The following is a 56,256-nucleotide window of genomic DNA, read 5'->3' as shown; positions in this document are numbered from 1 at the left end:
GCCGCCGTCGGAGAGAGCCCGCAGGCCGCAGCCTCCCCTGTGCCCGCCGTCCTCCGCACGGTCTCGGCCGAGCTGGCCGAACTGCGCGAGACGGTCGCGGTCCTGCGGCGGGAGGCGGCCGGCGACCCCCGGGCGATCACCGTCACCGGCGCCGGCGGATTCATCGGCGGATACGTCCTCGACAAGGTGCTCGGCTCGGGCCGTCCGGTGACCGTCGTCACTACCAGCAACCCCCGGCGCGTCGTCGAACGCCACTGCGCGCGCTTCGGACGGCAGGAGGCCGATTTTGCCGGCGTACGGTTCCTCTCCTACGCCGACCTGGAGGGGCCCGCGGGCGACGCCGGAGGCTGGGGCGCCGTGGTGCACTGCGGCTACCACGTGAACCACGTGCTGCCGCTGGAGCGGCAGGTCAAGGACAGCGTCGCCACGACCCGGTCCCTGGTCAGGGCGGCGGCCGAACGTGGCGCCCACCGCTTCGTGTTCGTCTCCGCCGCCTCCGTCGGCCCCGAGTTCACGCCGCTCACCGAGGACGCCCTCGAAGCCGTCGGCGACCCGTACTCCCAGTCGAAGTTCGTGGCCGAGAGCTACGTCGAGACGCTGCACGGCGACGCCTGCCGGGTCGACATCGTCCGCACCGGACTGGTGTACGGCCACACGGCGGGCGACGCCTCCTTCCTCGACGACGACGTCTTCGCGAGCCTGCTGCGGATCTCCGCGAAGCAGGGCGCCATGCCGCGGCTGACCGGCTACGTGCCGGTCTGCCACGTCGCCGACGTCGCCGACTCGCTGCTGGCCGCGGCCGACGGACGGGCGCCGGAGCGGCGGACCGTCCTGCTCCAGCGCACCTACGGCCTGGACGAACTGCGCGCGGAACTCGGAGACGTAGGCATGGCCGAGCCGCGGGAGTGGCTCACGGTCGTGACGCAGGCGGGTACCGCGGACACCCGCGTGCTGGCCGCACTCCGGCTCTGGCTCGACGAGCCGGGCTGGACCGGACCGGTGCGCACGACGTGCCGGCCGATCATCCGGGAACTCACCAAGACCTTGGAGATCTGACGCATGAATTCCGATGTGGCCACGACCACGGCCCCCGAGCAGCGCTGGGATCCGGGCGACCCCCTCGACACGGCCTTCGTCGAGGACGAGATCAGCATGTGTGAGGAACTCCGCCGGGGTGACTTCACCCGCTGGCGGCGTCCCGGCGGCCACGAGCTGCGCGAGCGGCTCACGGACTGCCCCGAGCGGCTGTTCCTCTTCCGGACCGGTGACCGCTGGTACGCGGGGTGCAAGACGATCTCTGACTACGTGCTCGACCAGGGCATGCCGGGCGTCTTCTGCTCCCGCGTGTACTGGTACAACGTGGTCGGCGAGGTGACGTCCGTCCGTACCTCCGACGCCGATGCCCGGATCGTGTTCGAGCCCTTGGACGAGGCCGGCCGCCGCGCCGCCTTCGAGGCGATCACCCCGCTCACGGAACTCGTCCACCCCTTCGCCAAGCAGCGCGACCCCGGCCGGGAGAAGACCAGCCGGCCCGGCGGCTGGCTGGTCACCGAGGAGCGCGCCGCCTTCCTCGGCCTCGGCGAGGTCCACATCCGGAGCTACACACGGGAGCGGTTCGGCCCGTGGCTCGCCGCCGCCGAGGGCGATGTCCTCGCCTACGACCCGGCCTGCTCGACGGGCCAGTTCCTGTCCGAGTTCGCCGCCGTGGACCCGGCCCGGATCCGCACGGTGGGCCAGGACCTGAGCCGGCAGATGGCCGACTTCGCCGCCTCCCGCCTGGAGAAGGTGGTCTGTGGAGACGCGGCGACCCCCGCCGTGGAGCCGGGTACCGTCGACATCCTCTTCAGCCGCTTCCTCAACTCCGAGGTCGTCTCCACCGCCCAGGCCCGGTCCATCCTGCCGGGACTCGCCGACACGCTGCGCCCCGGCGGCACCATGGTGCTGCTCGGACACAGCCCCGTCCTGCTCGACACCGTGGACCTGGAGAGCGCCGGACTGCGCGTCCGGCAGACCGTCGCGCGCCAGGACGACTTCCTCTTCCAGTACTACGTGTGCGAGCGCGGAGCCTGATGTGACCCTGTCCCTCAAGAAGAACGTCATCGCGGAGCCGGCCGTCGCCGGGTGGTACGCCTGGTCGTACCTGATCCCGCCGCAGACGCTGGCGAAGTACCTCAAGAACCACTACCGGAACATCGTCGAGTCCTACCTCGCCGACCCCGAGACCCACCGCACGGCCCTGCGTAACGCCCGCTTCCTCGGCGGCCCGTTCGTGCACGAGCAGGACGGCTCCTACGAGCGGATCCGGGAGTGGTACGACGCGGCGCGCGAGCGGTACGCCCCGCTGCTCGAACTCGCCGACGCCATCGACGAGCTGGAGCGGGAGATCCTGCCGGAGCTGACCGGCGCGTCGCTGGACGAGGTGTACCGCCGGCTGCCCGCCCCGCTGGCCGGCCGGGTGGAGCTGTTCTACAACCGGGACAACCGCACCCCGGACTACCGGTTCATCGAACCCTTCCTCTACGACTCCCCGTACTTCGACCCCGGCCTCCAGCAGGTCAGGTTCTCCGAGGTCCACCAGGACGCGCGCACCTTCGCCCTGACCACCCCTGTCCTCGCGTACACGCCCGAGCAGGTGCTGGTCACGGTGGAGCTGGGGTCGGAACTCCTCGACATGGTCTTCCGCGGCGGACTCACCGCGGCGGAGCTGGACCGGGTGATCGCCGGCCTCGGCCTGGACGGGGACCGCGCCGCCGCCTTCCGGGGCTTCTTCGAGGAGGACCCGGAGCCCGCAGGAGCCTCGGGGCCGACGGGACCCGGCGAGGACGTCATCACCTACGTGGGCCACGCCTGCGTGTTCGTCCGCCACCGGGGGACCACCTTCCTCGTCGACCCCGTGATCAGTTACAGCGGCTACTCGCGCGAGAGTGACGGCAGGTTCACCTTCGACGACCTGCCCGAGCGCATCGACTACGTGATGATCACGCACAACCACCAGGACCACATGCTCCTGGAGACGCTGATCAAGATCCGTCACCGGGTCGGGCGCGTCGTCATCGCCAAGTCCGCGAACTCCAGCCTCGTCGACCCCGACCTCAAGCGGGTGCTGACTCGGCTCGGCTTCCGGGACGTCGTCGAACTCGACGACCTGGACGTGCTCGGCACGCCCGGCGGCACCATCACCGCGGTGCCCTTCCTCGGGGAGCACGGCGACATCCGGATCCGCACCAAGTGCGGCTGGATGCTGGACCTGGACGGCGCCCGGGTCCTGTTCGCCGCGGACTCCACCAACGTCTCGCCCGAGCTGTACCCGAGGGTGACGGCCGCACTCGGCCAGGTACACACGGTGTTCATCGGGATGGAGAGCGTGGGCGCGGCGGTCAGCTGGCTCTACGGCCCCCTCTTCCCGGAGAAGCTGGAGCGCCGGATCGACGCGGGTCGGCGCCTCAAGGGCAGCAACTTCGAGCAGGCGGCGGCGATCGTCGACGCGCTCGGCGCCGACCGGGTCCACGTGTACGCGATGGGCCAGGAACCCTGGCTCGGCGCGGTGATGTGCGTCGAGTACGACGAGGGGCACCCGGCGATGATCGACAGCGACAAGCTGGTCGCGTACGTGGAGGAGCGGGGCGGCACCGCGAAGCGGCTGTTCCGGCACGAGACGATGGCGGTGCGCCCGTGACCGCCGGCAAGCAGCACGTCGTCCACATCGGGTTCCACGCCTCCGAGGCGCGCACCGTGGACTTCGACACCGACCACGTGACCGTCGTGATGTCCCGGGTGAGCGCGGCGCGGCTGCCCGCCGACCTGGCGTCCAGGTTCGCCCGGATCGTCGTGCTCGACCTGCCCGACTCGGACGACCTGGACACCTATGACCGGGCCGTGGACCGCATGGGCGAGCTGGTCGCGGACCTGATCGCCGAGTTCGGCCAGCCCGCGGGGATCGTCGGCCTCTATGAGCACACCACCCTGCCCGCGGCCCGGCTCCGTGAGCGGTTCGGAGTGTCGGGCACGGACGCGAGGACCGCGCTCCTCTGCCGCGACAAGGTGCCGATGAAGGAGGCGCTGTCGGGCACTGGCATCCGCGTGCCGAGGTTCCTCGCTGTGGGGCCGGACACCGGCCGGGCGGAACTCGCGGCGTTCGCCGCGGAGGTGCCGGGCCGGATCGTGCTCAAGCCGCGGAGTCAGGGCGCGAGCATCGGCGTGCGCATCCTGGACGGCGCCGCGGAACTCCTCGCGCTGGCCGAGGCCGGCGGCATCGAGGAGGGGTACGAGGCCGAGGAGTTCGTGGACGGCTCCATCCACCACATCGACGGTGTCGTCCGGGACGGGGGGATGCGCTGGTTCTGCGCCTCCCGCTACCTCGACACCTGTTTCGACTTCCAGCACGGCACCGCCCCGCTGGCGGCGGTCACCCCCGACCGTCCTGAACTCGTTGCCAGGATGCGAGAGTTCACCGAGGTCGTGGTGGAGGCTCTCGGTCTCAGGGACAGCACGATCCACCTGGAGTTGTTCCACACGCCCGACGACGAGCTGGTCTTCCTGGAGATCGGCAACCGCTTCGGCGGCGCCGGCATCAACTGGCACCATCGCGAGGTCTTCGGCGTCGACCTGGCCCGCGAGGCGGTGCTCGCCTGTCTGGGCCGGCCGTCCGAACTGGCCACGCCCAGGATCATGCTGGACCAGCGGGGGGTGGGGGCCTCCGGCTGGCTGTACATGCCGGGTGTCTCCGGGATCGTACGGGTCCTCGCCGTCAACGGACTTGACGGACTTCCCGGCTCCGTCGTGGGCGTCAGCACTCCTGCGGTCGGCGACCTCCTCGACGCCGGCGGACAGACCTGGGCTACCACCGGGAAGTTCCTGGTCAGCGGGGAATCCACGGCCGCGGTGGAGCAGGACATGACGCGGATCGTCAACACGTACACACTCGAAACGAAGGCAGAGGACTAGTGGCCCGCACCAAGCTCGGCACCCACATCGGAGTCGTCGTCGACGACTACCGTCTCGACCCCGCCGACCCGGGGCTCCGCGACTTCGTCACCGAGCTGCTGCTGCAGCACAAGGCGGTGTTCTTCAAGAGCCAGCACCTCGACCGTCACACCTTCGTACAGGTTGCGAAGCGGCTCGGCAGGACCGAGGTGCACCCCTTCATCTCCGAGGAAGAGCCCGTGGTGCACGGCATCTCGCCGTTCCAGCCGTACCACGAGTACCCGGAGATCACCGGCATCTACCACGACGAGAAGCACACCGGGAACCTCAATGCCTGGCACAGCGACCTCAACTGGCGCGAGGTCCCGACCTTCGGCTCGATTCTTCGCGCCGTGCAGATCCCGCCGCGCGGCGGCGACACCTGCTGGGCGAACATGACGGCGGCGTACGTCTCCCTCCCCGACGAGGTCAAAGAGGAGCTGGAAGGACTGCGCGTCGTCCACGACTGGATGCAGATCTACTTCCCCGCCTTTGACGGAAACGACGAGGCGCTGAGCCGCATGCGGGAGAAGTACCCCGCGCAGTCCCACCCGCTGGTCCTCACCCATCCCTTCACCGGCGAGAAGTCCCTCTTCTCCAACAAGGTTTCGGGCGTCCGCATCGAAGGACTCGACGAGGCGGAGAGCAAGCGGATTCTGGATATGGTGCACCTCCTGGCGTGGCGTCCGGAATTCCAGTGCCGTTTCAAGTGGGAGGAAGGAGACGTGGCGATCTGGGACAACCTGGCCAGCCAGCATTACGCCGTCTCCGACTACTGGCCGCACGCCCGCAGAATGGAACGCATCACTCTCGAAGGCGAGCCGATCAAGTGAGTACTCAAGTCATCGTGCTGAATGGCGGATCCAGCTCCGGCAAGACCGGAATCACCCGCTGTCTGAAGGCGATCCTGCCCCATCCGTGGATCAACCTCGGGGTCGACGACCTGATCGACCGGCTGCCGCCGTCCCTGATCGAGTCCGGCTCCGGCGTCGAGTTCGGGCAGCAGGGTGAGGTCGTCCTCGGCGACGGCTTCCGCGAGATGGAGGAGGCATGGACGAAGGGCGTCGCCGCCATGGCGCGGGCCGGGGCCCGGGTCATTATCGACGACGTGTTCCTCAGTGGAGCGGCCTCCCAGGACCGCCTGCGCGCCCACCTGGAGGGCCTTGAGGTGCTCTGGGTCGGCGTGCACTGCGACCCCGAGATCGCGGCCGGCCGCGAGATCGCCCGCGGTGACCGCGTCATCGGCATGGCGGTCTCGCAGGCGGAGATCGTGCACAAGGGTGTCGTCTACGACGTCGAGGTCGACACCAGCCACACCGAGTCCCTGGACTGCGCTCGGGCCATCGCCGCTCACGTGAGCTGATCCCCGGTGAGTACGCCCGCGCGAGGGGGCGTACTCACCGCCGCAATCCGGACCGATCGAGGAGACAGAAAGAGCATGGACAGTGCGGAAGCCGACGGGCCAGGCGCGGCCCCGGCTGTGACCCGCCCGCCGGGACGCCCTCCGGCGCAGGAGACATGGAGCAAGTTCTGGCTGCTGACTTCCGCGGCGTCGATCTCCGAGATGGGCAACACCTTCCTGCACCTGGCGATGCCGTGGACGATCCTGGCCAGTACGGGCTCCCCCCTGATGGCCTCGCTCAGCCTCGGCGTGCAGTACCTGCCGTTCGTCGCGTCGCCGCTGCTGGGCACCCTGATCGACGGCTACGAACGCCGCATGGTCTTCATGGTCTCCGAACTGGTGCAGGGCGTGCTCATCGCGCTGACGCCGTTCCTGCTCATGGCGGACCAGGTCGAACTCGTCCTCGTGGTGCTGCTGGTCGCCGGCTGCGGCACCGTGACGTCCAACCTGACCAGCGACTTCAGCCTGCTGCCCATGCTCGCGCCACAGGATCGGCTCACCGAGGCGTACAGCAGGTTCGGTGCCGCCACGGAACTGGCCCGCACCGCCGGTCCCGCCGTCGCCGGTCTGGTGCTTGCCGGGGTCGGCGGGTACGCGGCGCTGTGGATCGACGCCGCGACCTTCCTGGTCACTGCGGTGGTCGCGGCCGTCCTGCCGCGCGGCGAGAAGCCGGTCGTGGAACGCGGTTTCCTGCGCATGCAGGTCGAGGGCTTCCGCAGCTTCCGGAAGATCCGGGGCGTGCCGCGGCTCACCCTGGTGCTCTCGGTGTACAACCTCGGCGCGGGCGCCGTACCGACCGTCATCCTGGTCCTCGCCGCCGGCACCTGGGGCTGGTCCAGCGGCTGGGCGGGCGCGGTCCTCGCTGCCGGTGCCGCCGGCGGCGCCCTCGGGTCCTGGCTCGGCGGCAGGCTCTGGCAGGACGCCCCGGCGGAGCGGCGTATTCGGCTCTGGTTCCTGGTGTGCGCCGTCTCTTCCGCTGGGCTCCTGGCCCCCTGGGAGGGGGTCGTGGTCCTCGGCTTCTGCGGCCTCATGGTCGGCGAGGGGGGCATGAACGTCACCACGAATGAGTACCGCTTCCGGGCGATACCCGAGGAGGTGTCCGGCCGGGTCAACGCGGTTATGCGGGCCTTCATCCTGGGCGGCGCCGCCCTGTCCTCCATGCTGCTCGGCTGGTCCGTGACGCTGCCGGAGCAGGTGCTGCGGTTTGCCCCGGCACTGGTCACCTCGGTCCTGGCGGTCCTGATCTGGGCGGGCGTACGGAGCGTACGGGCGCCTCGGGGGACCGAACCGGAGAAGGCGGCCGAGCCCGGCCCGGGCGCCCCGGCCGCCGGACGGGCGCCGAAGGCATGAAGGGTGGTGCGGCCGTCGCGCCGCGCCACCGTCTCAATCGCACGCTGCGAGAGGAATCCGAATGCTCTACATGTTCGCCTTCGACAAGGTCGGCATCGTGGTGGGGGATCTGTACTTCGTCGACCCCGAACCGCTCAAGGGACAGGAGAGCCCCGAGCACGGGGTCCGCCTGGAGCTGCGGCTGGTCGAGCAGGGCACGCTCGTGGACTCCGTCTACGCCGCCTACCCGATCGCCGTGGACCGGCCCGTGTGGCGCGCCGACTTCCTGGAGTCGATCGACGGCAGGCCCGGGAGCTTCGACCGGACCCACCACCACCCGGTGTTCACCGGCTGGGACCCGGGCGACCGGGTCTTCGTCCGCGAGCTGTCCGCGGACCCGCTGGGCTGGCTGGTGGACCGCCTCGCCGACCTCGACGGTCTGCTGAAGGCGGCCGGCTTCCCCGCCGACACGGCGGGTCCGGCCGACGCCGAGGAGCTGCGCCGGGCGGCGCCGGAGATCGTGGACGCGACCCGTAGGCTCCTCGACCGGGTGCGGGCGGGCGAGCTGGGCAACCCGCCGGAGGGCGAGCCGCCCGCCCCCGTCGAGGGGCAGCTCCAGGCGCTGGTCCGCTCCGGCTGGCTGTGACCCGCGGGCGGGTGCCCGGCCCTCCCGCCAGGGGGGCCGGTGACCGCGTCCGGTCAGTAGCCCGCGTCCCCGATGACGTTGGCCAGTGGCTCGCCGGAGGCGTAGCGCGTCAGCTGGGCCTTGGCGATGGCCATGGCCTTCGCCGGTGGCGAGGTGTTCGACCCGGCGGTGTGCGGGGTCAGGATCAGCCCGGGGGCGGACCACAGGGGATGCCCGGCGGGCAGCGGCTCCGGGGCGGTCACGTCGAGCGCCGCGTACAGCCGGCCGGCGCACAGCTCGGCGACCAGCGCGTCGGTGTCGACGAGGCCGCCGCGGCCCGCGTTCACCAGCAGGGTGCCGTCCCGCATCCGGCTCAGGCAGGCGGCGTCCATCAGTCCCGTGGTGGTCTCGGTCAGCGGCAGCAGGAGGACCACGATGTCGGCCTCGGGCAGCAGTCCGGGCAGCTCGTCCACGCCGTGCACGCCTGGGCGCGCCCGGCGGGCCACGGCCGTGACCTCGGCGCCGAACGCGGTCAGGAACGGGGCCAGGGCCGAGCCCAGGGCCCCGTATCCGACGAGCAGCACGCGCTTGTCCTCAAGGGTGTCGGTGTACGTGTAGTCCCAGCGTCCGTCGCGGCGGGCCTGCTCGAACCGGGGCAGCCGCAGGAGGTGGGAGAGGGCGACGCCGACGACCCACTCGGTGACCGCCCGGTCGTACGCGCCCTTGGCGTTGCACAGCACGACGCCTTCCGGGATGTGCGGCCTGATCCACTCCACGCCGGCGGACTCCAGCTGCACCAGCCGCAGCCGGGGCAGCTCGGCGAGGCGGGCCAGCCGGGCGGCGCCGACGCCGTAGGGCGGGACGACCACCTCCACGGTGTCCGCGCTCGCCGGGAGTTCGTCCTCCCCGGTCCACACATCGGCCCGGAATCCCTGCGGGAGCCCGCCCATGAGCGCCTCGGATTCCGGAGTCGGCAGCCAGACGGTGATTTCTCCGGGAAGGGGGAATGAGGTGTTCCGGGAGTTCCCGGGGTTTTTCTGCACGTGGATATCCATGCGGCCTACAGTAGCGTCCCGGATATGTGCGGGGCCATGTCGCGAGAGGGCGTGAAATGCGAGAATGTCCGTGCAGGTCCGATACTTTCGGGCGGCGGAGGAATTGTGGTGTGCCGGAATTCCGGGCGGTCCGGTGAGCCGTTGACATATGTTCAGGACGGCAGTAAGAATCAAGCCTGCTGGAAATTCATTCCGGTTGCGGTATTCGCCCCTCCGGAACTCCGGCCCCGCGCGTGGACCCGTGAACGGCGCGGCTGTTCCTCCCCGGAGCCGACCGGGCCCCGCACCGCCGCGTCCGGTGCGCGCCGTACGGCGTCCGGCCGCGCGCGGGCTGCCCCGCGCACGGCTCGTCTCCGCGTTCACAGCCCGTCTCCGTACAGACCGAAGGAACCGTCATGACCAACCCGGCCGTTCACACCCCGGACACCGACGCACGGGAGGCGCCGGTCCTGCTGTTGGTCGGCAGCGGGTACCGCCCCTACCGCGAGTACATCCTGGCCGCGGTCTCGCAGCACTACCGGCTGTGGCTCCTGGACTCGGCCGACGCGACCTGGCAGCTGCGGTACTGCGCGGGCGCCACCCGCGTCGACACCCGGAACGCGGAGGCGGTGCGCGAGGCGGCCCTCGACGTCGTCCGCTCCCTGCCGGTCGTGGGCGTCTTCACCTACGACGAGACGCAGGTCGTGTTCTGCGCGCGGCTCGCGCAGGACCTCGGCCTGCCGGGCAGCCCGCCCGAGACCATCGCCAGTTGCCGGGACAAGGCGGCCACCCGTGCCGCCCTGACCGCCGCCGGCGTGCCCCAGCCCGCCTCCCTCACCGTCCAGAGCGCCGAGGAGGCCCTCGCCGCGGCGGAGAAGATCGGCTACCCGGTCATCGTCAAGGCGCGTGCCATGGCCGCCAGTTTCGGCGTCGTCCGCGCGGACGGCCCCGCGGACATCGCCGCCGCCTTCGCCGCCGCCGACGGCGCCGACTTCATGAACCTGCCGCGCTACCCGGCGAACGTGCTGGTCGAGGAGTTCCTGACCGGCCCGGAGATCAGCGTCGACGCGGTCATCCACGATGGCGAGGTCACCCCCACGGTCATCGCCCACAAGCGGCTCGGCCTCGAACCGTACTTCGAGGAGACGGGCCACGACGTCGACGCGCGAGATCCGCTGTTCGAGGACGAGGAACTGCTCGGCCAGCTCCGCGACATCCACCGCGCCCTCGGCTTCGTCCACGGCGCCACCCACTCCGAGTTCAAGCTGACCCCCGCCGGCCCCCGCCTGGTCGAGGTCAACGCCCGGCTCGGCGGCGACCTCATCCCCTACCTCGGCCTGCTCGCCACCGGCGTCGACCCCACGGTCGCCGCGGCCCACGCCGCTGCCGGGCGCGCCGCCGACCTCACCCCGAAACAGCGCAAGGCCGCGGCCGTCAGGTTCCTGCTGCCCGAGGGGCACTGCCGGACCGTGGAGGTCGTCGTCCACGAGGGCCGGTTCGGGCCGACGATCCACGAGACCGGCATCACCGCCGAGCCGGGGGACGAACTGGACCTCCCGCCTGCCGCGTTCCTCACCCGCTACGCCCATGTCGTCGCCGTGGGAGACGACATGGCCCATGTCCAGGACGACCTCCGGGAGCCCGAGCGTCTGGTGGAACTCCGTGCCGACGCACTGACCGACTGAATCCGCCGACGCGCCGCGGCGGAGCGACCGATCCGCCGGATCCGGCGGCGAGAACAGGACCCCCAGATGACCAGTGTTTCCGAGCACGTCGGCAGCGCTCCGGCGCCGCTGGCGGCGGCGCCCGGCGGTGTCCGGCTGGACCCCGTCGGGCTGCACGCCTCGGTGACCGACCCGTGCCTGACGGCGATGACCCTGCTCAACGACATCGCCGGCCGCCACCCGGACGCCGTCTCCTTCGCCGCCGGCCGCCCCTACGAGGGCTTCTACGAGGTCGCCGCCCTCGGCGACTACCTGAACGCCTTCGAGCGGCACCTGGTGGACGAACTCGGCCAGAGCCCGGAGGACGTCCGCCGGACCTTCTTCCAGTACGGCCGCACCAAGGGGTTCATCCACCATCTGATCACCCGTCATCTCGCCGATGACGAACGGATGACCGTGGACCCCGAGTCCGTGCTCGTCACCACCGGCTGCCAGGAGGCGATGGTCCTGGTGCTCCGGGCGCTGCGCCGCGACGAGCGCGACGTGGTCCTCGCCGCGTACCCCTCGTACGTCGGTTTCCTCGGCGCGACCCGGCTCGTCGACATGCCGGTGCGGCCGGTCGCGGAAGGGCCCGGCGGCATCGACCTCGCCGACTTGGAGGAGCAGATCCGCCGCGCACGGGCCGAGGGGCTGCGCCCGCGAGCCTGCTACGTGGTCCCGGACTTCGCCAACCCCAGTGGCGTCAGCGTCCCGGAGGCCGACCGCCACCGGCTCCTCGAGCTGGCGGAACGGGAGGACATCCTCCTGCTGGAGGACAACCCGTACTCGATGTTCCACGGCGGCGAGGGCCGGCTGCCCACTCTGAAGTCCCTGGACACCGGGCACCGCGTCGTCTACTTCGGGTCCTTCGCGAAGACCGCCTTCGCCGGGGCGCGGGTGGGGTACGTGGTGGCCGACCAGCCGATGGCCGACGGCGGTCTGTTCGCGGACGAACTCGCCAAGCTCAAGAGCATGCTCACGCTCAACACCTCCACCGTCGCCCAGGCGGTCGTGGGCGGCTTCCTGCTGAAGCACGGCTGCAGCGTGGAGCGCGCCACCGTGCGGGAGGCCCAGGTCTACCGCGACAACCTGCGCGCTGTACTCACCGGCCTCGAACAGCGCTTCGGCGCCGACGGTCCGCTGCGCGGATCCGGCGTCTCGTGGAACGTCCCGGCGGGCGGCATGTTCGTCGTCGTCACCCTGCCCTTCCGCGCGGACGACGCCCTGCTCGCACGCTCCGCCGAACGCTTCGGAGTCCTCTGGACACCGATGTACCACTTCTACGCGGGGGACGGCGGATCGCACCAGATCCGGCTCTCCTTCAGCGCCCTGTCGGCCGAGCGGATCGACGTGGGGATCGGCCGGCTGGCCGCACTCGTCGCCGACCGCGTCTGACCCGGCGCGCGCCCCTGGCCGACCTGCCACTGGCCGCCACACTGGAGAAGACAACGTGGAATTGACAACGCACGGATCCGCCCTGCCCGACGCCGGGAGAACACACCGCGGAGGCACGGCGTGACCGCCACCGCGACGGGTCCCGAGACCCGGACGGAGCCGGGGCAGGACGGCAAGCTCCGGCGCGAACTCGGCTACTGGAGCCTGACGGGTGTGGCCTTCGGTGGCATCATCGGCTCGGGCTGGCTCTTCGGTTCGTACTACGGCGCCCAGGCCGCCGGCCCCGCGGCCGTGATCTCCTGGTTGATCGGCGGTGCCGCGCTGACCCTGGTCGCCCTGGTCCTCATCGAGCTGGGCGCCGGCTCGCCCGAGGCGGGCGGCATGGTGCGGTGGCCGCTCCTCGCGAACGGGCCGCTCGCCGGCACCCTCATCGGCTGGACCGTGCTCCTCGCGGTCGCCAGCACGATGGCCGCCCAGGCATCCGCCATCGTGCAGTACACGAACCGCTACCTGCCGGGCATGTACGAGGGCGAGGCGCTGACCACCCGCGGCCGGTTCGCGGGCGCGGCGCTCCTGCTGCTGCTCGTCGTCCTGAACTGGTTCGGGGTCAGGCTCTTCGCCCGGCTCAACCTGCTGGTCACCGTCGTCAAGGTGCTCGTGCCGGTGCTCACGATCGTGGCGCTGCTGCTGTCGAGCTTCCACCCCGGCAACGTCTCCGCGGGCGGCGGCTTCGCCCCCTACGGGTGGACGGCCTCGCTGACCGCGATCGCGAGCGCGGGCATCGTCTACGCTATCGACGGCTTCGCCTCCCCGATCGAGCTGTCCGCCGAGGCGAAGAACCCCCGGCGGGACATCCCCCGCGCGGTGCTCACCGCCATCGGGCTCTCGGTCCTCCTGCACGTCCTGCTCCAGCTGACCTTCATCTTCGCCGTCCCGACCGAGAGCCTCGCCGAAGGCTGGCGCGGGCTGAACTTCGCGTCCCCGTTCGGCGAGCTGGCCCTGCTGCTCAACCTCAGCTGGCTGGCCGCGGTCATCTACGCCGACGCCGTGTTCTCGCCCGGCGGCTCGACGTACGTGACGGTGGCTGCCGGCAGCCGGGAGACCTACGCGGTGGCCAAGAACGAGGCGCTGCCGCGGCGGTTCTCCGTGGTGTCGGAGCGCGCGGGCGTCCCGCGGAACGCCATGGCCCTCAACTTCGTCCTGAGCGTCGTCATTCTGCTGCCGTCCAGCGGCTGGCACGACATCATCACCGTCGTCGGCGCCCTGGCCCTGCTGACCTACGCGCTGTGCTCCGTGGCGGCGGGCGCTTTCCGGGAGGCCGCCCCCGAGCGGCTGGCGGGCTGGGTCCGGGGCCTCGGCTGGATTGCCCCGGCCGGCTTCGTGGTCGCCTCCGAACTCGTCCACTGGTCCGCGTGGGAGAACCTGCGGATCGCGCTGCCCGAACTGCTGGCCGCCGTGGTTCTGTTCGCCGTGCTGCGCCGCCGCGACCTCGACCTCCGCACCGAACTGCGGACCGGTGCCTGGCTCCTCGGCTACCTCGCATGGCTGCTGATCCTCTCCGGCCTCGGAAGCTTCGGCGGTGCGAACGTGATCCCGGCGCCCTGGGACACGGTCGCGGTAGCCCTGTGCGCCCTGGCCACCTACCGGTGGGGCGTTCGCTCGGGCGCGGCATACCTGCGCCGTTGACGGCCCGCGCGCGACTGTGGTCTCCCCGGTTCGCGATGCTCGGGAGCGGAACGGCGTGAGCATCGAAGCGCTCGCCGGTGCTGCCGACCTGTCCGCTTGCATGGTCATCGGTACTGAGCACGGCAAACGGAATTCGTCACTGATTACCACCTGGCCCTGGCGCAGGGTTTGGGCGCGCGCCTGGGGTGCCTGAGCGAATCCGCGGCGGCCCGGCGGGAACCCGAGCTGTGAGTCCACGTCGCCTCGCGCTCGTACCCGATCCGTATCCCGGTGAGTCTCTGCTGAGCTGGGGGACGCGCTCGCGCGGCTCAAACAGGTTTCCCGGACTGATGCGCTGCGCATGGCGGGCCTGATCAGCTCAAGCACGGTGTCGGCCGTGTTCGGCCACCGCGTCAGTGACTCGGTCGTGCGTGCGGTGAGCCAGAGCACCGGGGTGACGGGGCAGCGGCTGCGGAGCATGACGCTCGCCCACTACGCGGGCAGTGCGCTGGAGCCGCTGCCGTCGGACGACGCGGAGGAGTACGGGGCCTGGGCCGCGTGGCGGTACCGGCAGCGGACCGTGCTGCCCAAGCACTCCAACGCCTGTCCGTCGTGTCTGCGGGAGAACGGCGGTCGCTGGCTCCTGAAATGGCGGCTCGTCTGGTCGTTCGCGTGCGTACGGCACCAGAGGACCTGATCTCGACGATCCCGGCCGGGAGCGTGTTCGCGTTCCTGGCCGAGCATCGCGAGGTGCTGTTCCCGCCGGGGATGTTCGCGGACATGCACCCCTCGTCCAACGGCCGTCCGAGTCTGCCGCCGCGGGTGCTGGCCGCGACCGTGGCGAAGGGCGCCCGTTGGCTTCGGCGCTCACTCGACCCGCGCGCCCCGGTCCGTCTTGCCCCGACTGCATATGGTCATGCAGAGTTCTTGTTGACTGAATAAGCGGGCCGGGACGAGGGGGATGGCATGAGCGACAGCCCTGCCGCACGACTGCAGCAGCTGTTCGAGGGGCATCGGCTCACGCCCACCCAGCGCCGTATCGCCCACTGCATGGTCCGCCGCGCCGCGGACGTGCCGTTCCTGTCCAGCGTGGAACTCGCCGAACTCGCCGGGGTCAGCCAGCCGTCCGTCACCCGCTTCGCCGTCGCGCTCGGTTTCGACGGCTACCCCGCGCTGAGAAAGCACCTGCGCGAGGTCGTCCCGCCGGAGGCACCCGAGGGCGGCGACACGTACAACGAGTACCAGCAGGCGGTGCAGGCCGAGATCGAGAATCTGCGGCACCTGGCCGAACTGCTCGCGCAGCCGGCGTCCGTCGAGCGGGCCGGGCGGCTGCTGGCGGCGTCCCGGCCGCTGCCGGTACTGGGGCTGCGGGCCGCGTCGTCGCAGGCGCGGGGGTTCGCCTACTTCGCGGCCAAGGTGCACTCGGACGTACGGCTCCTCGACGAGGGCGGCTCGATGCTCTCCGACCGGATCGACGCGGCACGGCGGGCCGGGGCGAGCGCGCTGCTGTGCTTCGCCCTGCCGCGCCACCCGAAGGAAGTCGTGGACGCCCTGGCCTACGCGCAATCGGCCGGTCTGACGGTGGTGACGGTCGCAGACTCGGCGTTCGCGCCGGTGGCCGCCCACAGCGATCTGCTGATCCCGGCTGCCGTCGGCACCGGTCTGGCCTTCGACACGGCCTGCGCGCCGATGCTGCTCGGGCGGGTCCTGCTGGAGGCGATGTGCGACGGCCTGCCGGACGCACAGGCCCGGCTGGAGGACTTCGACGCACAGGCGGCGGAGCGCGGCCTCTTCGCCGAGTGAGGGCGGGCCTGTGGCTCAAGGCCGGGTGGCTGGGCCGCCGCGAGCGCGCGGACGAGACGCCGCTGTGGATGCGTGCCGACCGCATGGCCGACGGCGCGGTCGGCAAGCCGCTCAAGGAGTTCCGTAACGACAGGGGTCGCCGCCGGTGACGCCGCGCCCTGAGGGGCGCGGCGCCGGGGCTGAGGCGGGGCCGGATCAGACCTCCAGCTCGGCCTCGATCTTCTTCAGCTGGTGGCGGGCCATCGCCAGGTTCGCGCGCTCCTTGTCCAGCGCCAGATACAGGAAGAGGCCGTTCGCTCCGCGGCTCTTCATCAGGCGGATCAGGTGGTACTGCGAGCCGAGGGTGATCAGGATGTCCTCGATCTCGTCCTTGAGGCCCAGGTGCTCCATGGTGCGGACCTTGGCGCGGACCACGTCGGTGTTCCCGGCGGCGGCGACGGTCAGGTCGAGGTCCTTGCCACCGCCTATCGTGCCCAGCGCCATGCCGCTGGTGTAGTCGACGAGGGCGGCGCCGATGGCGCCCTCGATGGTGGTTGCTTCCTTGAGTGCGGTCTCGGTGTTGGCCATGGCAGGCGCACGTTCCTTCCGTCGGTCGGTTGTCGTTCTCGCGGTGGTTGCGGTGCGGGGGGTCGTGGCGCGGCCGGTTGTGGCGCGGGGGGTTCCGGTGCGGTTTCGCGCGGGGGGATCCGCGGGGGCGGCGGCCCTCCCGTCACACCTCCAGCGGTCGTTCGAGGGCCGCGTCCACCAGCGCCCCGACGCGGGTGGAGGCGCGGCGGGCCTCGAGATGCAGCCGGCCCACGTTGACGCGGGGCTCGGCCAGTACGGTGAGCACGGCCGACGAGCCGGCCGCGTAGGTGGCGACGTAGCCCGCTTCGCCACGGACGAGCAGCTCCTTGAAGCCGCCCTGCCCGGTGGCCTCGGTCAGCCGCTGCGCGACTCCCAGCGCGGCCGCGGTGAGCGCGGCGACGCTCTCGGCCTCCGCGGTGTCCGTCGCCAGTACCAGGCCGTCGACGCTCGCGGCGAGCACGCCGGTCAGCTGCGGCACGCGGGCGCGCAGCCGTCGGATTTCACCGAGCACCTCGGTCTCGGCCGTCATGAGCTGTCTCCTCTCGGCACGCTGCCTCAAAGCGCGCCTCATGACGGTGTGCGCAGGGCCCGGTGGGTCGTGCGGTGTGTCACAGGCTTGCCTCCAGAGCGTCGCGGAGTCGGCGTAACAGGGCGATGTCCGGGTCGGCGGTCAATCCGTCGATCCGGTCGGGCAGTGGGGCCGGGGTGGGCACGGAGAGGGAAGCGGGTGTCTCGACGAGCCCCGCGGCTGCCATCCGCCGTACCTCGACCAGGGTGTTGAAGGCGGGCCGGCCGGCGGCCCGGGCGATTGCCGAGGGGGTGCGCACACCGTCGGCGAGTTCCAGCAGCGCCCGTTGTCTGCGGGTGGCGCACGCGCCGTGGCCGCGGGGACGGCACCGCAGGGGCGCGGTGTCCACCTCGGGGTGCGGCCACACGGAGTCGAGCAGACCCTGCCGCCTGCGCGCCTCCCGGACGACCGCGGCGGCGGGTACGGGACGCACCGTGCCGATCCAGTGCGCGACGCCGTAGCGGAAACGGGTCGGCCCGCTGCCGGGGGCCAGCGCGAAGAACGCCGCGTCGTGGAGGGCGCCGAGGTGGCAGATCTCCATCGCGCCGCCGGTCACCCGGCCGCTCTCCACGAGGAAGCGCGCCACCTCGCGGCGTGCGCCGGCCTGTGCGACCGCCTCCTGCCACCCTTCGGGTTCCAGGTGGCCGCCGACGGTCAGCAGGACGTCGAGACCCGGCGCGGCCGGGCTCTCGGCGTGCACGACCTCGCCGTCGGCGAGGTAGAGGGCGCCGTGGTCACGGATCAGGACCCCGGTGGCCCGCTCCTCCGCCAGCCGTACGAGCATGGGGGAGACGGCCCTGGCAGCCGCCGTCATCCGAGGACCAGCCGCTCTGCGAGGTCCGCGAGGCGCAGCCGGGCGAGCGCCAGATTGCCGGTGTCCCGGTCGAGCCACAGATGAAGGAACACACTGCTGTCGAACGTGGTCTCCACGAACCGCATCACGTGGTAGCCGGTGCGGGTGGTGACGATCAGGTCCTCGACGGGTAACCCTTTGGCTCCGCCGGGCTCGTGGGTCTCGTGGGTCTCGTCGGGCGCGAACGACGGGTACTCGGCGGCCATTCTCGCGAGTTCGGCCGTCTCGGCCGCGGTCGCCTCGTGGTCGCCGCCGGGCGTCTCCCCGACGGTGCCGAGGGCGAGTCCGCTGGTCCAGTCCACGATGGAGGCTCCCCGGGCCCCCGGCACCACCATGGCTTGCAGCAGACACTCGTCGATTCCGGGCACGCGGACTCCCCTCCCCGTCTCGGTGTGCCGCGCACCAACGCGGCAGTGACGGAGAGGTTACGCAAAGTGGCGCCTGTGGGAGGGGGTTTTGGCATTTTCCAAAGGAACATGCGCGCGCCCCGATAAGGTCCGCGCCCTGACAGGGTGCGAACCGCCTTTCGGCGCGGCCGTGTCCGCCTGCCGCGGTGGTCGTCGGAAGGCGGGCCTCCGGTCAGGTGCCGCGGCGTTCGGCGGCGGCGGCGACGTCGTCCAGATCGCGGGCGATCGCCTTGCGCACCGCCCTGGCGCCCGGCCCGCCGAGGAGCTTGGCGAGCACTCCCCTGAAGCCGCCGGGCGACTCGGCACCGAAGGTGAGCCGGACGGTCGTCGCCTCCGGTCCCGCCGCCAGCAGCCTGAACTCGGAGACGTAGTGCGTGCCGTGCGAATCGGCTTCCACCACATAGCGCTCGGGTGGCTCGCAGGCGGTCACGTACATCTCCTCCGTGGCCTCCTTGCCGAGCATCCGCCGGGTCTCGCGCCATCGGGTGCCCACGTCGAAGCCGCCGCTCGTGAGCACCTCGACCTTCTCCACGCCGCTGAGCACGCGCTCCCAGCTCTGGATGTCGGTCAGGGCGTGCCACACGGCTCCGGGCCCTGCCAGGATCAGACGCTCGACGACGACGGTGCTGTTGGCCATGGGTCCATGGAACCACCGCCCTGTGACAATCGCGCCCACTGCGCCGGCGGGTCGGCCGACGCCGCTGTACCAGCCTGTCGCGACCGCGCCCACTGCGCCGGCGGGTCAGTCGAGCAGGGCGTCCCGTTCCGCGCCGCCGGACTCCGCGACGATCTCCTCGACGCTCTGGGCCGCCCGCACGGTGGCGAACCGCACCCCGCCGCCGGGCGCCGTGGTGAAGCCGTGCACGGCGGTCCTCGGCAGGCTGTTGTAGCCGTAGTGGCTGGAGAAGTAGTACGCACCGGTGTCGAGTGCGGCGACGACGTCGCCCGCATCCAGCCGCGGCAGTGGCCGTCGCTCCGCGAGCAGGTCGCCGGCGAAACACGCCGGGCCCGCGATGTCCTGCTCGACCGCCGGCCCCGTCCTGGGGCGGCCCTTGGCGTCGTACGCGGCGATGCGCAGCGGCCACGACAGCGGGTCGTAGACGGTACGAGTGGCGACCTGGACGCCCGCGTGGGTGACCGCGATCGGTCTGGACCCGGCGGACTTGGCGTACTCGACCCGGGCGAGGACCGTGCCGTGTTTGGCGACCAGGGAGCGGCCGAACTCGGTGACCAGTCCGTATCTGCCGTCGAACAGTCCGGGGACGCGTTCCTTCAGCAGGCCGGCGTACTCGGCGAAGGCGGGTGTGTGGTCGTCCGAGCCGAAGTTGACCGGCAGGCCGCCGCCGATGTCGACGGTGTCGATCTGCTGCCGGCCCGCCGCCGCGTTGATCTCCTCCGCGAGGTCGTACACCGCGAGGACGCCCTGTGCCATCCGGGTCAGCGGCATGCCCTGGGAGCCGGAGTGGGTGTGCAGCCGGGTCAGCCGGGGGCGGTCGAGGAAGGCGCGTACGACCTGGTCCCTGGCGCCCTCGTCGCACAGGGCGACGCCGAACTTCGAGGTTGGGGTGGCCGTCGAGAGGGCTCCGATCGAGCCGCCACCGACCTGCGGGTTCACCCGCAGGCCCAGTGGCGAGGCGGACGGCGCCGCGGCGAGCAGCGCGTCGATGCGGGCGATCTCCTGCCAGTTGTCCGCGTTGACGGCGACGCCGAGACCGAGGGCCTCCCGCAGCTCGGCGGCGGTCTTGGCGGGGGAGTCGACCACGATCCGGTCCGGCGGCAGCCCTGCGGCCCGCGCCAGGGCCAGCTCCCCCGGGCTCGCGACCTCCGCGCCCATGCCCTCCGCCCGCAGCAGCGCGAGGACGGGCACCAGGGGGGCGGCCTTGACGGCGAAGGCGTGCAGCACGGGTGCATCGGTGACGGCGGCGAAGGCGGCGTGCAGTTCGGCCACGGACGAGCGGATACCGGCCACGTCGAGCAGTGCGGTGACGGGCTGTTCCTCGGTGAGAAGTCCCTGTTCCACGGCCGCTCGTACGGCCAGGTTCCGGCGGTCGACAGTCATGCCGGCCAGCCAATCACCCGGCGGGTCGCGCCGCAGCTGTTGACTACGACTATTCAGAAGGCGAGTATGTGAATAGAAAATCGACACATTCTCGCGTGGAGGCATCGCCATGTCAGTCCCGCCCGTCTCCCACCGCCACCCTCGGCCGAGGCCCTCCGGGCCGTCCCCTGGTCCCCGCCCCGTACGGTCACCGCGCGGCAGCGGGCTGAGCACCCTGGGGTGGCAGCAGGAAGCCGCCCTGCGGATGCTGCAGAACAACCTCGACCCCGAGGTCGCCGAGCATCCCGACAAGCTCGTCGTCTACGGCGGCACCGGCAAGGCGGCCCGCGACTGGCGCTCCTTCGACGCGATGGTCCGCACCCTGCGGACCCTCAAGCAGGACGAGACGATGCTCGTCCAGTCCGGCCGCCCGGTCGGCGTCATGCAGACCCACGAGTGGGCGCCGCGCGTCCTCATCGCCAACTCCAACCTCGTAGGCGACTGGGCGAACTGGGAGGAGTTCCGCCGCCTGGAACAGCTGGGGCTGACCATGTACGGGCAGATGACCGCCGGGTCCTGGATCTACATCGGCACGCAGGGCATCCTCCAGGGCACGTACGAGACGTTCGCCGCCGTCGCCGCCAAGAAGTTCGGCGGCACCCTTGCCGGGACCATCACGCTGACCGCCGGTCTCGGCGGCATGGGCGGCGCGCAGCCGCTCGCCGTCACCATGAACGACGGCGTCGTCATCTGCGTCGACTGCGACCCGCGCGCCATCGAGCGGCGCATCGAGCACCGCTACCTGGACGTGCGAGCCGACTCCCTCGAGCACGCGCTGTCCCTTGCCGTCGAGGCCCGGGACGCGCGCCGCCCCCTCTCCATCGGCCTGCTCGGCAACGCCGCGGAGCTGCTGCCCCGCATGCTCGCAGAGGGCGCGCCCATCGACATCGTGACCGACCAGACCTCGGCCCACGACCCGCTGGCCTATCTGCCGGTCGGCGTCGACTTCGACGACATGGCGTCCTGCGCGGCGAAGGACCCGGCCGGCTTCACCACCCGCGCCCGGGAGTCGATGGCCCGGCACGTCGAGGCCATGGTCGGCTTCATGGACGCCGGCGCCGAGGTCTTCGACTACGGCAACTCGATCCGCGGCGAGGCACAACTGGCCGGTTACGGCCGGGCCTTCGACTTCCCCGGCTTCGTCCCGGCGTACATCAGGCCGCTGTTCTGCGAGGGCAAGGGCCCCTTCCGCTGGGCGGCCCTGTCCGGAGAGGCGTCGGACATCGCGAAGACGGACAGGGCGATCCTCGACCTCTTCCCCGAGGCCGAGTCCATTCACAACGCGTCCCTGCACCGCTGGATCAAGATGGCCGGTGAGCGGGTCCACTTCCAGGGCCTGCCCGCGCGTATCTGCTGGCTCGGCTACGGCGAGCGCGACCGCGCAGGCGAACGCTTCAACGACATGGTGGCGAGCGGCGAGCTGGCGGCACCGCTGGCGATCGGCCGCGACCACCTCGACTGCGGTTCCGTGGCCTCGCCGTACCGCGAGACCGAGTCGATGCTCGACGGCTCCGACGCGATCGCGGACTGGCCGCTGCTGAACGCGATGGTGAACGTCGCGTCCGGCGCGTCCTGGGTCTCCCTCCACCACGGCGGCGGCGTCGGCATGGGCCGCTCCATCCACGCGGGCCAGGTGTCCGTGGCGGACGGAACGAAGCTCGCCGGCGAGAAGATCCGCCGGGTGCTGACCAACGACCCCGGGATGGGTGTCATCCGGCACGTCGACGCCGGATACGAGGCCGCCGACGCGGTGGCCTCGGAGCGCGGGGTCCGCATCCCCATGCGAGAGGGTGACGACGCGTGAGTGACTCCTCCGCCACCCCGCCCCTTCCCGGAAGCCCCGCCGGAGGGACTCCGGGCGAGCCGCATCGGCGATCGGGCAGCGGGGCGCAGGGCGGAGCCCCGGTTGTGGGAGGGACCGGGACCGGAGCCGGAGCCGGGGGCGGGGGCGGCACCCGGGCCGGCGCCGCGACCGGGGCCGAAGGCGGGGCCGGCACCGGGGGGAATCCACCGTCCTTCCAGCAGATGTGGGCCGACCTGCTCCCCGTCGGCCGCGACGGCGGCAGCGGTGGATACCGCCGCTACGCCTGGACCGACGCCGACGCCGACTGCCGGGCATGGTTCAAGGCGCAGGCCGAGACCCGCGGCCTGGCCTACGAACTCGACCGCAACGGCAACCAGTGGGCCTGGCTGGGTGCCGCGACATACAAGGACGTCGCCCACGGCGACGCCGTCGTCACCGGGTCGCACCTCGACTCCGTCCCCGACGGCGGCGCCTTCGACGGCCCCCTCGGTGTCGTGTCGTCGTTCGCCGCGCTCGACGAACTCCGCCGCAGAGGTGCGGAGTTCACCCGCCCGGTCGCCATCACCAACTTCGGCGACGAGGAGGGCGCCCGGTTCGGGCTCGCCTGTGTCGGCTCCCGGCTCGCCGCCGGCCGGTTGACGCGCGAGAAGGCGTACGACCTCAAGGACGCGGACGGGACCAGCCTGCCGCAGGCCATGGAGGCGGCCGGACACGATCCGGCCGCCATCGGCCCCGACCCCGAGCGCCTGGCCCGTATCGGCGCGTTCGTCGAGCTGCACGTCGAACAGGGCCGCGCCCTGGACCTGACCGGCGACGCCGTCGGCATCGCGTCCGCGATCTGGCCGCACGGCCGCTGGCGGTTCGACTTCGCCGGTGAGGCCAACCACGCCGGCACCACGCGGCTCGCCGACCGGCGCGACCCGATGCTGACGTACGCACAGACCGTCCTCGCCGCCCGCCGCGAGGCGGAACTCGCCGGTGCCGTCGCCACCTTCGGCAAGGTCTCCGTCGAGCCGAACGGCGTCAACGCCATCCCGTCCCTGGTCCGCGGCTGGCTCGACTCCCGCGCCCCCGACCAGGCCACGCTGGACACGGTCGTCGCCGCCGTCGAGCAGGCCGCCAGGGAGCGAGCGGCCCGCGACGGCGTGGACCTCGCGGTCGTACGGGAGTCCTTCACGCCCGTGATCGAGTTCGAGCACGCCCTGCGGGACGAGCTGAACAAGATCCTCGGCGGGGCCGTCCCCGTCCTCGGCACGGGCGCGGGACACGACGCGGGGATCCTCTCCACGTCCGTCCCCACCGCCATGCTGTTCGTACGCAACCCCACCGGGGTCTCGCACTCCCCGGCCGAGTCGGCGGCCGAGGACGACTGCGTGGCCGGGGTGCTCGCACTCGCCGACGTACTGGAGGGCCTGGCGTGCAGGTGACCACCTACTGGCTGGAACACGCCTGGCTCGGCACCCACGTCGAACCGGGTGTCGCCGTCGACGTGGCGGACGGCCGCATCACCGCCGTACGGGACGGGGTCCAGGACCCGCCGCAGGGTGCGCAGGCGCTGCGCGGCCTGACGCTCCCCGGCCTCGCGAACGCCCACTCGCACGCGTTCCACCGTGCGCTGCGCGGCACGGTGCAGGTCGGCTCCGGCACGTTCTGGACCTGGCGCGAGGTCATGTACGACGTGGCCGCCCGGCTCACACCCGACACGTACTTCGCGCTGGCCCGCGCGGTCTACGCGGAGATGGCGCTCGCCGGCATCACCGCGGTCGGAGAGTTCCACTACCTCCACCACGCGCCGGGCGGTGTCGCCTACGCCGACCCCAACGCGATGGGTGAGGCGCTGATCGCGGCCGCCGGCGAGGCCGGCATCCGGATCACCCTCCTCGACACCGCGTACCTGTCCGCCGGCTTCGGGGAGCCCCCCAACCGTCACCAGCTGCGTTTCAGCGACGGCACGGCCGACGCGTGGGCCGAGCGGGCCGACGGCCTCAAGGACGGCGAGCACGTACGGATCGGGGCCGCGATCCACTCCGTACGGGCCGTGCCCGCGACCGAACTGCCGACGGTCGCCGCCTGGGCGTCCGCACGCAACGCACCCCTGCACGTCCACCTGTCCGAGCAGACCGCGGAGAACGACGCCTGCCGGGCCGCGCACGGCCGCACCCCGACCCGGCTGCTCGCCGACCACGGCGTGCTCGGCGCCCGCACCACCGGCGTCCACAACACGCACCTCACGGACGACGACATCGCACTGCTCGGCAGCACGGCGACGGGCACCTGCATGTGCCCGACGACCGAGCGCGACCTCGCCGACGGCATCGGCCCCGCACCCGCCCTCCAAGCGGCAGGCTCCCCCCTGTGCCTCGGCAGCGACAGCCACGCCGTGATCGACCTCTTCGAGGAGGCACGGGCCATGGAACTCGACGAGCGCCTGCGCTCCCGCACCCGCGGCCACTGGACGGCGGCTGCCCTGCTGCGGGCGGCCACGGCCGACGGGCACGCGGCACTCGGCTGGCACGAGGCGGGCCGCCTCGCACCCGGTGCGCTCGCGGACTTCACCACCCTCGCGCTGGACACCGTCAGGACAGCGGGACCGGCACCGCGCCTGGGAGCTGAGACAGCGGTATTCGCCGGGTCGGCAGCGGATGTGCGCCATACGGTCGTGGGCGGCCGCCATGTCGTACGGGACGGGGTCCATGCCGCCGTCCCCGACGCCGCCCGAGCCCTGACGGAAGCGATCGCCGCGCTGCACGGCTGAACCGCACCGGGCGGCTGGACCGCACCGGGCGGCTGGACCGCACCGGGCGGCTGGACCGCACCGCACGGCTGAAGGAGACACCCCGCATCATGAACAGCGGCCACGAGACGACGAACAACGCCCCGGCGACGCCCGCCCCCGCGACGACGAACAGCGCCGTCGCGACGACGGCCACCGTCATCACCAACATCGCCGGCCTGGTCACCAACGACCCCTCCCTCGGTGACGGAACCCCCCTCGGACTGATCAGGGACGCGGCCGTCGTCATCGACGGCGACCGCGTCGCCTGGATCGGTGAGAAAAGCAAAGCACCCGCCACTGACAACCGGCTCGACGCCGGCGGCCGGGCGGTCATCCCCGGCTTCGTCGACTCCCACTCGCACCTCGTCTTCGCCGGGGACCGGACCGCCGAGTTCAACGCCCGTATGTCCGGGCAGCCGTACGCCGCCGGCGGCATCCGCACCACCGTCGCCGCCACCCGCGCCGCGACCGACGCACGACTCGACGCCAACGTCGCCCGCTATCTCGCGGAGGCCCTGCGTCAGGGCACCACGGTCATGGAGACGAAGTCCGGCTACGGGCTCACCGTCGAGGACGAGGCCCGAGCTCTGCGGATCGCCGCGCGCCACACCGACGAGGTCACCTTCCTCGGCGCCCACATCGTCTCCCCCGACCACGCCGACGACCCGGCGGCCTATGTCGCGCTCGTGACCGGCGAGATGCTCGACGCCTGCGCCCCGCACGCCCGCTGGGTGGACGTCTTCTGCGAGAAGGGCGCGTTCGACGGCGACCAGGCCCGTGCGGTCCTCACCGCCGGCAAGGCCAAGGGCCTCATGCCCCGGGTGCACGCCAACCAGCTCACCTACGGCCCCGGCGTCCGGCTCGCCGTCGAGCTGGACGCCGCGTCAGCGGACCACTGCACCCACCTCACCGACGCCGACGTCGACGCGCTCGCGAACAGCGCGACGGTCGCGACGCTGCTTCCCGGCGCCGAGTTCTCCACCCGCGCCCAGTGGCCCGACGCCCGCCGGCTCATCGACGCGGGGGCGACGGTCGCCCTGTCGACGGACTGCAACCCGGGCTCCTCGTTCACGTCGTCCGTGCCGTTCTGCATCGCCCTGGCGGTACGGGACATGGGGATGACCCCGGACGAGGCCCTGTGGTCCGCGACGGCGGGCGGCGCGGCGGCCCTCCGCCGCACGGACGTCGGCCGCCTCACCCCCGGCGCACGCGCCGACCTCGTCCTTCTCGACGCCCCGAGCCATGTCCATCTGGCCTACCGCCCGGGCGTCCCCCTGGTGAACCAGGTCTGGCGGGCGGGCCGCCGCGCCGCCTGAACCGTCCGGAGCGGGCCGCCCGAAGCGCGCCGCCTGAACCGTCCGGAGCGGGCCCGGGGACCGACCGGTCGGCCACGGCCTACGGCGCCCCGGGCCGGTCCCGGCGAGGCTGGTCCCGAGGCGAGGCCGGTTCTAGGGAAGCAGGTGGCGCCAGCTGCTCGGGTGGGCCGCCAGGTAGTCGCGCAGGCCCTGGGCCGGGTGGCCGGTCAGGCGGGGGACGGCGTCGGAGACGGTGGCCATCTCGCCGACGGCGATCGCCTCGTACGAGGTGACCCAGCCCGTCACCTCCCACTCCTCGGCGCCGTAGCCGGCCCGGGAGGCGTATGCCTCCTCGCGGGACTCCAGGTGGTAGGTCACGCTGCGGCCGGTGACCTCGCTCAGGTCCTCGGCGGCCTCCGCGAGGGTGAAGGCGGCCGGCCCCGTGATGTCGTACACGACCCTGTCGTGCCTGCGGGTGCCGTCCAGCAGCACGGCCGCCGCCGCGTCGGCCACGTCGTCGTGGGCCACGGCGGCGACCCGGCCCTGGCCGGCGGGCCCGCGCAGCACGCCGTCGGCACCGGTCATGGCGGGGATGGCGCCCAGGTACAGGTTGTCCCGCAGGAAGGTGTGGCGCACCCCGCAGGAGCGGATGTACTGCTCGGTGTGCCAGTGGTCGCGGGCGAAGGTGAACGTCGCGTCCGGCGCCGCGCCGGTGAACGACACGTACACGATCCGCTCGACGCCCGCCGCGACCGCCGCCTCCACCGCGGTGCAGTGCTCCTTCACCCGGTCCGGCGACTCGTGCGCGGAGACCAGGAACAGGGTTTGCGCGCCCTCCAGCGCCCGCAGCATCGCCTCGCCGTCGCCGTACTCGGCGGGGTGGGCGGGCACCGCACCCGGCAGTTCCGGCAGCCGTGTGGGATCGCGGCCGATCAGCCGCGTCGCGGCGTCCGCACCGGAGAGCCGGCGCGCCACCCGGCCTCCGACGCGGCCGCTCGCTCCGGTGACTGCGATGACTGGGGCCATGGCGGTGTCCTTCCCTGGGGTCCGGCCGGTGTCGGGCCAAGTCTCGTCAACGGCCCCGGGTTCGCGTCGCGCGACATGCGACAGTGGGCGGATGCGAACCATCGGACTGATCGGCGGCATGAGCTGGGAATCCAGCGCGGAGTACTACCGGCTCCTCAACGAGCTCGTACGGGACCGGCTCGGCGGACTCCATTCGGCGCGGTGCGTCCTGCACTCCGTCGACTTCGCGGAGATCGAGAAGCTGCAGTCGGCGGGGGAGTGGGAGCACGCGGGCGAGATCCTGGCGGAGGCCGCCAGGGGCCTGGAGACCGCGGGCGCCGATCTGCTGCTGATCTGCACCAACACGATGCACAAGGTCGCCGGTCAGGTCGAGGCGGCCGTCCGGGTGCCACTGCTGCACCTCGCCGACGCCACCGCCGGCGCCGTACGGGCCGCCGGCCTCACCCGCGTCGGCCTGCTGGGCACCGCCTTCACCATGGACCAGGACTTCTACCGCGGACGCCTCGCCGGGCACGGCCTCGAGGTCCTCACGCCCGGCGCGGAGGGGCGCGCACTGGTACACCGGGTGATCTATGACGAGCTGTGCCTCGGCGTCGTACGCGACGAGTCGCGGGCCGCGTACCAGAAGGTCATCGGCGAGCTGGTCGCCGCCGGGGCCCAGGGCGTCGTCCTCGGCTGCACGGAGATCGAGCTGCTGATCGGGCCGGACGACAGCCCCGTCCCGGTGTTCCCCACGACCCGGCTGCACGTGGAGGCGGCCGTCGCCGCCGCACTCGCCTGAGGGGCGCACGGCCGGACACGCACGCACAGAAGAAGCGTGACGCTCCCTGTCGTATCGGGATGTTGCCCGGTAACGCCCTCGTCCGGGCAGCTCGTTGAGTGCTCAAGGAGGAGATCGGGGGGCCGAGTCGAGCGGTGTGCGCATCAAGGTCGTGACGCCGGGGGAGCCGGTCGCGGCTCGTACGGAGGCGTGGCGGGAGATGCGCGCCTCGACCGGCACGCCCGCCAACCCGTTCATGGAACCGGAGTTCACCCCCGCCGTGAGCCGGGTGCGGCCGGCCCACGGGCGGGCCTGTACCGGCTCGGCCGCGAACCGGTTCGCCGCGCCCTCGGCTTCGTACGGGGCCGCCCCCGGTTGGCCGCGCAGGCCCGGCGGGCGCTGAACGGGGTCGGCGGCAGCGGGGCGGCCCGGCTGCGGGCCGGCGCCGACCGGGCGTACGGCGAGGGGGACAGGCGAGCGTGAGACGCGTACTGAGCGGTTCGAGGAGACCGGACCGGCCCGCCCGCGGCCGCCGGCGCCGAGGATGCCCCTGTCCCGGGCGCCGTTGCCGGAGCAGTAGGGCATGGAGGCGGGCGCGTACGCAGGACGCCCATCCGCAGCTCGACACGCTCCCGCCCCGCGCTTCCCCGCTTACCCCTGGGGCGATGCGGATCAATGGGGCCCTTCGCCGTCAATAACGGCGAAGGGCCCGTTCCTTGGCGGAACGGGCCCTGGAGGCCGGCGCGGCGGGCGCCCGAAGCGGGTCCCCGTGCTCACTCCTCGAGGGTCAGGCCCTTGCGGAGCCTGCCCAGGGTGCGGGACAGCAGCCGGGAGACGTGCATCTGGGAGATGCCCAGTTCTTCCCCGATCTCGGACTGCGTCATGTTGGCGACAAACCGGAGCGAGAGGATCTTGCGGTCCCGCGGCGGGAGGCTCGCGATCATCGGCTTGAGGGACTCGACGTACTCGATGCCCTCGAGTCCGTGGTCCTCATAGCCGATGCGATGGGCGAGGGCGCCCTCGGAATCGTCGTCCTCCGGCTGGGCGTCCAGCGAGCTCGCGGTGTACGCGTTGCTCGCCGCCATGCCCTCGACGACCTCGTCCCTGCCGATGTCGAGACGCTGGGCGAGCTCGTCCACGGTGGGCGCGCGGTCCAGCTGCTGGGAGAGTTCGTCGCCGGCCTTGGCGAGGTCCAGTCGCAGCTCCTGAAGGCGGCGCGGCACCCGCACCGACCAGCTGGTGTCGCGGAAGAAGCGCTTGATCTCGCCGATGATCGTCGGCATCGCGAAGGTGGGGAACTCTACGCCCCGGGTGAGTTCGAAGCGGTCGATCGCCTTGATCAGGCCGATGGTGCCGACCTGGACGATGTCCTCCATCGGTTCGCTGCGGGTGCGGAACCGGGAGGCGGCGAACTTGACGAGCGCGAGATTCAGTTCGACCAGCGTGTTGCGGACGTACGCGTACTCGTGGGTGCCCTCCTCGAGGGAGGCGAGGCGTGCGAAGAGCGTCTTGGACAGTTCTCGCGCGTCCACCGCTCCCACCTCTTCGAACGGCGGGATCTCGGGCAGGCCCTCCAGGCCCAGCGGCTCCGCGGCCGTCTCGTCGGTGGGGGTGGACAGTGTCGACGGCGCGTGGGGGTTGCCCGTGGCGTCGAGCCGGGGTGACATGGTCTCCTCCATCGTTCTCGGCATATGGCTGCCGAAGCCGATACATGCTGCTGCGGTGAGCGGCGCCTCCAAAGCCGGCCGTGTTGGTTGTGTCCCTACTAGCCCTACCCGGTCGGCGGTGACGATCGCAAGTGCCATATCGGCAGGTTGTCTCTATTGTCGGTTAGTTCGGCTACCGAGAGGCGCAGGTAGGGCGTAGGGTTCGATCGACGTCAGCGCTGTCCGTCGACGGTGCCCGGCGTGATGCAGGACATGGTGGACGCAGTGAACGACACGGCGAAAAGGGACGGCATGGACCGCGAGACGGTCGGCAGCGTGAATCGGGGCCGGCTTCAGGTCGACGTTCGGACCGAGGGGCGCAGCGAGATTGTGAAACCGGCGGGTGAGCTCGATCACCACACCGCCGAACTGCTGCGTGTCCCCTTGGAGGAGGCGATCGAGCAGGGCAGGGTACGCCTGGTCATCGACTGCTCACAGCTCGAATTCTGTGACTCCACCGGGCTCAACGTACTGCTCGGGGCCCGGCTGAAGGCCGAGGCGGGTGGCGGCGGGGTCCATCTGGCCGGAATGCTGCCGGTGGTGGCCAGGGTCTTCGAGATCACCGGGGCCGAGGCGGTCTTCACCGTGCACGACTCCCTCGAGGACGCGCTGGCCGACTGACCGGCCGGGCCCGTGTTGCCTGTGTCACGCAGGCAGTGTGAACCATGTGGGTGTTGTCACGATTCGGTCGGGCAGGAGAACCCCCGCAGAGCGTTGAGCGCCCGGCACTCTGCGTACAGCAACTGCTACTTCGACCATGGCGATCTGGTGAAACGGTGAATCGGTGAGGTGAAGCGCTGATGAGCACCACCCGGCAGCAGCAGCCGGGCGACCTCGGCCCCGAGCCGGGTGGCGCCGGCGCGGCACCGGCCGTACCCGGCCCCGAGTCCGCGGGGGGCCCCGGCGGTGCCGTGCGCAGGCTTGCCCTGGGCGCGGCCAGTGGCATCGTCCCGCTCGCCCGTGACTTCACGAGACAGGCGCTCCACGACTGGGGGTGGCTGCCCGCCGCGACGGCCGACCGGAGAGCCGCCGCGGAGGACGTGCTCCTCGTCGTCTCCGAGCTGGTCACCAACGCCTGTCTGCACGCGGAAGGGCCCGAGGAGCTGCGGGTCGGCTGCGACGGCAAGGTGTTGCGTCTCGAGGTCGTCGACCGGGGGGCCGGGCACCCGTCGCCGCGTACCCCGCACCGGGCCGGGCGGCCCGGTGGGCACGGCATGTTCATCGTCCAGCGGCTCTGCATGGACTGGGGCGTGATGAGAACGCCCGGGTCGCCGGGCAAGACGGTATGGGCGGAGCTCGCCGCGCCGGCGTGAGCGCTCGCTGAATCTCCTGCGGATTCTCCTGTGGAGCACGTCGATACGGCGTGCTCTTTGTCTTCCCTCCCCACGCCCTCCGGCGTACCTTGGCGGCCGATCTGATGTGTCGTCAGTTGCCGTGCGGCCGAGGGGATCCGACGTGTCGTACCAGAAACGAACAGCTCTCGCGCTGGCAGCAGCCGCGGTGTGCCCGGCGGTGCTGATGGCCGCCCCCGCCGCGCAGGCCGCCGTCGTCGACGTCGACTACCGGTGCGAGACACCGATCGGGCCGAAGGGCGCGGTCTCGCCGATCGACATCAAGGCCGTGAAGAGCGGCAGCGCGTACAAGCTCACGATGTCCTTCCGGAAGGGCGTCTCCTCGAGCCCGGTCGAACTGGGCAAGGGCGCCATGAAACCGAGCGCGGTCATCGAACTCGGCGGCGCGGAGACCGGGAAGGTGCGGGTGTCGGGCCCGCCCAACGCGGCGGCCGTGCCCGCTGAGACGCCGATCAGGATCGGCGACCTCTCCGGTACGTACACCCCGGCGAGGAGCGGCAAGGTCACCTTCACGGCGGGTGTGCTGACGATCAAGGCGCTCGGCACGACCACGACCTGCACGCCGAAGAACAGCCCCGGGCCCTCCCTCGAACTGGACGTCACCGCGGCGGGCGGCGGGGACGGCTCCTCGTCCTCCTCGTCCTCCGAGCTTCCGAAGACGGGTCCGCTGGACTCGGCGATGGCGCTCGGCACGCTGGGCGGAACGGTTCTGCTCGCCGGGGCGGCCGGTGTGCTGTGGCTGACCCGGCGCGGCGGCGCGCACGGCGCCGCCGCCGTGGCCGCCGACGGCTCGCAGGGTCCGGCGCACGGGGGCCCGCGCGGCCGGGCCGCGGGCTGAGCCGTGCCGGCCGCCCTCGCGCTCGTACTCGCCCTGGCCGCGTCGCCCACGGCCGGCTGGGAGTCCGGGCGTGAGTACGTGTACCTGGAAGGCGGCCCCGGCACCGTGCTGGAGGACCGGGTCACCGTCACCAATCCGGGCCCGCGGCGGCTCACCGTGGACCTGCGGGCCTCCCGGGCCCCGACACCGTGGATCGCGCTCGCGGCGGACCGGGTGACGATCCCGGCCCGTACCCGGGCGGAGATCCCCTTCACCGTGACCGTCCCCGCGGACACACCGCCCGGCGAGCAGACGGCGACGATCACGGCGTCGGCCGGCGGCCGGTCGGAGCCGATCCGCATCCACCTGCGCGTGAGCGGCCCGGAGGTCCCGGCGCTCACGGTCGAGGACGTGTCGTACTCCGGCGGATCCGTCCACTACACCCTCGTCAACCGCGGCAACACGGCTGTGTCGCCGCGCGTGGCCCTCCACACCGACGGCCTTCTCACCGGCCCAGCCGACCGTCCGCCGCGCGAGCCGGGTCCCCTTCCGCCGGCGAGCCGGATTTCCCTGTCCGAGCGTTGGGACGCCCCCGCGCTGGACGCCGTCGACCTCCGTCTGCGGGTCACGGCGGCGGGCGGGGTACGCACGGAGTCGACGCTGTCGCGGACGTTCGTCCCCTGGCCGGTCCTGCCCGCGCTGCTCCTGCTGCTGCCCGTACCCCTGTGGTTCCGCCGCCGCGCCAAGAGAGCAGGAGGCTGACGATGCCGCACTCACCGCTTGCACGCCGGGCCGCCCGCCGGGCCGTGAGCGCCGTCCTTGCCGCCCTGCTCCTGCTCGCCGCCACCGCGCCTGCCGTCGCGGCTCCACCGGCAGCGGCCGCGTCCGCACCCGACGTGCGACTCTCCGCGCCCCAGGCCGGCAAGGGCGGCGACCTCACCGTCAGCGGCACCGGCTGGCGGCCCCGCACCCTGCTCATGCTGCTCATCTGCGGCCGTGCCACGCCCGCCCAGGGCGTGATCGGCGGCACCAACTCCTGCGCCAACGGGGACGGCCGCGCCGTCACCACGGACGCGGAGGGCGCGTTCAGCAAGAAGGTCCCGGTCGCCGAGCCGCCCGTCCCGTGCCCGTGCGTCGTGCACGTCGCCACCGTCACCGGCGAACAGCAGGCCGTCGATGCCGAGTTCGTCGTCGCCGGGCATCCCACCGCCCCGCTTCCGGAGCAGACCGGCGGCGGCAGGCTCGCCGTGCTCAGCACGACGCGGCTCGAGGGTGAATCGGGGCTCCTCGTCTTCTTCGGTGCCCCGCCGGCCCGGACGTTCGAGTTCACCGTCGGCAACCTCGGCACCGGCCCCGTCCGGGACCCGGTGTTCGAGATCGGCACCGCGCACGGCGTGTTCGCCCCGCAGTGGGAGGAGCAGCAGTGGCGGGGCACGATCAAGCCGGGCGAGAAGGCCCGGATCGAGCTGCCGGTGCAGCTCTCGGCCGGGGCGCACGGCGACTACTCGATCTCGGTGAAGTACGGCGGGAAGGTCCTCGCGGAGCAGCCGTGGGGCGTGCCTGTGCCGTGGGGCGTGACGATCTTCTGGGTTCTGCTCGCACTCGTCGTACCGGCCGCCGTGTTCCGCGTCGGCATGGCGGTCGTCGACAAGGTCCGCCCGCCCAGGCCGCGCCACGCCCGCGCCGCGCCCGCACCCGCAGCGCCCGCGCCCGCCGTGCCCGCGCCCGCCGTGCCCGCACCCGCAGCGCCCGCGCCCGCCGTGCCCGCACCCGTTCGGACACCACTGCCGGAGACGGCACCGCTGATCCCTGACTCCGCACCGTCAGAGAACCGACCCACGACGAAGGGACATTCGTGAGTACGCAACGGAGGATGAGCGCGGCCGGGGTCGCGCTGATGCTCGGCGGCGCGGGGATACTGCCGGCCGCGAGCCCCGCCCAGGCCGCCGAGGTCTCGTACGCGACGGAGTGCATCCCGCCGCCCATCTCCGGTCTGCCGCCCGTGCAGGGCACCACCAAGGTGCAGATCACCGCACCCGCGGAGGCGAAGGTCGGCGACGAGGTCGAGGTGGTGTGGAAGACCGTCCAGGCCGCGTCCAGGAACCCGAACGTCCTGGACCTGCAGAAGGACACGGTCAAGCCGACCGGCACGATCGCCCTGGGCGGCGCGGCGAGCGGCGAGCTGAAGCTGGAGGGCACCCGCCAGAACCCGCCCATCCCGAAGAACAGCCCGATGATCCTGCCCGACATGAAGGCCAGGCTGAAGCTGGAGAAGGCCGGCGAGGTGACGCTGACACCGGGGGCGTACGCCATCAACGTCTCGAAGCCGATTCCGACGGACACGAAGTGTGCGCCGAAGGAGACGGCCGGGGCGGGCGCGACGATCAAGGTGACGGAGGGCGGCGGCGGTACGACGTCGGGCGGCACCACCTCGTCGGGCGGCACGACATCCGGCGGCACGACGACGTCCGGGGGAACCACCTCCGGTGGCACCACCTCGTCCGGCGGCACGACGACGTCCGGGGGAACCACCTCCGGTGGCACCACCTCGTCCGGTGGCGCCTCGGGTGGCGGCGAGCCCACCGACCCCGGCCCGAGCGACTTCAAGGGCAAGGAGATCGAGGTCGCGTACGCCTGCAAGACCCCCATCGGAGACAAGAACGCCGTCTCCCCGGTCCGTATCGACGCCGCGAAGAACGGTGGGACCTACGAGCTGACCGTGAAGTTCTCCAAGTCCGTGATGGACAGCCCAGCCGACATCCCGGCCGACTCGGTGAAACCCTCCATGAAGGTCGCACTGGGCGGCGCCGACAAGGGCTTCGTGCACGTCGAGGGCCCGACCAACAAGGAACCCGTCAAGTCCGGAGAACCGATCGCGATCCCCGACCTCACCGGCACGTACAAGCCGGGCGCCACCGGCAAGGCGACGCTCAGCCCCGGCGTCCTCACGATCGAGGCGCTCGGCACCACCACGACCTGCACCCCGCCGGCCGGCGTCCCGTTCTCCCTGGAGCTCGACACGTCGGCCCAGCCGGGCGGCGCGTCGGGCGGTACGGGCGCCGGCGGCACCACGTCCACCTCGGGCGGCGCGTCAGGCGGTTCGGCCGGCAGCTCCGGCGGCCTCGCCGAGACCGGCGCGGAGCACACGGGCGCCCTGCGCGCCCTGGCCCTGGTCGCCGGCACGGTGATCCTGCTCGGCGGCGCGGTGTTCACGTTCACCCCGTGGCAGCGTCTGCGCGGCACGCGCTGACGCGCCGGGAAAGGACGGAGGGCCGCCGCACCGATCGGTGCGGCGGCCCTCCCGCCGTGTACGGGGTGTGTCAGTGCACGTTGCCCATGAGTGCCTGCACCTTCTTGCGGTACATCCAGATCGCGACACCCGCGCCGACGGCCAGCGCGGCCTGCATGGCTATGATCCCGGTTCCGTTGAGATCGACGCCCGCGATGGACAGCAGGCCCGTGGTGCAGTCACCGGCGGTGACGGCGAGGAACCAGACCCCCATCATCTGGCTGGCGTACTTCTGCGGCGCCATCTTCGTGGTGACCGAGAGGCCGACCGGGGAGAGGCACAGCTCGCCGATCGTCTGGATCATGTAGATCGAGACGAGCCACATCGGGGAGACCTTGGTGCCGTCACCCGCCATCGCCATGGGCACGATGAAGACGAAGAACGAGGCACCGATCAGCACCAGGCCCATCGCGAACTTCACGATGGTGTTGGGCTCCTGGTTCTTACGGGCCAGCCACAGCCACAGCCAGGCGAAGACCGGCGCCAGCGCCATCACGTACAGCGGGTTCAGGGCCTGGAACCAGGTGGCCGAGAAGTCGAAGCCGAACACGGAGCCGGCGGTCTTGCCGTCCGCGAACAGGGACAGCGTCGAACCGCCCTGGTCGTAGATCATCCAGAAGATGGCGGCGGCGACGAAGAACCAGATGTAGCCGTTGACCTTGGACTGCTCGGATCCGGTCAGCTCCTTGTCGCGCTTGATGCGGACGATGACGGCGACCGGGATGATCAGACCGGCGAGGGTCAGCGGCACGAGTGCCCAGTTCAGGGTGTACAGGCCCAGGGCGACCACGGTGCCGTAGAAGAGGGCGGCGACCACGACGGCGGCCGCGACCTTGACCAGGACGCCGGTGCGCTCCTGCGGAGTCAGCGGGTTCGGGACGAGGCTGCTCTTCGGGCTCAGGTGGCGGGTGAAGAAGAGGAACTGCAGAAGACCCAGGCCCATGCCGGCCGCGGCGAGCGCGAAGCCCAGGTGCCAGTTCACTTCCTTGCCGACCGTGCCGATGACGAGCGGCGCGAAGAACGCACCCAGGTTGATGCCGATGTAGAAGAGCGTGAAACCGCCGTCCCGGCGCGGGTCGTCGGGGCCGTCGTACAGGTGGCCCACCATCGTCGAGATGTTGGCCTTCAGCAGACCGGAACCGGCCGCGACCAGGGCCAGACCGACGAAGAACATCGCCTGCCCCGGCAGGGCCAGCGACAGGTGTCCCAGCATGATCACGGTCGAGGCGATGGCCACGGTCTTGCGGGCGCCCCAGACGCGGTCGCCGAACCAGCCGCCGGGCATGGCCATCAGGTAGACCATCGACAGGTATACGGAGTAGATGGCCGTGGCCGTCGCCGCGGTCATCGCGAGCCCGCCGCCCTGGCTGCCCGTGGCGGCGTCGGCGCCGCCCGAGACCAGGTAGTACACGAGAAGGGCGCGCATGCCGTAGTAGCTGAAGCGCTCCCACATCTCCGTCAGGAAGAGAGTGGCCAGGCCGCGGGGGTGGCCGAGGAAGGTCTTCTCGCTGCCAGGGGTACTGGCGGAGTCCTTCGTCAGGCTGGACGCCATGGTCGTTCCTTGCTTGCTCGGGACGCGGCGCTTCGTGAGCGGTACGCGCCCGGTGGGGGAGGCCGGCACCGGTACGGGACGGTCCACCCCCACGCCTTCGGGGGTCCCTCCGCGGATTCGGAGGCTGGGAACGGTCCGCGCCGGGATCCACGCCCCGGAAGCCGTGTCGCACCCGGAGCCCGGCCGACAGGTCGTTCACTGCGTCAGGCCGGGCTCGAAGCGGCTCGAACGGTACCGGGCCCCGGCCTTCGCGCAGAAAAGAGACCTCTGGTGCGCAAGGCAGCCAGAGGTCCCCGGGTCGTACTACGGGTGTCTCGCCACCATACGACATGACAGTGCGGCATATGGAAGGACTTGAGAGATGGATCACAGGTGATCATGGAACATTTGCCCTAAATCCAAGGTGTCAACCAGGGTCGCACCTCATAGTCGCTGGGTCGCACGATCCAGCCACGGGGGCGGCGCCCCGCGGACTACCATCACTCCATGACCCGTGTACTGCTCGCCGAGGACGACGCATCCATCTCGGAACCGCTGGCCCGCGCGCTGCGCCGGGAGGGGTACGAGGTGGAGGTGCGCGAGGACGGCCCGGCCGCGCTCGACGCGGGGCTCGCGGGTGGTGTGGATCTCGTGGTGCTGGATCTCGGGCTGCCCGGTATGGACGGGCTGGAGGTCGCCCGCCGGCTGCGCGCCGAGGGCCACTCGATCCCGATCCTGGTGCTCACCGCACGCGCGGACGAGGTGGACACCGTTGTCGGTCTCGACGCGGGAGCCGACGACTACGTCACCAAGCCGTTCCGCCTCGCCGAACTGCTGGCCCGGGTCCGGGCCCTGCTGCGGCGTGGTGCCGCGGAGCCCGCCCCGGCTCCCGCCACACACGGCGTCCGGATCGACGTCGAGTCGCACCGCGCCTGGATGGGGGACGAGGAACTCCAGTTGACCGCCAAGGAGTTCGACCTGCTGCGCGTCCTGGTCAGGGACGCCGGCCGGGTCGTCACCCGGGAACAGCTGATGCGCGAGGTCTGGGACACCACCTGGTGGTCGTCCACCAAGACGCTCGACATGCACATCTCCTGGCTGCGCAAGAAACTCGGCGACGACGCGGCGAACCCCCGCTACATCGCCACCGTGCGCGGTGTCGGTTTCCGCTTCGAGAAGTCCTGACACCCAGGAAGACCGGGCACCATGCGCCGCCGTCTGATCACCTCCACACTCTCCGTGGTGCTCGTCGTCATCGCCGTCTTCGGCGTGTCCCTGGTGCTCGTCGAGACGCGCACCATCACCAACAGCGCCCAGGAGACCGTGGATTCCGACGCGGTGCGCCTGGCCAGCATCGTCGAGAACCGACTGGTCGGCGGTGAGCCGGTCAATCCGGACATCCTGGCCGAGCAGGGCGACATCACCCGCTACGCCCGCATCGTCGTCCCCGGCCAGGGCGCCATCGAGATCGGCGAGCGGCCCTCGGGCAGCGTCATCCGCGGTACGGCGGCCGGTGACCGGGGCATCACGGTCACCGTGGAGGAGTCCCGCTCCTCGGTGAACCGCGAGGTCGGCCGGTCCCTGCTGATCATCGGCGCGGTCGCGCTGCTCGCCGTCGTCGCGGCCGTGCTGCTCGCGGTACGCCAGGCCAACCGGCTCGGCTCACCGCTCACCGACCTCGCGGAGACCGCGGAACGCCTCGGCTCCGGCGACCCGAGGCCCCGCCACCGCCGCTACGGCGTGCCGGAGCTGGACCGGGTCGCCGACGTGCTCGACGCCAGTGCCGAGCGGATCGCCCGGATGCTGACCGCGGAGCGGCGGCTCGCCGCGGACGCCTCCCACCAGCTCCGTACGCCGCTGACCGCGCTGTCGATGCGGCTGGAGGAGATCACGGTCACCGACGACCTGGCGACCGTGAAGGAGGAGGCGAGCGTCGCCCTCACCCAGGTGGAGCGGCTCACCGACGTGGTCCAGCGGCTGCTGACGAACTCGCGCGACCCGCGCACGGGCTCGGCCGTCGTCTTCGACCTGGACGAGGTGGTGAAGCAGCAGCTGGACGAGTGGCGCCCGGCGTGCCGCAGCGCCGGCCGGGCCATCGTCTGCTCGGGCCGCCAGGGCATGCGGGCCGTCGGCACGCCCGGCGCGGTGGCCCAGGTGCTCGCGGCGCTGATCGAGAACTCCCTGATGCACGGTGGTGGCACCATCGCGGTGCGCACCAGGGTCACCGGCAACCAGGCGGTGGTGGAGGTGACGGACGAGGGCCCCGGCGTGTCCAGCGACCTCGGGGCGCGGATCTTCGAGCGGACCATCAGCGGCCGCAACTCGACCGGCATCGGACTGGCGGTCGCGCGAGACCTGGCGGAGGCGGACGGCGGCCGGCTGGAACTGCTGCAGCAGCACCCCCCGGTGTTCGCGCTCTTCCTGAGCCGGGTGGCGAGGAAACGCAAGGACGAGAAGCCGACGGTCAGATGACCGCTGCGCGCCGCTCCTTCATTCGGCGTCCCGGTCCCGGGCCGGCTCAGCGGCCGACGGGGTCCCGTACCGGCTCCGGCCGGCGCGGCTCGAGAAACGATTCGGCCGACAGCACGGCCTCCCGCGGCGGCAGCGCCCGGAACACCCAGGTGCGGTACGACCAGAACCGGAACAGCGTCGCGACACCGATCCCCAGGAACTTGAAGATGTTGCTCTGCAGCGGGGTGTCCCAGCCGAAGCCGTACGTGGCCGTGTACAGGACACCGTTCTCGATCACCAGGCCGGCGCTGCTGAACAGCAGGAACAGGGTCAGCTCGCGGGTCCGGCGGCTCTTGTCGCGGTCCCGGTAGGTGAAGTACCGGAAGCCCACGTAGTTGAAGGCGATGGCGACGATCGTCGCCAGTACCGACGCCCGGACGACCGGGATGTCCGTGACCTGCCGTACGAGGTTGAAGACCGCGAGGTTGACGAGCAGCCCCGCCCCGCCGACCGCGCCGAACTTCGCCGCTTCCCGGACGAGCTGGTGCAGCTGCCCGCGCAGCCTTCCGCCTCGTTCACCCATAGTGCGAGCCCAGCCTCATCAGATCGGCAGCGTCGTCAATGTCATGCTAACCAGCGGCTCTCCGAGTCGCGCGTGAGCCATGGGGGCGATGTGACGTGCGATACAGCGGCTGTCGGAACATACGGAAGTCGGGGCCCGTCGGCTGGGCGGATACCCTAGGAGAGTGACGTTCCCGGTAGTCGGCATGGTCGGCGGCGGTCAGCTCGCCCGCATGACCCATGAGGCGGGTATCCCCCTCGGCCTGAAGTTCAAGCTCCTCAGTGACACCCCTCAGGACTCGGCGGCCCAGGTGGTGAGCGATGTCGTCGTCGGCGACTATCGCGACCTGGACACGCTCGTCGAGTTCGCGCGCGGTTGTGACGTGATCACCTTCGACCACGAGCATGTGCCGTACGAGCACCTGCGTGCCCTGGAGGCGCAGGGCATCACGGTCCGGCCGGGGCCCGAGGCCCTGGTGCACGCCCAGGACAAGGGCGTGATGCGCACCAGGCTCATGGAGATCGGTGTGCCCTGCCCGCGCCACCGGATCGTGGCCGACCCGGCCGACGTGACGGCGTTCGCCGCGGAGGTCGGGGGCTTCCCCGTCATCCTGAAGACGGTGCAGGGCGGCTACGACGGCAAGGGCGTCTGGTTCGTCCGTACGGAAGAGGACGCCGCGGCCCCGTTCAAGGCGGGCGTCCCGGTCCTCGCCGAGGAGAAGGTCGACTTCCGCCGCGAGCTCGCGGCGAACGTCGTCCGCTCTCCGCACGGCCAGGCCGTCGCCTACCCGGTCGTCGAGTCGCAGCAGGTCGACGGCGTCTGCGACACCGTGATCGCGCCCGCACCCGATCTCGACCCCGAGCTGGCCGGCCAGGCCCAGGAACTGGCGCTGCGCATCGCCAAGGAGCTCGGTGTCGTCGGCCACCTCGCCGTCGAGCTGTTCGAAACCGTGGATGCCGACGGCACCGGCCGCATCCTCGTCAACGAGCTCGCCATGCGCCCCCACAACTCCGGCCACTGGACCCAGGACGGCGCGGTCACCTCGCAGTTCGCCAACCACGTCCGCGCCGTGCTCGACCTGCCGCTGGGCGATCCGCGCCCCCGCGCCGGGTGGACGGTCATGTGCAATGTTCTGGGCGGTGACTACCCGGACATGTACGCGGCCTATCTGCACTGCATGGCACGGGACCCGCAGCTCAAGATCCATATGTACGGCAAGGACGTGAAGCCCGGCCGCAAGGTGGGGCACGTCAACGCATACGGCGACGACCTGGCCGACGCGCTCGAACGCGCCCGCCACGCCGCCGGCTACCTGAGAGGAACGATCGCCGAGTGAACAGCCCTGTCGTTGGCATTGTCATGGGGTCCGACTCCGACTGGCCCGTCATGGAGGCGGCCGCGCAGGCGCTCGACGAGTTCGAGATCGCGTACGAGGTCGACGTCGTCTCCGCGCACCGTATGCCGCGCGAGATGGTCGCGTACGGAGAAGGGGCCGCCGACCGCGGCCTCAAGGCGATCATCGCCGGTGCCGGTGGAGCGGCCCACCTGCCGGGCATGCTCGCCTCCGTCACGCCGCTGCCCGTCATCGGCGTACCCGTGCCCCTGAAGTACCTCGACGGCATGGACTCCCTGCTCTCCATCGTGCAGATGCCCGCCGGTGTACCCGTCGCCACCGTCTCCGTCGCCGGCGCGCGCAACGCGGGACTGCTCGCCGCCCGTATCCTCGCGACGCACGACACCGAGCTGCTCGCCCGTATGAAGGACTTCCAGCGGGAACTGAACGACCAGGCCACCGAGAAGGGCAAGCGGCTGCGCGCCAAGGTCGCGGGCCAGGACCCCTTCGGCTTCGGCAAGCAGGGCGCCGGGAAGTAACAGCCAATGGACACCCCCACGGATCTTCTCGAGCGGGCCGGCGAACTGCTCGCCGCGCACCCCGTCGTCGACGGCCACAACGACCTCCCCTGGGCACTGCGGCAGCATGTCCGCTACGACCTCGACCGCATGGACATCGCGGCCGACCAGAAGGGCAGGCTCCACACGGACATCCCCCGGCTGCGCAGCGGAGGGGTGGGGGCGCAGTTCTGGTCCGTGTACGTCCGCAGCGACATGGCCGGGGACGCGGCGGTGAGCGCGACCCTGGAGCAGATCGACATCGTCGACCAGCTCCTCGAGCGCTACCCCGCCGACCTGGCGCGCGCCCTGAGCGCCGACGACATGGAGACCGCCCGCGACGAGGGCAGGATCGCCTCGCTCATGGGTGCCGAGGGCGGCCACTCCATCAACAACTCGCTCGCCACTCTGCGCGGCCTGTACGCGCTGGGTGTGCGGTACATGACCCTCACGCACAACGACAACACCGCCTGGGCGGACTCCGCGACCGACGAGCCCGGTGTCGGCGGCCTCTCCGCCTTCGGCCACGAGGTCGTACGCGAGATGAACCGCATCGGCATGCTCGTCGACCTCTCGCACGTCGCGGCGACGACGATGCGCCACGCGCTCGCCACATCCCTCGCGCCGGTGATCTTCTCGCACTCCTCGTCGCGGGCCGTCTGCGACCACCCGCGCAACGTCCCCGACGACGTGCTGGCTCTGCTGCCCGGCAACGGGGGCGTGGCGATGGCGACCTTCGTGCCGAAGTTCATCCTCCCCGCGGCCGTCGAATGGACCCGTGCCGCGGACGAGAACCTGCGTGCCCAGGGACTGCACCACCTGGACACCACGGAGCGGGCGATGAAGATCCACGAGGCGTTCGAGGCGGCGAACCCGCGACCCGTCGCCACCGCCGCCACGGTCGCCGACCACCTCGACCACATGCGGGAGGTCGCCGGCATCGACCACATCGGCATCGGCGGCGACTTCGACGGGACGGCCTTCACCCCGGCCGGACTGGAGGACGTCGCGGGCTACCCGAACCTGATCGCCGAGCTGCTGCGCCGCGGCTGGTCCGACGCCGACCTGGCCAAGCTGACCTGGCACAACGCGGTCCGCGCCCTGCGGGCGGCCGAGGACGTGGCCGCCGACCTCCAGGCCACCCGCGGCCCGTCGAACGTGACGATCGACGAACTCGACGCGATCTGAGCAGCCGGACTGCTCTCGCCGGAGTGCGCGGTTCCCGGCCGCATACCCCGAACGCACCACTCGCCGCGACCCCCCCTCTGCTCCCGTGCCACGGTTGGCGTAACGGCACACGCCGGCGAACCCGGAGCACCACATGGCTGATCTGCACGACGCCTCGTCCCTCACCACCGTCGAACTGGACGGTCTCGAGGGTGATCTCGACGCACTCGGGGCGGCGACGGCCGCGCCTCCCGATCCGGAGCCCGCGTCGCGCGACGCGTCGTCGCAGCAGCCGGAGGCGCCGGAGACCGCCGCACCGGAGGGGCCCGCGCCCGGGACCCCGGCGCGGCAGGCAGAGGTGCCTCGCGTCGAGCCCCTCACCCGCGCCCGGCAGCTTCTGCGCAGCCATCCCCTGATCGACGGTTACAGCGGTCTCGCGCCCGTGCTGCGCAGCATGCACCGGTACGACCTCGAAGCCGGCGAGAGCCTGCTGGAGACCGACGTCCCGCGGCTGCGCCGCGGCGGGATCGGAGCGCAGTTCTGGTCCCTGCGGGAACCGGCCGACGGTGCCGAGGCCCCCTCGCTCGGCGCGGCGCTGGAACTGATCGACCTGGTACGGGCCACGGTGGCCGACTGCCCGGAGGGCCTGCGGCTCGCGCTCAGTGCCGACGAGGTCGTGGACAGCCGCAACCGCGGGCGGATCGCCGTACTCCTCGGCCCGATGTCGGGCCCGGCGCTCGGCGATTCGCTCGCCGTGCTGCGCGCCGTGTACGCACTCGGCGTCCGCAGCGTGACCCTCGCCGGTACGCGCTGGACGCAGCGCGGCGGCCTGACGCCCTTCGGACACGAGATGGTCCGCGAGATGAACCGGCTCGGTGTCCTCGTGGACCTCTCGGGCTGCTCGTCCGAAACGGTGCTCCGCACGTTCGCGATCACCAGGGCCCCGGTGCTTCTCTCGCACCAGGCCGAGCCGCTGCCGGACGACGTGCTGCGCGGGCTGCGTGCCAACAACGGCGTCTGCATGGTGATGTGCACCGCCGGGACGCTTTTGGAGACCGCCGACCGGCTCGACCGGATCCGTGAGATCGCCGGGCCGGAGTCCGTCGCCCTCAGCGGCGCGTACGACACCGGCCTGACGCACGCGGCTGGTCTGCAGGACGTCTCCTGCGTGCCGAGGCTCATCGCTCAGCTGCTCGAACGGGGCTGGTCCGAAACGGAGGTCACCGGCCTGACCTGGTCGAACGTCGCCCGGGTGCTGCGCGGCACCGAGTTCGCCGCCCGCGCCGCCCAGCCGCGCCGGGCGCCCTCGCGGGCGGCCATCGGCGCGCTGGACCTCTAGCCCGCCTCTAGCCCGGCCCATCGGCGCGCCGGACGTCTGCCCGCGCCGACGGGCCGTCGTGTTGAACGTCTGCCCCGGCCGAGCGGCGTGCTGGACCTCTGACGCGACCGTCGGTGTGCTGGACGTCTGCCCTGGCCGAGCGGCGCGCTGGACCTCTGACGCGGGGGCCGGCTCAGCAGGCGCAGAGACAGAACGGGTGCCCCGCCGGGTCGGCGTAGACGCGGAAGGACCGCTTGCGGTCCTCCGCCTCCAGCACGGTGGCACCCAGCGCCAGCACCTGCGCCTCCGCGGCGTCCAGGTCCTCGACGGTCACGTCCAGATGGAACTGCTGCGACCTCTCGGTCGACGGCCAGCTCGGGGGTACGAATCCGGGCGCCGCCTGGAACGCGAGCGCCGCGCCCTCGGCCCCTTCGAGGTCCACCCAGCTGTCCCCGTCCTCCTCGACCTGCTCGACCGTCCCGCCGACGAGTTCGGCGTAGAAGCGGGCGAGGGCCACCGGGTCGGGGCAGTCCAGTACGACGGCCCCGATTTTGCCGATGCTCATGCTTCCTCCTCAGTAGTTACCGGTAAACGCCTTCAACCGGTAACGCGGTTACCGCATGCTCCCGCATTACAGGTAACGTCGCAACCATGAATGACAGGCCGCCCGCGCCAGGGGGCCTCGCGCTGATCGAGGCGCTGGTGAACACGCTGGACATCGAGACCGGCGCGGACGGCCTCGACACGCAGGAGGCCCGAGAGCGCTTCGCCCTCGCCCCGCCCGAGGTTCCGGCGGCGCGTGACCTCCGTGAGGCGCTCCGCGCGGCCTGCCTCGCGCACGCCGGGCACGGCACGTCGACCGCCCTCGACGCACTCCTGGCCGACGCGCCCCTGCGCGTGGCGATCGCGCCCGACGGCTCCGCCGCGGTCCGCGCCGTCCGCCCCACGACGCTCCACTCCCGCGTCGCGGAAGCCATCGCCACGGCGACGGCCGACGGCACGTGGACGCGCCTCAAGGCGTGCGAGGCGGAGGACTGCCACTGGGCGTACTACGACCGCAGTCCGGGTGGCCGCAGCCGCTGGTGCTCCATGTCCGTCTGTGGCGCCCGCACCAAAATGCGCACCTACCGCGCCCGCCGCGCTCCCTGAGCTGCCGGCCCCGCCCCTGCCGGGCCACCGGCTCCATGCCCGTCCGCCGCCGGCCCTCACCACGACATGACCGCCCCGGCGAGGACCGCCCGGTTTCGGCCAGACGCTTCCGCCCGGACCTCGAAGCTGCTGCCCGCGCCTGCGGTGCCGGGCGTTGCCCGGCTGTGCCTGCGGTGCGAAGCCGCCGCTTGTCTGCGGTGCCGGGCCAAACCCGGCACCTGCGGCGCGAAGCTGCCGCTGCGGGGCCCGGGGGGCGGCAGCCCCACGAAAGACCAGCCCTCCACCAGCCCCCGACAGGGTTTCGGAAGGGGCTGGGGTGGGGGGAACTACGCCCGCGGACGCCCCATCGCCCGGTACGTCCAGCCCGCATCGCGCCATGCTCCCGCGTCGAGCGCGTTGCGCCCGTCCAGGATGATCGCCGAGGCCACGGCCTCCTTCAGCTCCGCCGGGTCCAGCTCGCGGAACTCGCGCCACTCCGTCAGGTGCAGTACCACGTCCGCGCCCCGCACCGCCTCGAGTGCCGTGTCCGCGTAACCCAGCGTCGGGAACAGCCGGCGCGCGTTGTCCGTGCCCTTGGGGTCGTAGACCGTCACCTGGCCGCCCTGGAGGTGGATCTGCCCGGCGACGTTCAGCGCCGGCGAGTCACGCACGTCGTCCGAGTCCGGCTTGAACGTCGCACCCAGCACGGCCACCCGCTTGCCGAGGAACGACGTGCCGCCCACCGCTTCCCGCGCCAGTTCCACCATGTGCCCGCGGCGGCGCATGTTGATCGAGTCGACCTCGCGGAGGAAGGTCAGCGCCTGGTCCGCGCCCAGCTCGCCGGCGCGTGCCATGAACGCGCGGATGTCCTTCGGCAGGCAGCCGCCGCCGAAGCCGATACCGGCCCGCAAAAACTTCTTCCCGATCCGCTCGTCGTACCCGATGGCCTCCGCCAGCTTCACGACGTCGCCGCCGGCGGCCTCGCACACCTCGGCCATCGCGTTGATGAAGGAGATCTTCGTCGCGAGGAACGAGTTCGCCGCGGTCTTCACGAGTTCCGCCGTCGGGAAGTCCGTCACCACGAACGGCGATCCTTCGCCGATCGGCGTGGCGTACACCTCACGCAGCAGCTTCTCGGCGTGTTCGCTCCCCACACCCACCACGATCCGGTCCGGGTGCAGTGTGTCGTCGACGGCGAAGCCCTCGCGCAGGAACTCCGGGTTCCAGGCCAGTTCCACGTCCTGCCCTGCCGGCGCCCGCGCGGTCAGCAGCCGGGCGAGCCGCTCCGCGGAGCCGACGGGCACGGTCGACTTGCCGACGACGAGCGCCGGGTGCTTCAGGTGCGGCGCCAGCGAGGCGAAGGCGGTGTCGACGTAACTCATGTCGCACGCGTACTCACCGTGCTTCTGCGGCGTGTTCACGCACATGAAGTGGACGTCACCGAACTCGCCCGCCTCCTCGTAGGAGGTGGTGAAGCGCAGCCGGCCGCTGGAGCCCTCGATCCCGGCCACGTGCAGCCGCAGCAGCTCCTCGAGTCCGGGCTCGTACATGGGGACCTTGCCCGCCGCGAGCATCTCGATCTTCTCCGGGACCACGTCGAGCCCCAGGACTTCGAAGCCCAGCTCCGCCATGGCCGCGGCATGCGTGGCACCGAGGTAGCCGGTGCCGATCACGGTGATCTTGAGGGCCATGGGAGCTCCATTGGTGGCGCGGTAGAGGTGCGCGCCCGAGCATATCCGGGCCGCACCGGGGGAGGTCTCCGCGTGAGGCGGAGTCGCTGTCGCCAAGGTCACGTATGCCTCGTGCGGAGCGGGCGTCTAAAATTGAAATACTTAACGGTAGTTAACATCTGGGGAGTGAGAGACGTTGGCGGGAACCGCTGATTTCGACCTGTACCGCCCGGCCGAGGAGCACGACATGCTCCGCGAGACCGTCCGCTCTCTCGCCGAGGCGAAGATCGCGCCGTTCGCCGCCGCGGTGGACGAGGAGGCCCGCTTCCCGCAGGAGGCGCTGGACGCACTGGTCTCCTCCGACCTGCACGCGGTGCACGTGCCGGAGACGTACGGCGGTGCCGGCGCCGACGCGCTCGCCACGGTCATCGTGATCGAAGAGGTGGCCCGGGTCTGCGCCTCGTCCTCCCTCATCCCGGCCGTGAACAAGCTCGGCTCGCTTCCGGTGCTGCTCTCCGGCTCCGAGGAGCTGAAGAAGAAGTACATGGGGCCGCTCGCCGAGGGCGACGCGATGTTCTCGTACTGCCTGTCCGAGCCCGACGCGGGCTCCGACGCGGCGGGCATGAAGACGAAGGCCGTCCGCGACGGCGACTTCTACGTCCTCAACGGTGTGAAGCGCTGGATCACCAACGCCGGCGTCTCCGAGTACTACACGGTCATGGCCGTCACCGACCCTGAGAAGCGCTCCAAGGGCATCTCGGCCTTCGTCGTCGAGAAGGGCGACGAGGGTGTCTCGTTCGGCGCTCCGGAGAAGAAGCTCGGCATCAAGGGCTCGCCGACCCGCGAGGTCTACCTCGACAACGTCCGCATCCCCGCCGACCGCATGATCGGCGCGGAGGGCACGGGCTTCGCCACGGCCATGAAGACCCTGGACCACACCCGCATCACCATCGCGGCCCAGGCGCTCGGCATCGCGCAGGGCGCCCTCGACTACGCCAAGGGCTACGTCAAGGAGCGCAAGCAGTTCGGCAAGCCGATCGCGGACTTCCAGGGCGTGCAGTTCATGCTCGCGGACATGGCCATGAAGGTCGAGGCCGCCCGCCAGCTGACGTACGCGGCCGCCGCCAAGTCGGAGCGCGGCGATGCCGACCTCACCTTCCAGGGCGCGGCCGCCAAGTGCTTCGCCTCGGACGTCGCGATGGAGGTCACCACGGACGCCGTCCAGCTGCTCGGCGGCTACGGCTACACCCGCGACTACCCGGTGGAGCGCATGATGCGCGACGCCAAGATCACCCAGATTTATGAAGGCACGAACCAGGTCCAGCGGATCGTGATGGCGCGCAACCTGCCGTAAGCAGCCTCCCGCGGTGGACGAAGGGGCGCCCCCTGCCGGGAACGGCGGGGGCGCCCCTTCGTCCTTCAACGGTTCAGCCCTCGGCGCCCGTGCGGCGCCTGCGCGCGGCGAGCAGCAGACCCGCACCGGCGGCGAGCGCGGCGGACGCGCCGCCGACTGCCAGGGCGACGTCGGAGTCGGTGCCGGTGGTGGCCAGGGTGCGGCTGCTTCCGGTCGCGCTCAGGTTCTGATCGCCGGTGGTGGCGTTGGCCGTGGCGGTGTCGGCCTTGCCGGAGCCGGCGGCAGGTTCCGTGCCGTCACCGGTGCCGTCGTTGCCGCCGCCGTCCTCTTCCGCGGCCTTCTCGTTCAGGGCCCGCGCCTCGTGCCGGCCCTTCTCCAGGAATTCGGCGCGGTCCTCGGGCGTGCCCTTCAGCGCCGCCTTGCCGGCTTCCTTCACGTGGTGCCCGCCCCTGCTGATGATGTGCGAGATGAGCACCTGGTTGTCCTCGTCGCGGGCGATGTGCTGCCCGGTCTCGAGGAACTCGGCACGGTCCTGGGCGCTGCCGTGCATCGCGGCGTCGGCCGCTTTACGTACGGCGGGGCCGCCGGCCTCGCCGATCCGCGCGACGAGCACCTGGTTGTCCTGGTCGCGGGCGATGTGCTGCCCGGTCTCCAGGAACCTGACACGATCCTCCGGCGTACCCTTCAGGGCGACCTCGGCCGCTTCTTGCACGCCCGGGCCGCCGGAGCTGTGGATCTGGGCGACGCGGACCTTGTTGTCGATGTCGCGGGCGATGTGCTGCCCGGTCTCCAGGAACTCGGCGCGGTCCTCGGGCGTGCCCTTCAGCGCCTCCCGCCCGGCCTCCGCCAAGGAGACGCCGCCGACGCTGATGATCTGGGCGATCAGGACACGGTTGTCCTGGTCGCGGGCGACGTGTTGCCCGGTCTTCAGGAACTCACGCATCGCTGCAGGCCCGGCGTCGATGGCGGCGCTGCCCCGCTCGGCGACGGTGGAGCCGGGCTTGGCGGCGGCGATGATCCGGAGGACCGCGGCGCGGTCCTCCTCGGCCTGTGCGTCGTCGTCCGCGGGAGACCGGTCGGGCGTGGTCGGAGCCGACGGGTTGGACGCCGCACCACCGTCGCCGGGATTCGCGAAGGCCGGCGACGCGAGCAGGACGGCCGGAGCAATGGCAGCGGCGGTGACCGCCGAGGCGATCCGGGACAATCTCAAGAAAGCTCCCACGTTCTTCACATCTTTCTTACGGTCGGTCAACTCTACGCGTGAGTAATGACTTGATTGAATGGTTTGCGACGACGGCGGCTCGGGCCGCGGCCCCCTCGGCGGGCCTCCTCCGTACTCCGCCCCGCGATGTCCACACGCAATTCCCTGGAACGCCTGACGGGTCCACCGGCCCGACGCCACACTGTGCGCATGGTCGATCACTCAGCGAATGTGCCGAGTCATCTCGTCATCAACATCCGGCAACAGGCCGACCCGGTGTCCGAGGTCACCGAGGTGGATGCCTTCGCCTCCCACGTGAAGTATCCGGAGATCGTGGTGCGCGGGCCGTTGTTCGGGGTGGCGGAGCAGCGGCGCGGGGAGCGGCCGCGGTGGCGGTTGACGGCGGACATGGATTCCTCAGGGTGCCCGCAGGTCGCGCGGGACTCGCTCAACTCGCATCTCTGGTTCAAGGCCAAGGACGAGACGGAGGACCCCCGTGAACGACGGGAGCTGCTGGATGCCGTGACCCGGCTCGAGAGGGAGCGGGTGGACGAGCTGAAGGTGGCCGGGACGCGCTACCGCATCGTCCGGGCCGACGAGTTCGCGAGACTCGGCGACGGCCGACTGGAGCCGCCACGGCCCACGGACGTGGACTGCGAAGGGTGGGACCGTTCGGCGCGCGGAGAGTCGCGTACGAAGGGTTTCGTGCTCGACCACGCCTCGGTCGTCGGACTGTCGGAGGGTCTCGACCGGGCGGCGCTGGTCAATCTCGCGTACGCCTCCGAGCGCTACCCCGCCGATGTGCTGGCCGACTCCCGGCGTGCCCTGCGTACGCACCCTGGAGTGGTGCTGCTGCCGACGGCGTTCCGGGTGATGGAGAGAACCCGGGACGGATGGTCGATGGTTTCCGCGGCGCTTCCGACCCCCCAGGACGCCCGGCGCTGCCTGGTGCACCGCCTGCAGGAGTTCATGCCGATGCTGGAGGACGTCGACGAGAAGGAGGCCGCTGTCTACGCCCGTGCCGCCGAGCGCTTCATGCGGCGGACCCGCCCCGACGAACTGGTGGTGCGCGGGCGGTGCTTCCAGATCGTCCGGGTGGAGCGCATGGTGCGCATCGGGCCCGACGGTCCGGAGCCGCCGCGTCCGTCGGACGTGAACAGCCAGGAGCCGATGCAGATCCATCCGACGATGGACGAGTGGGGAACCATCACCTACGAAAGCGAAGGCGCCTGAAGAGATGCGGGCGTTCGTCGGTACCGGCTGCCGTTCGGGGCCGGCCCCGCCCTGGCTCCGTCCACCGGGCCGGTTCGCGTTCTTTGGCCCCGTCGTCGGCGGTCTGCGGTCGGTCTGCCCGGCCCGTCGGTCTGTGGTCGCTTTGCCCGGCCCCGGTCCAGGCCGCCGCGCATGGCAGGTCCGCTCAGGTCCACGCCGGTCCGCCCCCGGCCCCGGCTGGCGGCCGGTGCCGGTGCCGTCACTCCTCCGGCTGGGACAGGTGGGCCTTGGCGTCGTCGTACGTCGCCTCTGTGGCCGGCTCGGCCGGGCCGTAGAAGAGGTTGAGCACGCCCGTCTCGAAGGTCTGGGAGGAGATCAGCTTCAGGAGGACCGGCGTCTCGCCTTCGTCGAACAGGCGCATGCCCTTGCGGACGGCCACCGGGTGCACCAGCAGGTTCAGCTCGTCCAGCAGCCCTGCGGCCAGCAGCTGGCGGACCACGGAAACGGAGCCGCTGATGCCGATGGGGCTGTCGCCGGGCTCGTTCTTCAGCGCGATGACCGCGTCGAGCAGATCGCCCTTGTGCCGCTCAGAGTTCCGCCAGGTGAGGTCGAGTTCCTGGTGCGTGACGACGATCTTGCGCGCGTCGCCGAGAGCCTTGGCGAAGGGGGCGTCCTCACCGCCGGCGGCCTCGCGCTCGGGCCACGCGCCGGCGAAGCCGTCGTAGGTCTTGCGGCCCAGGATCAAGGTGTCGGCACAGCCGAGAGCGGCGTCGACGGCGGTACCCATCTCGTCGTTGAAGTAGGGGAAGTGCCACTCGTGGGGCGCCTCCACGACGCCGTCGAGCGAGATGAACAGTTGCGCGATGATCTTCCTCATGTCCGCTCTCCATACAAGTCGTAGGTTCTTGCCTCAGTAGACGACGAGGGCCGCGGAAACTCATCGGTGACACGTCACCGGAGGCGCCCCCTCTTCCCGGCCGGTCCTTGGCGGGGTGCCCGCGGCCCACCCGAAGTGGCCGAAAGACTAGAAACTTATTCCAGAAATGGCCTCTGCGTGGACTGCGTCGCGCGGCAGACTCGTTCCATGTGTCGGGGGAGCCGGCGGACGCCGCGCGTGTGACGGTGCGCGGCAGCCGGGCGAGGAGGGGCAGTGAGCGGGGTAGTGATCCATCTGCCGCCGGGGAACGGCGGTGACGGAGGGGAGTCGAGCGGTGAGGCGGTGACGTTACGGCTGGGGCCGGGGGAGTCGGTGCGTTTCGGGCGAGGCTCTGCGACGACCCCGGTCGAACTCCGCCTCGACGACGCGGCGATCTCCCGGCTGGCGGGGGAGATCCGGGTGACGGACGATCATTGGCAGCTCAGCAACCACAGTACGAGCCAGAGCTATCTGGTGGAGAACCCGGAGGGTGCGGGGGAATACCTCAGAGTGCCGCCACGACGGGCCGGAGCGCCCATTCCCTTCGAATTCTCCCGCGTCGTGCTGCCCACCCGCCGCAGTACCGGGGTCGCGTTCCAGGTGTTCGCCCCCGACCATGTGTACCTGCCCGCAGACGGCGCGAACGGCCAGTGGGGCAGCCGTACCGTCACGGCCTACTCACTCGACGAGACCTCCCTCTACTTCTTGGTACTGGTCGCGCTCTGCGAACCGCGCCTGCGTGACGAGTCGTCGGTGGCGGTGCCGACCACCCCCCAGATCGTCGAGCGGCTGAGGGGGCACGCCGCCTGCGGCCGGCTGACGGCTCGGGCGGTCAGCTCACACATCGACTACCTCGCCGAAGAGAAGATGCGGATCGGCGCACCGGCCGACCACGGGGCTTCCGCGGGCACCCGCCGCAACGGCAAGCGGGAATCGATCGTGGGACTCGTGCTGCGGTTCGGGCTCGTACGGGAGGAGCATCTCGCCCTGCTGCCGCCCCGGACGGGAGCGGGGCCGGGGCCACGGGAGTGGAAGACGTCGTGATCGGAGGAGCGCGCCGACACGGCCGGTGGACCGGAGGAGCGCGAGCGGCGGGCGTCGTGACGGGAGGAGCGCGCCGACACGGCCGGTGGAACGGAGGAGGAGACGGTGTCCGGCTCGGCCGACACGTCGGGAAGTGACGGTTCGGTACTGCTGCCGCGCGGCTATCGCGTCGGCGACTGGGAGGTCACCGAGTCGATCGCGGCAGGTGGCTGGGCCACGGTCTATGCGGGACGACCCGCCGGAGACGACGGTGGCCGCTCCGCGGGCCGGGAGGACGTCGCGCTCAAGTTCCTGCCGACCGCCGGTCTCGCGCCGCGTCAGGCACGCAGCGTCGCGGAATCCGCCCGCCGGGAGGTGGAGCTCGGCCGCCGGGCCGGCCATCCGAGGCTGATCCGCCTGCTGGACACCGTCGTGCTCAGCGAACCGGACCGCCCATTGCTGGACGGAGCGATCGTGCTGGTCATGGAGCGGGCCGCGCGCAGTCTGCGGGATGTGCTCGGCACCGGGGTGACCGAGGCGGAAGGCACCAGGCTGTTCACCGAAATCTGCGAGGGCCTGGCCCATCTGCACCGCAGCGGCTGGGTGCACGGGGACCTCAAACCGGACAACGTCCTGCTCATGGCGGACGGCTCCGTCAAGCTCTCCGACTTCGGGCTCGCCACGGAACTCACCGGCACGCACGGCACCCACGGTTACGCGCCGCCGATGGGCACCATGGACTACCTCCCGCCCGAGCGCTGGAAGGCCCCGCTCGGTGAGCACGGTGTGGAGTCCAGGCCGAGCGCCGACATCTGGGCGCTGGGCATCATGATCCACGAGGTGTTCGCGTCGGGCGTCTCGCCGTTCCCCGGCGCGACACCGATGGCGCGCGGTGCCGCCGTACAGGAGTACGCCGAGGGGCGCGCGGTGCTGCGGTTGGACCACGCGGTGCCGCCGTTCTGGCGTGCGCTGGCCGCCGACTGCCTGGCCCCGGCCCACGCCGTACGCGCCGCCCACACGGCCGAGAGCCTGCTGGCGCGCATCACCGCCCGGCAGTCCGTGGCCGGCGGTACGGGCGGGCCTTCGGCGCCGCGCCGGCGAGCCGCGGTCCGTGCCGCACTGGCGGCCGTCGTGGCCTGCGGAGCGGCGGCGGCGGCGATCGGAGCGTACGCCGTGCGTGACGGCGGTCCGGGCACGGTGTCCGTCCGGGTGTTCAACGCCGAGCAGGCTTGCCGGGATCGTACGGACCGGGATCCGCAGTGCAGCCTCGGCCTGGCGATCCATCCGCTGCTGCCCTACACGAGCGAGAACGTGGTCCCGACACGGGTGTGGCACGGCGACGTCCTCGCCGTCGACTGCCGCCTTCCTCAAGGGATTCCCATCATCGACGAGGCGGACAGGCAGTCCGCAGAGTGGTTCCGGGTCCGTCTCCCGCGGGGCTCCGCACGGTCCGTCGCGTGGCTGCCCGCCGTGCGCGCGAAGGATCGCCCCGAGGTACCCCGGTGCCCGCCCCTCACCCCTGTGCGGTGAGGGGAACCTCTGTGCGGTGAGGGAACCTCTGTGCGGTGAGGAGCAGCCGCAACCTTGCTCGCTGAGACGGGGCGCCCCGTGCGGGGCGGCCGGGATGCCGGTGTCACGGCGGCATGCGCAGCACATCAGGGGCCTCGTGGCGATGTCACTCCGGATCGTTCCGGATGCCGTTGCCGGGGGCCGCGAGGCTAGCTTGCGCACCAGCGGAACCAACGGCATCGGGCGTTGGTTCCACCACGAGAGGAAGAGTGCAGACACGTGCGCAGCATGCGAACACTCCTGGTGGGCGGGGCCTTTGCCCTTGTCTCCCTCGTACAGGCGACACCCGCTGCCCTTGCCGTCGGCGACCCTGCCGTACCTTCGCCGGCCGCCGCCGCGGCTGCCGCGAGCACGGGCCCGGCCGTCGCCGACGCCGTCCAGAGCTTCAGGAACCAGGCCACGGGCCGGTGCATGGACGACACCGACAACGGATTCCGCACCTGGAGCTGCAACGGCAGCAACCCGCAGAAGTGGAACGTACACGTCTGGGCCGACGGCACGCGCCAGCTGCGGAACGTCAACACGGGCCGCTGCGTCGAGGACACCGACAACGGCTTCCGCACCGTCATGACGTGCAACTCCAGCCCGGAGCAGAGCTGGTGGGTGAAGGTCTGGGGCGACGGCACCGTCCGGTTCCAGAACCAGGCCACCCTGCGGTGCATCGACGACAGCAGCCTGGGCTTCCGTACCTGGGCGTGCAACGACAGCCAGTACCAGAGCTGGTCCTGACACCCGGTTCCTCTTCACCGACGGGTGTTTCCCCTCTCCGCCGGCGTTTTCGCCGCCCGGCGGCTCCCGCCGCCACCCGCCGCCACCCGCCGCCACCCGCCGCCACCCGCCGCCACCCGCCGCCACCCGCCGCCGCCCGGCGGCGACACCCGGCGACACCCAGGCACCGTCAAGGCGTCATCCGAGGCAAAGGAGCATGCCCACGTGCATGGCACAGGTGTACGACGCGCGAGATTCGGATCAGTGATTCTGCTGCTCGTCACGACCGTGGCCGCCCTGGCGCGCCCGGCATGGGCCGCACAGCCCGCGGACCCGGTACCCGGCCCTCTCGGGCACAGCGCGCCGGCCGAGGTGTACTGCGGCGTCCCTGCGGAGCGGGACATCGCGGTGACCCGCAAGGTCTACGAGGTCGGGCAGCGCCGGGGAGTGTCCGACAAGGTGATGCTCGCCGGCTTCGAGACCGGCTGGGTCGAGTCGCACATGAACAACCTGAACTGCGGGGACAGGGACTCGCTCGGCGTCTTCCAGCAGCGGCCGTCGCAGGGCTGGGGCTCGCCGGAACAGGTCACCGACGTCGACTACGCGGCGAACAAGTTCTTCGAAGTGGCCCAGCGGATGGAGCCGCGGATGGAGGGCAGCACGGCGGGGCAGCTCGCCCAGGCGGTGCAGCGCTCCGCCTATCCGGAACGCTACGACCAGGCGGAGGGCATCGCCCGCGCCATGCGGGACGAGGCATTCCAGCCGTACGGGTCGATCGGCGCCAAGTACCACGCCCTGGGCGGGCCGAACGGCCCGCTCGGCCTGCCGGCCCGCGCCGAGGAGGACGCGATGCTGGGCGGGCGTTTCCAGGAGTTCCAGCACGGCATCGTCCTGTGGCGTCCGGATGTGGCGTACGCGGTGCACGGGGACATCCTGGGCAGGTTCCGGGCGACGGACTCGGAGCGGCGCTGGGGTTTCCCGACGATGGACGAGGCGGACGCGTCCGCGGCGCCGGACGGTACGCGCGGGCGTTACCAGTTCTTCGAGCGGGGGCTGTTCCTGTGGTCGCCGCAGACCGGCACCCATGTCGTGCACGGTGCGATCTACGACGCCTTCCATGAGGCGGGCCACGAAGGGGTGCTGGGCTACCCGGTCACCGACGAGGTGGACGAGGCCGGCGGCAAGGCGCAGAAGTTCCAGAACGCGACCGTCCACTGGCACCCCGACAAGGGCACCTGGATCACAGACAACTGACGCTCCATCAATACGCATGTCCGAACCAGGAGGAAAAGTTGAGCGAGCACCACACCACCCGCAGGA

55 protein-coding genes and 1 pseudogene (2 of these 56 running past the window's edge) are annotated in these 56,256 nt (G+C 71.6%); 40 read left to right on the top strand and 16 right to left on the bottom strand.

Annotated elements, in window-relative coordinates; translation table 11 throughout:
- The 8 genes from AB0903_RS14160 to AB0903_RS14125 all read left to right on the top strand — a co-directional run.
- Nucleotides 1–1,056, top strand: partial view of an AMP-binding protein gene (locus tag AB0903_RS14160; protein WP_366702421.1) — the 3' end only. It extends 1,650 nt beyond the left edge of the window; the window shows 1,056 of its 2,706 coding nt (coding positions 1,651–2,706); its start codon lies beyond the left edge, outside the window; it ends in the stop codon at nt 1,054–1,056.
- 3 nt (nt 1,057–1,059) lie between these two features.
- Nucleotides 1,060–2,070 (top strand): class I SAM-dependent methyltransferase, encoded by a 1,011-nt coding sequence (locus tag AB0903_RS14155; RefSeq protein WP_366702419.1) that lies wholly within the window; start codon nt 1,060–1,062, stop codon nt 2,068–2,070.
- Between the two features lies 1 nt (nt 2,071).
- Nucleotides 2,072–3,676 (top strand): MBL fold metallo-hydrolase, encoded by a 1,605-nt coding sequence (locus tag AB0903_RS14150; protein ID WP_366702417.1) that lies wholly within the window; start codon nt 2,072–2,074, stop codon nt 3,674–3,676.
- The gene (locus AB0903_RS14145) at nt 3,673–4,944 is read left to right on the top strand and encodes a hypothetical protein (protein WP_366702415.1); all 1,272 of its coding nucleotides are present in this window, start codon (nt 3,673–3,675) and stop codon (nt 4,942–4,944) included. Before AB0903_RS14150 ends, AB0903_RS14145 begins: the two co-directional genes overlap by 4 nt.
- Nucleotides 4,944–5,795: a TauD/TfdA family dioxygenase gene (locus AB0903_RS14140; protein WP_366702413.1), complete on the top strand. Its 852-nt coding sequence runs from the start codon at nt 4,944–4,946 to the stop codon at nt 5,793–5,795. The genes AB0903_RS14145 and AB0903_RS14140 overlap by 1 nt, the downstream gene beginning before the upstream one ends.
- A complete protein-coding gene (cpt, locus tag AB0903_RS14135; protein ID WP_366702411.1) occupies nt 5,792–6,325 on the top strand; it encodes a chloramphenicol phosphotransferase CPT in 534 nt (177 codons plus the stop codon). Before AB0903_RS14140 ends, cpt begins: the two co-directional genes overlap by 4 nt.
- A 75-nt stretch (nt 6,326–6,400) precedes the next feature.
- On the top strand, nt 6,401–7,714 hold the full coding sequence (locus tag AB0903_RS14130) for an MFS transporter (RefSeq protein ID WP_366702409.1): 1,314 nt from the start codon (nt 6,401–6,403) through the stop codon (nt 7,712–7,714).
- Nucleotides 7,715–7,775: 61 nt separating this feature from the next.
- Nucleotides 7,776–8,339 (top strand): hypothetical protein, encoded by a 564-nt coding sequence (locus AB0903_RS14125; RefSeq protein ID WP_366702407.1) that lies wholly within the window; start codon nt 7,776–7,778, stop codon nt 8,337–8,339.
- A 53-nt stretch (nt 8,340–8,392) separates the two neighbouring features.
- Here AB0903_RS14125 and AB0903_RS14120 read toward each other — a convergent pair whose 3' ends face one another.
- A complete protein-coding gene (locus AB0903_RS14120; protein WP_366702405.1) occupies nt 8,393–9,373 on the bottom strand; it encodes a 2-hydroxyacid dehydrogenase in 981 nt (326 codons plus the stop codon).
- Between the two features lie 395 nt (nt 9,374–9,768).
- On the opposite strand from AB0903_RS14120, the gene AB0903_RS14115 reads away from it, so the two are divergent.
- From AB0903_RS14115 to AB0903_RS14085, 7 genes and pseudogenes are all read left to right on the top strand, one after another.
- Nucleotides 9,769–11,037 (top strand): ATP-grasp domain-containing protein, encoded by a 1,269-nt coding sequence (locus AB0903_RS14115; protein WP_366702403.1) that lies wholly within the window; start codon nt 9,769–9,771, stop codon nt 11,035–11,037.
- Between the two features lie 66 nt (nt 11,038–11,103).
- Nucleotides 11,104–12,450 (top strand): PLP-dependent aminotransferase family protein, encoded by a 1,347-nt coding sequence (locus AB0903_RS14110; RefSeq protein WP_366702401.1) that lies wholly within the window; start codon nt 11,104–11,106, stop codon nt 12,448–12,450.
- A 120-nt stretch (nt 12,451–12,570) separates the two neighbouring features.
- Nucleotides 12,571–14,136 (top strand): APC family permease, encoded by a 1,566-nt coding sequence (locus tag AB0903_RS14105; RefSeq protein WP_366702399.1) that lies wholly within the window; start codon nt 12,571–12,573, stop codon nt 14,134–14,136.
- A gap of 286 nt (nt 14,137–14,422) precedes the next feature.
- Nucleotides 14,423–14,812 (top strand): TniQ family protein, encoded by a 390-nt coding sequence (locus AB0903_RS14100; RefSeq protein WP_366702455.1) that lies wholly within the window; start codon nt 14,423–14,425, stop codon nt 14,810–14,812.
- Nucleotides 14,764–14,955 (top strand): annotated as a pseudogene (locus tag AB0903_RS14095) (hypothetical protein); the annotation flags it as partial. The gene AB0903_RS14100 and the pseudogene AB0903_RS14095, both read left to right, overlap by 49 nt.
- Before the next feature lie 126 nt (nt 14,956–15,081).
- Nucleotides 15,082–15,918 carry a MurR/RpiR family transcriptional regulator gene (locus AB0903_RS14090; protein ID WP_366702397.1) on the top strand — a complete coding sequence of 279 codons (837 nt, stop codon included), beginning with the start codon at nt 15,082–15,084 and terminating at the stop codon, nt 15,916–15,918.
- Nucleotides 15,915–16,067, top strand: coding sequence for a hypothetical protein (locus tag AB0903_RS14085; RefSeq protein WP_366702395.1), 153 nt, complete (start codon nt 15,915–15,917; stop codon nt 16,065–16,067). The genes AB0903_RS14090 and AB0903_RS14085 overlap by 4 nt, the downstream gene beginning before the upstream one ends.
- A 46-nt stretch (nt 16,068–16,113) precedes the next feature.
- Here the strand turns inward: AB0903_RS14085 and AB0903_RS14080 are convergent, their stop codons facing one another.
- The 6 genes from AB0903_RS14080 to AB0903_RS14055 all read right to left on the bottom strand — a co-directional run bounded on the left by AB0903_RS14080 (nt 16,114) and on the right by AB0903_RS14055 (nt 20,372).
- A complete protein-coding gene (locus AB0903_RS14080) occupies nt 16,114–16,485 on the bottom strand; it encodes a hypothetical protein (protein ID WP_366702393.1) in 372 nt (123 codons plus the stop codon).
- Between the two features lie 142 nt (nt 16,486–16,627).
- The gene (locus AB0903_RS14075) at nt 16,628–17,014 is read right to left on the bottom strand and encodes a roadblock/LC7 domain-containing protein (RefSeq protein ID WP_366702391.1); all 387 of its coding nucleotides are present in this window, start codon (nt 17,012–17,014) and stop codon (nt 16,628–16,630) included.
- A gap of 79 nt (nt 17,015–17,093) precedes the next feature.
- Entirely contained in the window at nt 17,094–17,867 is a 774-nt protein-coding gene (locus AB0903_RS14070) for a transcriptional regulator (protein ID WP_366702389.1), read from the bottom strand.
- Entirely contained in the window at nt 17,864–18,274 is a 411-nt protein-coding gene (locus AB0903_RS14065) for a hypothetical protein (RefSeq protein WP_366702387.1), read from the bottom strand. Before AB0903_RS14065 ends, AB0903_RS14070 begins: the two co-directional genes overlap by 4 nt.
- Nucleotides 18,275–18,485: 211 nt before the next feature.
- On the bottom strand, nt 18,486–18,950 hold the full coding sequence (locus tag AB0903_RS14060) for an SRPBCC family protein (RefSeq protein ID WP_366702385.1): 465 nt from the start codon (nt 18,948–18,950) through the stop codon (nt 18,486–18,488).
- Nucleotides 18,951–19,055: 105 nt separating this feature from the next.
- On the bottom strand, nt 19,056–20,372 hold the full coding sequence (locus AB0903_RS14055; protein WP_366702384.1) for a diaminopimelate decarboxylase: 1,317 nt from the start codon (nt 20,370–20,372) through the stop codon (nt 19,056–19,058).
- Between the two features lie 109 nt (nt 20,373–20,481).
- Here AB0903_RS14055 and hutU point away from each other — a divergent pair, with 109 nt between their 5' ends.
- The 4 genes from hutU (at nt 20,482) to hutI (ending at nt 26,307) form a co-directional block, all read left to right on the top strand.
- Nucleotides 20,482–22,215: a urocanate hydratase gene (gene hutU, locus AB0903_RS14050; protein ID WP_366702382.1), complete on the top strand. Its 1,734-nt coding sequence runs from the start codon at nt 20,482–20,484 to the stop codon at nt 22,213–22,215.
- Nucleotides 22,216–22,436: 221 nt separating this feature from the next.
- Nucleotides 22,437–23,642 carry an allantoate amidohydrolase gene (locus AB0903_RS14045; RefSeq protein ID WP_366702380.1) on the top strand — a complete coding sequence of 402 codons (1,206 nt, stop codon included), beginning with the start codon at nt 22,437–22,439 and terminating at the stop codon, nt 23,640–23,642.
- Nucleotides 23,633–24,970 (top strand): formimidoylglutamate deiminase, encoded by a 1,338-nt coding sequence (locus AB0903_RS14040; protein WP_366702378.1) that lies wholly within the window; start codon nt 23,633–23,635, stop codon nt 24,968–24,970. Before AB0903_RS14045 ends, AB0903_RS14040 begins: the two co-directional genes overlap by 10 nt.
- Nucleotides 24,971–25,059: 89 nt before the next feature.
- A complete protein-coding gene (hutI, locus tag AB0903_RS14035; RefSeq protein ID WP_366702376.1) occupies nt 25,060–26,307 on the top strand; it encodes an imidazolonepropionase in 1,248 nt (415 codons plus the stop codon).
- A 132-nt stretch (nt 26,308–26,439) separates the two neighbouring features.
- Here the strand turns inward: hutI and AB0903_RS14030 are convergent, their stop codons facing one another.
- Nucleotides 26,440–27,312: an NAD(P)H-binding protein gene (locus AB0903_RS14030; RefSeq protein ID WP_366702374.1), complete on the bottom strand. Its 873-nt coding sequence runs from the start codon at nt 27,310–27,312 to the stop codon at nt 26,440–26,442.
- 91 nt (nt 27,313–27,403) lie between these two features.
- Here AB0903_RS14030 and AB0903_RS14025 point away from each other — a divergent pair, with 91 nt between their 5' ends.
- On the top strand, nt 27,404–28,093 hold the full coding sequence (locus AB0903_RS14025) for an aspartate/glutamate racemase family protein (protein WP_366702372.1): 690 nt from the start codon (nt 27,404–27,406) through the stop codon (nt 28,091–28,093).
- A gap of 102 nt (nt 28,094–28,195) precedes the next feature.
- On the opposite strand, the gene AB0903_RS14020 is transcribed toward AB0903_RS14025, so the two are convergent.
- Both AB0903_RS14020 and AB0903_RS14015 read right to left on the bottom strand, forming a co-directional pair.
- The gene (locus AB0903_RS14020) at nt 28,196–28,657 is read right to left on the bottom strand and encodes a hypothetical protein (protein ID WP_366702370.1); all 462 of its coding nucleotides are present in this window, start codon (nt 28,655–28,657) and stop codon (nt 28,196–28,198) included.
- A gap of 188 nt (nt 28,658–28,845) precedes the next feature.
- The gene (locus AB0903_RS14015; protein WP_366702453.1) at nt 28,846–29,739 is read right to left on the bottom strand and encodes an RNA polymerase sigma factor SigF; all 894 of its coding nucleotides are present in this window, start codon (nt 29,737–29,739) and stop codon (nt 28,846–28,848) included.
- A 291-nt stretch (nt 29,740–30,030) separates the two neighbouring features.
- On the opposite strand from AB0903_RS14015, the gene AB0903_RS14010 reads away from it, so the two are divergent.
- From AB0903_RS14010 to AB0903_RS13985, 6 genes are all read left to right on the top strand, one after another.
- On the top strand, nt 30,031–30,399 hold the full coding sequence (locus AB0903_RS14010; RefSeq protein WP_366702451.1) for an STAS domain-containing protein: 369 nt from the start codon (nt 30,031–30,033) through the stop codon (nt 30,397–30,399).
- Between the two features lie 179 nt (nt 30,400–30,578).
- Nucleotides 30,579–31,091 (top strand): ATP-binding protein, encoded by a 513-nt coding sequence (locus AB0903_RS14005; RefSeq protein WP_366702368.1) that lies wholly within the window; start codon nt 30,579–30,581, stop codon nt 31,089–31,091.
- Nucleotides 31,092–31,233: 142 nt separating this feature from the next.
- Nucleotides 31,234–31,968 (top strand): peptidase, encoded by a 735-nt coding sequence (locus AB0903_RS14000; protein ID WP_366702366.1) that lies wholly within the window; start codon nt 31,234–31,236, stop codon nt 31,966–31,968.
- Between the two features lie 3 nt (nt 31,969–31,971).
- Complete coding sequence (locus tag AB0903_RS13995) at nt 31,972–32,709, top strand: hypothetical protein (protein ID WP_366702364.1); 738 nt, start codon at nt 31,972–31,974, stop codon at nt 32,707–32,709.
- 2 nt (nt 32,710–32,711) lie between these two features.
- Entirely contained in the window at nt 32,712–33,806 is a 1,095-nt protein-coding gene (locus tag AB0903_RS13990; protein WP_366702362.1) for a hypothetical protein, read from the top strand.
- 14 nt (nt 33,807–33,820) lie between these two features.
- Nucleotides 33,821–35,197, top strand: coding sequence for a hypothetical protein (locus tag AB0903_RS13985; RefSeq protein WP_366702360.1), 1,377 nt, complete (start codon nt 33,821–33,823; stop codon nt 35,195–35,197).
- 70 nt (nt 35,198–35,267) lie between these two features.
- Here the strand turns inward: AB0903_RS13985 and AB0903_RS13980 are convergent, their stop codons facing one another.
- Nucleotides 35,268–36,788, bottom strand: coding sequence for an oligopeptide:H+ symporter (locus AB0903_RS13980; protein ID WP_366702358.1), 1,521 nt, complete (start codon nt 36,786–36,788; stop codon nt 35,268–35,270).
- A 486-nt stretch (nt 36,789–37,274) separates the two neighbouring features.
- Here AB0903_RS13980 and AB0903_RS13975 point away from each other — a divergent pair, with 486 nt between their 5' ends.
- Complete coding sequence (locus tag AB0903_RS13975) at nt 37,275–37,952, top strand: response regulator transcription factor (RefSeq protein WP_366702356.1); 678 nt, start codon at nt 37,275–37,277, stop codon at nt 37,950–37,952.
- Between the two features lie 21 nt (nt 37,953–37,973).
- Nucleotides 37,974–39,239: an ATP-binding protein gene (locus tag AB0903_RS13970; protein ID WP_366702354.1), complete on the top strand. Its 1,266-nt coding sequence runs from the start codon at nt 37,974–37,976 to the stop codon at nt 39,237–39,239.
- A gap of 46 nt (nt 39,240–39,285) precedes the next feature.
- Here the strand turns inward: AB0903_RS13970 and AB0903_RS13965 are convergent, their stop codons facing one another.
- A complete protein-coding gene (locus AB0903_RS13965) occupies nt 39,286–39,801 on the bottom strand; it encodes a GtrA family protein (RefSeq protein ID WP_366702352.1) in 516 nt (171 codons plus the stop codon).
- A 163-nt stretch (nt 39,802–39,964) separates the two neighbouring features.
- Between AB0903_RS13965 and AB0903_RS13960 the strand changes: the two genes are divergently transcribed.
- From AB0903_RS13960 to AB0903_RS13945, 4 genes are all read left to right on the top strand, one after another.
- Nucleotides 39,965–41,116, top strand: a complete 1,152-nt coding sequence (locus AB0903_RS13960; protein ID WP_366702350.1) for a 5-(carboxyamino)imidazole ribonucleotide synthase — start codon at nt 39,965–39,967, stop codon at nt 41,114–41,116.
- 23 nt (nt 41,117–41,139) lie between these two features.
- The gene (gene purE, locus AB0903_RS13955) at nt 41,140–41,652 is read left to right on the top strand and encodes a 5-(carboxyamino)imidazole ribonucleotide mutase (RefSeq protein ID WP_366702449.1); all 513 of its coding nucleotides are present in this window, start codon (nt 41,140–41,142) and stop codon (nt 41,650–41,652) included.
- A 6-nt stretch (nt 41,653–41,658) separates the two neighbouring features.
- A complete protein-coding gene (locus tag AB0903_RS13950; protein ID WP_366702348.1) occupies nt 41,659–42,858 on the top strand; it encodes a dipeptidase in 1,200 nt (399 codons plus the stop codon).
- Between the two features lie 133 nt (nt 42,859–42,991).
- Complete coding sequence (locus AB0903_RS13945; protein WP_366702346.1) at nt 42,992–44,176, top strand: membrane dipeptidase; 1,185 nt, start codon at nt 42,992–42,994, stop codon at nt 44,174–44,176.
- A 172-nt stretch (nt 44,177–44,348) separates the two neighbouring features.
- Here the strand turns inward: AB0903_RS13945 and AB0903_RS13940 are convergent, their stop codons facing one another.
- The gene (locus tag AB0903_RS13940; protein WP_366702344.1) at nt 44,349–44,720 is read right to left on the bottom strand and encodes a VOC family protein; all 372 of its coding nucleotides are present in this window, start codon (nt 44,718–44,720) and stop codon (nt 44,349–44,351) included.
- Between the two features lie 86 nt (nt 44,721–44,806).
- On the opposite strand from AB0903_RS13940, the gene AB0903_RS13935 reads away from it, so the two are divergent.
- A complete protein-coding gene (locus AB0903_RS13935) occupies nt 44,807–45,304 on the top strand; it encodes a CGNR zinc finger domain-containing protein (protein ID WP_366702343.1) in 498 nt (165 codons plus the stop codon).
- A 326-nt stretch (nt 45,305–45,630) separates the two neighbouring features.
- Here AB0903_RS13935 and AB0903_RS13930 read toward each other — a convergent pair whose 3' ends face one another.
- Nucleotides 45,631–46,974, bottom strand: coding sequence for a UDP-glucose/GDP-mannose dehydrogenase family protein (locus AB0903_RS13930; protein ID WP_366702342.1), 1,344 nt, complete (start codon nt 46,972–46,974; stop codon nt 45,631–45,633).
- Between the two features lie 175 nt (nt 46,975–47,149).
- Between AB0903_RS13930 and AB0903_RS13925 the strand changes: the two genes are divergently transcribed.
- Nucleotides 47,150–48,307, top strand: a complete 1,158-nt coding sequence (locus AB0903_RS13925; protein WP_366702340.1) for an acyl-CoA dehydrogenase — start codon at nt 47,150–47,152, stop codon at nt 48,305–48,307.
- Nucleotides 48,308–48,380: 73 nt separating this feature from the next.
- On the opposite strand, the gene AB0903_RS13920 is transcribed toward AB0903_RS13925, so the two are convergent.
- Complete coding sequence (locus tag AB0903_RS13920) at nt 48,381–49,517, bottom strand: ALF repeat-containing protein (protein WP_366702338.1); 1,137 nt, start codon at nt 49,515–49,517, stop codon at nt 48,381–48,383.
- Between the two features lie 201 nt (nt 49,518–49,718).
- On the opposite strand from AB0903_RS13920, the gene AB0903_RS13915 reads away from it, so the two are divergent.
- The gene (locus AB0903_RS13915; RefSeq protein ID WP_366702336.1) at nt 49,719–50,741 is read left to right on the top strand and encodes a DUF5954 family protein; all 1,023 of its coding nucleotides are present in this window, start codon (nt 49,719–49,721) and stop codon (nt 50,739–50,741) included.
- Nucleotides 50,742–50,979: 238 nt separating this feature from the next.
- Here the strand turns inward: AB0903_RS13915 and AB0903_RS13910 are convergent, their stop codons facing one another.
- Nucleotides 50,980–51,597 carry a dihydrofolate reductase family protein gene (locus AB0903_RS13910; RefSeq protein ID WP_366702334.1) on the bottom strand — a complete coding sequence of 206 codons (618 nt, stop codon included), beginning with the start codon at nt 51,595–51,597 and terminating at the stop codon, nt 50,980–50,982.
- Between the two features lie 273 nt (nt 51,598–51,870).
- On the opposite strand from AB0903_RS13910, the gene AB0903_RS13905 reads away from it, so the two are divergent.
- The 5 genes from AB0903_RS13905 to AB0903_RS13885 all read left to right on the top strand — a co-directional run.
- Nucleotides 51,871–52,680: a serine/threonine protein kinase gene (locus AB0903_RS13905; protein ID WP_366702332.1), complete on the top strand. Its 810-nt coding sequence runs from the start codon at nt 51,871–51,873 to the stop codon at nt 52,678–52,680.
- 105 nt (nt 52,681–52,785) lie between these two features.
- The gene (locus tag AB0903_RS13900) at nt 52,786–54,189 is read left to right on the top strand and encodes a serine/threonine-protein kinase (protein WP_366702330.1); all 1,404 of its coding nucleotides are present in this window, start codon (nt 52,786–52,788) and stop codon (nt 54,187–54,189) included.
- Between the two features lie 267 nt (nt 54,190–54,456).
- Entirely contained in the window at nt 54,457–54,957 is a 501-nt protein-coding gene (locus tag AB0903_RS13895) for an RICIN domain-containing protein (protein WP_366702447.1), read from the top strand.
- A gap of 243 nt (nt 54,958–55,200) precedes the next feature.
- Nucleotides 55,201–56,190, top strand: coding sequence for a hypothetical protein (locus tag AB0903_RS13890; RefSeq protein ID WP_366702328.1), 990 nt, complete (start codon nt 55,201–55,203; stop codon nt 56,188–56,190).
- 38 nt (nt 56,191–56,228) lie between these two features.
- A protein-coding gene (locus tag AB0903_RS13885) for an alpha/beta hydrolase-fold protein (RefSeq protein WP_366702326.1) crosses the window boundary here: on the top strand, nt 56,229–56,256 show its beginning. 1,001 nt of this gene lie beyond the right edge of the window; 28 of the gene's 1,029 nt are visible here — the first part of the coding sequence; it begins with the start codon at nt 56,229–56,231; its stop codon lies beyond the right edge, outside the window.

Origin of the sequence: Streptomyces sp. NPDC048389, assembly GCF_040706335.1 — a bacterium.
Classification (GTDB): domain Bacteria; phylum Actinomycetota; class Actinomycetes; order Streptomycetales; family Streptomycetaceae; genus Streptomyces.
Note: the sequence above shows the minus strand (reverse complement) of the source record. Positions and strands in the feature narration are given on the sequence as shown.

What these genes read in the sequence shown, in the direction of transcription:
- AB0903_RS13915 (WP_366702336.1), top strand. Translation starts at nt 49,719, where the DNA reads ATGGTCGATCACTCAGCGAATGTGCCGAGTCATCTCGTCATCAACATC.
- AB0903_RS13945 (WP_366702346.1), top strand. Translation starts at nt 42,992, where the DNA reads ATGGCTGATCTGCACGACGCCTCGTCCCTCACCACCGTCGAACTGGAC.
- hutI (WP_366702376.1), top strand. Translation starts at nt 25,060, where the DNA reads ATGAACAGCGGCCACGAGACGACGAACAACGCCCCGGCGACGCCCGCC.
- AB0903_RS14110 (WP_366702401.1), top strand. Translation starts at nt 11,104, where the DNA reads ATGACCAGTGTTTCCGAGCACGTCGGCAGCGCTCCGGCGCCGCTGGCG.
- AB0903_RS14115 (WP_366702403.1), top strand. Translation starts at nt 9,769, where the DNA reads ATGACCAACCCGGCCGTTCACACCCCGGACACCGACGCACGGGAGGCG.
- AB0903_RS14055 (WP_366702384.1), bottom strand. Translation starts at nt 20,372, where the DNA reads ATGACTGTCGACCGCCGGAACCTGGCCGTACGAGCGGCCGTGGAACAG.
- AB0903_RS13950 (WP_366702348.1), top strand. Translation starts at nt 41,659, where the DNA reads ATGGACACCCCCACGGATCTTCTCGAGCGGGCCGGCGAACTGCTCGCC.
- AB0903_RS14010 (WP_366702451.1), top strand. Translation starts at nt 30,031, where the DNA reads ATGGACCGCGAGACGGTCGGCAGCGTGAATCGGGGCCGGCTTCAGGTC.
- AB0903_RS14125 (WP_366702407.1), top strand. Translation starts at nt 7,776, where the DNA reads ATGCTCTACATGTTCGCCTTCGACAAGGTCGGCATCGTGGTGGGGGAT.
- AB0903_RS13975 (WP_366702356.1), top strand. Translation starts at nt 37,275, where the DNA reads ATGACCCGTGTACTGCTCGCCGAGGACGACGCATCCATCTCGGAACCG.
- AB0903_RS14120 (WP_366702405.1), bottom strand. Translation starts at nt 9,373, where the DNA reads ATGGATATCCACGTGCAGAAAAACCCCGGGAACTCCCGGAACACCTCA.
- AB0903_RS14015 (WP_366702453.1), bottom strand. Translation starts at nt 29,739, where the DNA reads ATGTCACCCCGGCTCGACGCCACGGGCAACCCCCACGCGCCGTCGACA.
- AB0903_RS13935 (WP_366702343.1), top strand. Translation starts at nt 44,807, where the DNA reads ATGAATGACAGGCCGCCCGCGCCAGGGGGCCTCGCGCTGATCGAGGCG.
- AB0903_RS14130 (WP_366702409.1), top strand. Translation starts at nt 6,401, where the DNA reads ATGGACAGTGCGGAAGCCGACGGGCCAGGCGCGGCCCCGGCTGTGACC.
- purE (WP_366702449.1), top strand. Translation starts at nt 41,140, where the DNA reads ATGGGGTCCGACTCCGACTGGCCCGTCATGGAGGCGGCCGCGCAGGCG.
- AB0903_RS13985 (WP_366702360.1), top strand. Translation starts at nt 33,821, where the DNA reads ATGAGCGCGGCCGGGGTCGCGCTGATGCTCGGCGGCGCGGGGATACTG.
- AB0903_RS14155 (WP_366702419.1), top strand. Translation starts at nt 1,060, where the DNA reads ATGAATTCCGATGTGGCCACGACCACGGCCCCCGAGCAGCGCTGGGAT.
- AB0903_RS13980 (WP_366702358.1), bottom strand. Translation starts at nt 36,788, where the DNA reads ATGGCGTCCAGCCTGACGAAGGACTCCGCCAGTACCCCTGGCAGCGAG.
- AB0903_RS13895 (WP_366702447.1), top strand. Translation starts at nt 54,457, where the DNA reads ATGCGAACACTCCTGGTGGGCGGGGCCTTTGCCCTTGTCTCCCTCGTA.
- AB0903_RS14020 (WP_366702370.1), bottom strand. Translation starts at nt 28,657, where the DNA reads ATGCCCTACTGCTCCGGCAACGGCGCCCGGGACAGGGGCATCCTCGGC.
- AB0903_RS13965 (WP_366702352.1), bottom strand. Translation starts at nt 39,801, where the DNA reads ATGGGTGAACGAGGCGGAAGGCTGCGCGGGCAGCTGCACCAGCTCGTC.
- AB0903_RS14030 (WP_366702374.1), bottom strand. Translation starts at nt 27,312, where the DNA reads ATGGCCCCAGTCATCGCAGTCACCGGAGCGAGCGGCCGCGTCGGAGGC.
- AB0903_RS14045 (WP_366702380.1), top strand. Translation starts at nt 22,437, where the DNA reads ATGTGGGCCGACCTGCTCCCCGTCGGCCGCGACGGCGGCAGCGGTGGA.
- hutU (WP_366702382.1), top strand. Translation starts at nt 20,482, where the DNA reads ATGTCAGTCCCGCCCGTCTCCCACCGCCACCCTCGGCCGAGGCCCTCC.
- AB0903_RS14070 (WP_366702389.1), bottom strand. Translation starts at nt 17,867, where the DNA reads ATGACGGCGGCTGCCAGGGCCGTCTCCCCCATGCTCGTACGGCTGGCG.
- AB0903_RS13940 (WP_366702344.1), bottom strand. Translation starts at nt 44,720, where the DNA reads ATGAGCATCGGCAAAATCGGGGCCGTCGTACTGGACTGCCCCGACCCG.
- AB0903_RS14005 (WP_366702368.1), top strand. Translation starts at nt 30,579, where the DNA reads ATGAGCACCACCCGGCAGCAGCAGCCGGGCGACCTCGGCCCCGAGCCG.
- AB0903_RS14025 (WP_366702372.1), top strand. Translation starts at nt 27,404, where the DNA reads ATGCGAACCATCGGACTGATCGGCGGCATGAGCTGGGAATCCAGCGCG.
- AB0903_RS13910 (WP_366702334.1), bottom strand. Translation starts at nt 51,597, where the DNA reads ATGAGGAAGATCATCGCGCAACTGTTCATCTCGCTCGACGGCGTCGTG.
- AB0903_RS14090 (WP_366702397.1), top strand. Translation starts at nt 15,082, where the DNA reads ATGAGCGACAGCCCTGCCGCACGACTGCAGCAGCTGTTCGAGGGGCAT.
- AB0903_RS14060 (WP_366702385.1), bottom strand. Translation starts at nt 18,950, where the DNA reads ATGGCCAACAGCACCGTCGTCGTCGAGCGTCTGATCCTGGCAGGGCCC.
- AB0903_RS14075 (WP_366702391.1), bottom strand. Translation starts at nt 17,014, where the DNA reads ATGACGGCCGAGACCGAGGTGCTCGGTGAAATCCGACGGCTGCGCGCC.
- AB0903_RS13930 (WP_366702342.1), bottom strand. Translation starts at nt 46,974, where the DNA reads ATGGCCCTCAAGATCACCGTGATCGGCACCGGCTACCTCGGTGCCACG.
- AB0903_RS13970 (WP_366702354.1), top strand. Translation starts at nt 37,974, where the DNA reads ATGCGCCGCCGTCTGATCACCTCCACACTCTCCGTGGTGCTCGTCGTC.
- AB0903_RS13990 (WP_366702362.1), top strand. Translation starts at nt 32,712, where the DNA reads ATGCCGCACTCACCGCTTGCACGCCGGGCCGCCCGCCGGGCCGTGAGC.
- AB0903_RS14080 (WP_366702393.1), bottom strand. Translation starts at nt 16,485, where the DNA reads ATGGCCAACACCGAGACCGCACTCAAGGAAGCAACCACCATCGAGGGC.